This is a genomic window from Kitasatospora sp. NPDC059599 (genome assembly GCF_042735125.1).
GTDB lineage: Bacteria > Actinomycetota > Actinomycetes > Streptomycetales > Streptomycetaceae > Kitasatospora.
In genome coordinates this window covers 1-57,671 of sequence record NZ_JBHWCL010000026.1, presented here as the reverse complement: position 1 = coordinate 57,671, position 57,671 = coordinate 1, and the positions used below count along the sequence as shown (strand labels likewise).

At 68.7% G+C, this 57,671-nt stretch carries 45 protein-coding genes and 3 pseudogenes (1 of these 48 running past the window's edge); 26 read left to right on the top strand and 22 right to left on the bottom strand.

Features of this window, described 5'->3' with window-relative positions:
* Together ACFV04_RS12555 and ACFV04_RS12550 are read left to right on the top strand one after the other, a co-directional pair.
* A protein-coding gene (locus ACFV04_RS12555) for a DUF2252 domain-containing protein (protein WP_380528782.1) crosses the window boundary here: on the top strand, positions 1-632 show its 3' portion. The gene continues 781 nt to the left of window position 1, outside the view; the window shows 632 of its 1,413 coding nt (coding positions 782-1,413); its start codon lies beyond the left edge, outside the window; it ends in the stop codon at positions 630-632.
* Between the two features lie 257 nt (positions 633-889).
* Positions 890-1,060: a hypothetical protein gene (locus tag ACFV04_RS12550; RefSeq protein WP_380528780.1), complete on the top strand. Its 171-nt coding sequence runs from the start codon at positions 890-892 to the stop codon at positions 1,058-1,060.
* Positions 1,061-1,171: 111 nt separating this feature from the next.
* On the opposite strand, the gene ACFV04_RS12545 is transcribed toward ACFV04_RS12550, so the two are convergent.
* Both ACFV04_RS12545 and ACFV04_RS12540 read right to left on the bottom strand, forming a co-directional pair.
* Positions 1,172-2,788 (bottom strand): alpha/beta hydrolase, encoded by a 1,617-nt coding sequence (locus tag ACFV04_RS12545; protein WP_380528778.1) that lies wholly within the window; start codon positions 2,786-2,788, stop codon positions 1,172-1,174.
* A 311-nt stretch (positions 2,789-3,099) separates the two neighbouring features.
* Positions 3,100-3,519 (bottom strand): hypothetical protein, encoded by a 420-nt coding sequence (locus tag ACFV04_RS12540; RefSeq protein WP_380528776.1) that lies wholly within the window; start codon positions 3,517-3,519, stop codon positions 3,100-3,102.
* Positions 3,520-4,001: 482 nt separating this feature from the next.
* Here ACFV04_RS12540 and ACFV04_RS12535 point away from each other — a divergent pair, with 482 nt between their 5' ends.
* On the top strand, positions 4,002-5,252 hold the full coding sequence (locus tag ACFV04_RS12535) for a metalloprotease (RefSeq protein WP_380528774.1): 1,251 nt from the start codon (positions 4,002-4,004) through the stop codon (positions 5,250-5,252).
* 302 nt (positions 5,253-5,554) lie between these two features.
* Here the strand turns inward: ACFV04_RS12535 and ACFV04_RS12530 are convergent, their stop codons facing one another.
* The 4 genes from ACFV04_RS12530 to ACFV04_RS12515 form a co-directional block, all read right to left on the bottom strand.
* Positions 5,555-5,683, bottom strand: a complete 129-nt coding sequence (locus ACFV04_RS12530) for a hypothetical protein (RefSeq protein WP_380528772.1) — start codon at positions 5,681-5,683, stop codon at positions 5,555-5,557.
* A gap of 28 nt (positions 5,684-5,711) precedes the next feature.
* The gene (locus ACFV04_RS12525; protein ID WP_380528770.1) at positions 5,712-6,428 is read right to left on the bottom strand and encodes a hypothetical protein; all 717 of its coding nucleotides are present in this window, start codon (positions 6,426-6,428) and stop codon (positions 5,712-5,714) included.
* A gap of 289 nt (positions 6,429-6,717) precedes the next feature.
* Positions 6,718-7,749, bottom strand: a complete 1,032-nt coding sequence (locus tag ACFV04_RS12520) for a peptidase (protein ID WP_380528769.1) — start codon at positions 7,747-7,749, stop codon at positions 6,718-6,720.
* 4 nt (positions 7,750-7,753) lie between these two features.
* Entirely contained in the window at positions 7,754-8,269 is a 516-nt protein-coding gene (locus ACFV04_RS12515; RefSeq protein ID WP_380340370.1) for a hypothetical protein, read from the bottom strand.
* Between ACFV04_RS12515 and ACFV04_RS12510 the strand changes: the two are divergent.
* From ACFV04_RS12510 to ACFV04_RS12485, 6 genes and pseudogenes are all read left to right on the top strand, one after another.
* Positions 8,229-8,558 (top strand): annotated as a pseudogene (locus tag ACFV04_RS12510) (hypothetical protein); the annotation flags it as partial. The gene ACFV04_RS12515 and the pseudogene ACFV04_RS12510 sit on opposite strands and share 41 nt — an antisense overlap.
* Positions 8,559-9,115: 557 nt before the next feature.
* Positions 9,116-9,799: a hypothetical protein gene (locus ACFV04_RS12505; RefSeq protein WP_380528767.1), complete on the top strand. Its 684-nt coding sequence runs from the start codon at positions 9,116-9,118 to the stop codon at positions 9,797-9,799.
* A gap of 395 nt (positions 9,800-10,194) precedes the next feature.
* Positions 10,195-10,557, top strand: a complete 363-nt coding sequence (locus tag ACFV04_RS12500; protein ID WP_380528765.1) for a hypothetical protein — start codon at positions 10,195-10,197, stop codon at positions 10,555-10,557.
* Between the two features lie 288 nt (positions 10,558-10,845).
* Positions 10,846-11,448, top strand: a complete 603-nt coding sequence (locus ACFV04_RS12495) for a hypothetical protein (protein ID WP_380528763.1) — start codon at positions 10,846-10,848, stop codon at positions 11,446-11,448.
* Between the two features lie 483 nt (positions 11,449-11,931).
* Positions 11,932-12,141: pseudogene (locus tag ACFV04_RS12490) on the top strand (transposase); the annotation flags it as partial.
* Positions 12,142-12,510: 369 nt separating this feature from the next.
* The gene (locus ACFV04_RS12485; RefSeq protein WP_380340380.1) at positions 12,511-12,720 is read left to right on the top strand and encodes a DUF6243 family protein; all 210 of its coding nucleotides are present in this window, start codon (positions 12,511-12,513) and stop codon (positions 12,718-12,720) included.
* 760 nt (positions 12,721-13,480) lie between these two features.
* Here ACFV04_RS12485 and ACFV04_RS12480 read toward each other — a convergent pair.
* Positions 13,481-16,090 carry a tetratricopeptide repeat protein gene (locus ACFV04_RS12480; protein WP_380528761.1) on the bottom strand — a complete coding sequence of 870 codons (2,610 nt, stop codon included), beginning with the start codon at positions 16,088-16,090 and terminating at the stop codon, positions 13,481-13,483.
* Positions 16,087-16,509 carry a hypothetical protein gene (locus tag ACFV04_RS12475; RefSeq protein ID WP_380340386.1) on the bottom strand — a complete coding sequence of 141 codons (423 nt, stop codon included), beginning with the start codon at positions 16,507-16,509 and terminating at the stop codon, positions 16,087-16,089. Before ACFV04_RS12475 ends, ACFV04_RS12480 begins: the two co-directional genes overlap by 4 nt.
* A 361-nt stretch (positions 16,510-16,870) precedes the next feature.
* Here ACFV04_RS12475 and ACFV04_RS12470 point away from each other — a divergent pair, with 361 nt between their 5' ends.
* Together ACFV04_RS12470 and ACFV04_RS12465 are read left to right on the top strand one after the other, a co-directional pair.
* Entirely contained in the window at positions 16,871-17,494 is a 624-nt protein-coding gene (locus ACFV04_RS12470) for a hypothetical protein (protein ID WP_380528760.1), read from the top strand.
* Positions 17,495-17,538: 44 nt separating this feature from the next.
* The gene (locus ACFV04_RS12465; RefSeq protein ID WP_380340392.1) at positions 17,539-18,309 is read left to right on the top strand and encodes a transposase; all 771 of its coding nucleotides are present in this window, start codon (positions 17,539-17,541) and stop codon (positions 18,307-18,309) included.
* 128 nt (positions 18,310-18,437) lie between these two features.
* Here ACFV04_RS12465 and ACFV04_RS12460 read toward each other — a convergent pair whose 3' ends face one another.
* The 11 genes from ACFV04_RS12460 to ACFV04_RS12410 form a co-directional block, all read right to left on the bottom strand.
* A complete protein-coding gene (locus ACFV04_RS12460; RefSeq protein ID WP_380528758.1) occupies positions 18,438-19,979 on the bottom strand; it encodes a long-chain fatty acid--CoA ligase in 1,542 nt (513 codons plus the stop codon).
* A gap of 82 nt (positions 19,980-20,061) precedes the next feature.
* On the bottom strand, positions 20,062-21,276 hold the full coding sequence (gene hemA / locus ACFV04_RS12455) for a 5-aminolevulinate synthase (protein ID WP_380528756.1): 1,215 nt from the start codon (positions 21,274-21,276) through the stop codon (positions 20,062-20,064).
* A 336-nt stretch (positions 21,277-21,612) separates the two neighbouring features.
* Positions 21,613-23,214: a fatty acid--CoA ligase family protein gene (locus tag ACFV04_RS12450; protein WP_380528754.1), complete on the bottom strand. Its 1,602-nt coding sequence runs from the start codon at positions 23,212-23,214 to the stop codon at positions 21,613-21,615.
* A gap of 98 nt (positions 23,215-23,312) precedes the next feature.
* Positions 23,313-24,722: a class II 3-deoxy-7-phosphoheptulonate synthase gene (locus ACFV04_RS12445; protein WP_380528753.1), complete on the bottom strand. Its 1,410-nt coding sequence runs from the start codon at positions 24,720-24,722 to the stop codon at positions 23,313-23,315.
* A 40-nt stretch (positions 24,723-24,762) separates the two neighbouring features.
* Entirely contained in the window at positions 24,763-25,692 is a 930-nt protein-coding gene (locus tag ACFV04_RS12440; RefSeq protein ID WP_380528751.1) for a diiron oxygenase, read from the bottom strand.
* A 13-nt stretch (positions 25,693-25,705) separates the two neighbouring features.
* Positions 25,706-26,533, bottom strand: a complete 828-nt coding sequence (locus ACFV04_RS12435) for an aminotransferase class IV (RefSeq protein WP_380528749.1) — start codon at positions 26,531-26,533, stop codon at positions 25,706-25,708.
* The gene (pabB, locus tag ACFV04_RS12430; RefSeq protein WP_380528747.1) at positions 26,530-28,644 is read right to left on the bottom strand and encodes an aminodeoxychorismate synthase component I; all 2,115 of its coding nucleotides are present in this window, start codon (positions 28,642-28,644) and stop codon (positions 26,530-26,532) included. Before pabB ends, ACFV04_RS12435 begins: the two co-directional genes overlap by 4 nt.
* The gene (locus ACFV04_RS12425) at positions 28,644-29,474 is read right to left on the bottom strand and encodes an arylamine N-acetyltransferase (protein ID WP_380528745.1); all 831 of its coding nucleotides are present in this window, start codon (positions 29,472-29,474) and stop codon (positions 28,644-28,646) included. The genes pabB and ACFV04_RS12425 overlap by 1 nt, the downstream gene beginning before the upstream one ends.
* Before the next feature lie 14 nt (positions 29,475-29,488).
* Complete coding sequence (locus ACFV04_RS12420) at positions 29,489-30,289, bottom strand: UbiA family prenyltransferase (protein ID WP_380340418.1); 801 nt, start codon at positions 30,287-30,289, stop codon at positions 29,489-29,491.
* A gap of 106 nt (positions 30,290-30,395) precedes the next feature.
* On the bottom strand, positions 30,396-31,550 hold the full coding sequence (locus ACFV04_RS12415) for a cytochrome P450 (RefSeq protein WP_380528743.1): 1,155 nt from the start codon (positions 31,548-31,550) through the stop codon (positions 30,396-30,398).
* Between the two features lie 78 nt (positions 31,551-31,628).
* Entirely contained in the window at positions 31,629-32,612 is a 984-nt protein-coding gene (locus ACFV04_RS12410; RefSeq protein ID WP_380528741.1) for a polyprenyl synthetase family protein, read from the bottom strand.
* A gap of 726 nt (positions 32,613-33,338) precedes the next feature.
* Here ACFV04_RS12410 and ACFV04_RS12405 point away from each other — a divergent pair.
* A complete protein-coding gene (locus ACFV04_RS12405) occupies positions 33,339-34,580 on the top strand; it encodes a cytochrome P450 (RefSeq protein ID WP_380528739.1) in 1,242 nt (413 codons plus the stop codon).
* A 342-nt stretch (positions 34,581-34,922) separates the two neighbouring features.
* Here the strand turns inward: ACFV04_RS12405 and ACFV04_RS12400 are convergent, their stop codons facing one another.
* Both ACFV04_RS12400 and ACFV04_RS12395 read right to left on the bottom strand, forming a co-directional pair.
* Positions 34,923-35,753 carry a methyltransferase domain-containing protein gene (locus ACFV04_RS12400; protein WP_380340430.1) on the bottom strand — a complete coding sequence of 277 codons (831 nt, stop codon included), beginning with the start codon at positions 35,751-35,753 and terminating at the stop codon, positions 34,923-34,925.
* A 306-nt stretch (positions 35,754-36,059) separates the two neighbouring features.
* Positions 36,060-36,971 (bottom strand): SAM-dependent methyltransferase, encoded by a 912-nt coding sequence (locus tag ACFV04_RS12395; protein ID WP_380528737.1) that lies wholly within the window; start codon positions 36,969-36,971, stop codon positions 36,060-36,062.
* Positions 36,972-37,484: 513 nt separating this feature from the next.
* Here ACFV04_RS12395 and ispH point away from each other — a divergent pair.
* Together ispH and ACFV04_RS12385 are read left to right on the top strand one after the other, a co-directional pair.
* Positions 37,485-38,435 carry a 4-hydroxy-3-methylbut-2-enyl diphosphate reductase gene (ispH, locus tag ACFV04_RS12390; RefSeq protein WP_380528735.1) on the top strand — a complete coding sequence of 317 codons (951 nt, stop codon included), beginning with the start codon at positions 37,485-37,487 and terminating at the stop codon, positions 38,433-38,435.
* A 112-nt stretch (positions 38,436-38,547) separates the two neighbouring features.
* Positions 38,548-40,434 carry a 1-deoxy-D-xylulose-5-phosphate synthase gene (locus tag ACFV04_RS12385; RefSeq protein ID WP_380528733.1) on the top strand — a complete coding sequence of 629 codons (1,887 nt, stop codon included), beginning with the start codon at positions 38,548-38,550 and terminating at the stop codon, positions 40,432-40,434.
* Between the two features lie 342 nt (positions 40,435-40,776).
* On the opposite strand, the gene ACFV04_RS12380 is transcribed toward ACFV04_RS12385, so the two are convergent.
* Entirely contained in the window at positions 40,777-41,061 is a 285-nt protein-coding gene (locus ACFV04_RS12380; protein WP_380528731.1) for a LuxR C-terminal-related transcriptional regulator, read from the bottom strand.
* A gap of 1,240 nt (positions 41,062-42,301) precedes the next feature.
* Here ACFV04_RS12380 and ACFV04_RS12375 point away from each other — a divergent pair.
* The 12 genes and pseudogenes from ACFV04_RS12375 (at position 42,302) to cas3 (ending at position 57,117) form a co-directional block, all read left to right on the top strand.
* Positions 42,302-42,505, top strand: a complete 204-nt coding sequence (locus tag ACFV04_RS12375; protein ID WP_380528729.1) for a transposase family protein — start codon at positions 42,302-42,304, stop codon at positions 42,503-42,505.
* A gap of 48 nt (positions 42,506-42,553) precedes the next feature.
* Positions 42,554-43,003, top strand: a pseudogene (locus ACFV04_RS12370) (ISAs1 family transposase); the annotation flags it as partial.
* Between the two features lie 94 nt (positions 43,004-43,097).
* Positions 43,098-43,972 (top strand): IS5 family transposase gene (locus ACFV04_RS12365; RefSeq protein ID WP_380528727.1). Its coding sequence is split into 2 segments (ribosomal slippage): positions 43,098-43,487 and positions 43,490-43,972, totalling 873 coding nucleotides; the frame shifts between segments, so codons are not numbered across the junction.
* Between the two features lie 66 nt (positions 43,973-44,038).
* On the top strand, positions 44,039-44,362 hold the full coding sequence (locus ACFV04_RS12360; protein ID WP_380528725.1) for a DUF6191 domain-containing protein: 324 nt from the start codon (positions 44,039-44,041) through the stop codon (positions 44,360-44,362).
* Between the two features lie 398 nt (positions 44,363-44,760).
* Positions 44,761-45,390 (top strand): hypothetical protein, encoded by a 630-nt coding sequence (locus tag ACFV04_RS12355; RefSeq protein WP_380528723.1) that lies wholly within the window; start codon positions 44,761-44,763, stop codon positions 45,388-45,390.
* 10 nt (positions 45,391-45,400) lie between these two features.
* A complete protein-coding gene (locus ACFV04_RS12350; protein WP_380528722.1) occupies positions 45,401-45,988 on the top strand; it encodes a hypothetical protein in 588 nt (195 codons plus the stop codon).
* Between the two features lie 22 nt (positions 45,989-46,010).
* Positions 46,011-46,901 carry a DUF317 domain-containing protein gene (locus ACFV04_RS12345; RefSeq protein ID WP_380528720.1) on the top strand — a complete coding sequence of 297 codons (891 nt, stop codon included), beginning with the start codon at positions 46,011-46,013 and terminating at the stop codon, positions 46,899-46,901.
* 3,929 nt (positions 46,902-50,830) lie between these two features.
* Positions 50,831-51,559 (top strand): CRISPR-associated endoribonuclease Cas6, encoded by a 729-nt coding sequence (locus tag ACFV04_RS12340; RefSeq protein WP_380528718.1) that lies wholly within the window; start codon positions 50,831-50,833, stop codon positions 51,557-51,559.
* Positions 51,556-52,989: a hypothetical protein gene (locus ACFV04_RS12335; protein ID WP_380528717.1), complete on the top strand. Its 1,434-nt coding sequence runs from the start codon at positions 51,556-51,558 to the stop codon at positions 52,987-52,989. Before ACFV04_RS12340 ends, ACFV04_RS12335 begins: the two co-directional genes overlap by 4 nt.
* A complete protein-coding gene (gene cas7i / locus ACFV04_RS12330) occupies positions 52,986-54,011 on the top strand; it encodes a type I-B CRISPR-associated protein Cas7/Cst2/DevR (RefSeq protein ID WP_380528715.1) in 1,026 nt (341 codons plus the stop codon). Before ACFV04_RS12335 ends, cas7i begins: the two co-directional genes overlap by 4 nt.
* Positions 54,008-54,685 carry a CRISPR-associated protein Cas5 gene (cas5, locus tag ACFV04_RS12325; protein ID WP_380528713.1) on the top strand — a complete coding sequence of 226 codons (678 nt, stop codon included), beginning with the start codon at positions 54,008-54,010 and terminating at the stop codon, positions 54,683-54,685. Before cas7i ends, cas5 begins: the two co-directional genes overlap by 4 nt.
* A 20-nt stretch (positions 54,686-54,705) precedes the next feature.
* Entirely contained in the window at positions 54,706-57,117 is a 2,412-nt protein-coding gene (gene cas3 / locus ACFV04_RS12320; RefSeq protein WP_380528712.1) for a CRISPR-associated helicase Cas3', read from the top strand.
* Positions 57,118-57,671: the final 554 nt, after the last annotated feature.

The window sequence follows — 57,671 nt, the reverse complement described above, 5'->3', positions numbered from 1 at the left end:
GCGGGGAGCTGGAACGCCTGTTCCGTGACCTGGTCGAGCGCTACGCCCGCACCCTGTCCACCGACCGGCGCACCCTGCTGGAGGACTACCGGCTGGTGGACGTCGCCCGCAAGGTGGTCGGCGTGGGCAGCGTCGGCACCCGCTGCTGGATCTTCCTGCTGCTCGGGAAGGACGGCCGGGACCCGCTGTTCCTGCAGGCCAAGGAGGCGGACGAGTCCGTCCTGGCCGCCCACGTCGGAGCCGGCCGGTACTCGAACCAGGGTGAGCGGGTGGTCGCCGGCCAGCGGCTGATGCAGGCCGCGGGCGACATCTTCCTCGGCTGGGAGCGGGTGGAGGGCATCGACGGCCGGCGTCGGGACTTCTACATCCGCCAGCTGCGCGACTGGAAGGGCATCGCCGTGGCGGAGGAGATGGTGCCGCGCGGCATGCGGGCGTTCGGCGAGCTGTGCGGCGCCACCCTGGCCCGCGCGCACGCCAGATCCGGTGACCGGATCGCGATCGCCGCCTACCTCGGCCGCGGCACCTCCTTCGACCGCGCGCTGGCCGTGTTCGCCGAGTCGTACGCCGATCAGAACGAACGGGACCACCGGGCGCTCCTGCAGGCCGGCCGCCGCGGTCACCCTGAGGTGTGAACGCCCTCCCGGACAGCGTGCGCACCGCGCCCCAGACAGGACAGGACCGTCCGGGGCGAACCGACAGCGGACCGCTACTGCGCGCCACCACCGCCTCCCACAGGGGCAGTTGTCGTCGACGTCGGAATCGGTGGCAGGGACCCCGTCGAGCTGGCCCGGCCCGAGGACGTCGGCATCCCGTCGGTGCCGCCGGTGGCGCCGGTGGCGCCGGTGGCGCCGGTGGCGCCGGTGGGGGCGCGGACGGGCCGGGTGCCGGCGTGTCTCTGCGCGAACCTGATGTGGACGGCTGCACGCTCTTCCGCGACCACCACGTCGAGGACGACGACCTGCGCGCCACGATCACCGCGCAGCTCGACGACCTGGAGAAGGCGCCGGTCGACCGGCGGACGCGCAGCGCGCCGCCGGCCCGCCGCGCATCGCGCCGCTGACCGGTGTCTCCCCGGTCCGCCCGGTCAGGGCATGGTCGGACGGACCGGGGAGGGGGACGCCGGCCCGAGGCTGAGGAGGGGAGGCTCGCCTCGGGCCGGCGGGCTCGGGTGTCAGTTGGCGCAGCGGGTACCGGGGGCGGGCATCGTGCCGGCCACCAGATAGGCCTCGTACGCCGCGTCGATGCAGGTGTTGCCCCGGCCGAAGGCGCCGTGCCCCTCGCCCTCGCGGGTGAGCAGGGTGGCGTGGGCCAGGCCCTTGGACAGGTTCTCCGCGGCGGCGTACGGCGTGGCCGGGTCGCCCGTGCTGCCGACGACCAGGATCGGGGCGCTGCCCTCGGCCCGGACGACGTGCGGCTTCTCGGGGGTCTTGAACGGCCAGTTCTCGCACCTGCCGTGCTGGTAGTCCTCGACCGAGACGCCCTGCGTGACCAGCGGGGCCTCGGCCTTGAGCTTGGCCACGACATCCTGCGCGTGTTCCGGGGACGGCGTGGCGGCGGCTCCGTCGGCGCAGGAGATCGCAGTGTGCGAGTCGCTGAGGCTGGTGTAGTGGCCCTTCTCGTCACGGCCGTGGAAGCGGTCGGCGGACGCGAGGAGGAGGTCGCCGCGCTGCTGGACCATGGCCATGGTGAGGGCGGCGCGCAGGGCCGGCCAGGCGTCCGTCTCGTCGCCGTAGAGGAGGGCTTGGGTGCCGGCCCAGCCCAGGTCGCTGGTGAGCTTGCGCCCGTCGGCGGTGTCCAGCGGGTGGTCGTGCAGGCTCTCCAGGTAGTCCGCGGCCTTCTTCGCCGCGGTGTCCGGGTCGCTGCCGAGCGGGCACTCGGCGGCGTGGGCGCGGACGCAGTCGGCGGCGAAGTGCTGGAGCGAGGACTCGAACCCGATGATCTGGTCAGTGGACTCGTCCAGGGTGTCGGCGGCCGGGTCGACCGCGCCGTCCAGGATCAGACGACCGGTCCGGGCGGGGAACTCCTCGGCGTAGAGCGTGCCCAGGTAGGTGCCGTAGGAGATGCCCAGGTAGTTGAGCTTGGGATCGCCGAGCGCCTGGCGCAGGACGTCGAGGTCGCGGGCGGTGTTGCGGGTGCCGACGAAGGGGAGCAGCTTGCCCGACGTCGCCGCGCAGGCGGCGGCGAACTCCTTGTCCCGCTGTTCGAGCACCACACGACGTTTCGTCGGGTCGACGGGGATGTCCACCTGGTCGCGGTCGTCCCGCTGCCGGTCGGTCAGACAGGTCACCGGGGAGCTCGCCCCGGTGCCCCGCGGGTCGAACCCCACGACGTCGAAGCGGTTGTGCAGGGCGCCGTCGAAGAGCTTTCGCCCCATTTCGACCATCTCCACGCCGGACCCGCCGGGTCCGCCGGGGTTGATCACCAGGGAGCCGACCCGCTGGGCGGGATCGGCCGCGGGCAGCCGGACCAGCGCGATGCCGAGCGCCTCGGTGGCCGGGTCGGTGTAGTCCAGCGGAATGCGCAGTTCGCCGCACTGCAGCCCGGTCAGGTCGACCGGCCGGCTCTCGGAGCCCGGCCGGCAGGTGTGCCAGTCGATGTGCTGGCCGTAGAAGGCGCCGAGCCGGGGGTCGTCGGCTCCGGCAGGCTTGGCGGCGGCGCCGGCTGAGCTGACGGCGCCTGCGTCGGTCGATTGGTCGGGTGTCAGGTCGTTGCAGGCGGTGGTGAGCAGCAGGCTGCCGGTGGCGAGCGCCGCCAGCATGAGGCGGTGGCCGGTCCGGTGGGTGGTCATGGGGGTTCCTGTCGAGCGGGATCGGGTGTGACGGTGGTTCGGTGCGGACGGCCTCGGCCGTCGACGGTCGATGGGCCCGCGCGGTGGGGCGCTTCCTCCCGCGGGGTGGCGCGTTCCGTCCCGTCGTGCCCGGCGGAGGGGGCGGTGTCCGGCTGGACTCGCGCTTCCAGCGGATCAGGTCGAGTCGTGATCTGACGATGCGTCAGAATGCGTCAGAACTGTTCTCGGGGAATCTCTCGGTGCGATCCGCCCGGGCCGGGCTTCCCGGTACCCCTGGCCGGGCCGTCGCGCCGGGCGCCGGCCGCCAGGGGTCAGCGCCGTGCGGCGGCCCTGTCCAGGTCGGCGGTGAACCGTGCGAACTCCTTCCGCCAGCCGAGGCGGACGTTCATCCGGGTGGGCGTGTCGTTCCCGGGGAGGACGAACGGGAAGGAGCTCCAGAGCAGTTGGCGGCGGACCTCGCCCATCCGGCGCGCCGCGTCATCCCGGTCGAGGCTGTGGACGAGGCTGCCCGGCCGCTGTCCCAGCCCCCTGGTCCTGACCTGGTGGAAGTGGACGGACCGCGCGGTGGTGGTGACGAAGTAGGTGTCGGCATCGAGGCCGCCACCGAGGCAGGAGAGCCACGGGCTGTCATTGAGGAACACGCCGAAGACGGTGAGCGGAGGGTCGGTCACATCCATCTCCCGCACCGTCTGCTCGACTTGCTTGATCGTGGCGGCCTTGCGCACTGCCATCCGTCCGTCCTCCCGCCCCGGCCGGCCCGGCGTCGGGGGCCGGCCCTGTCCGTGACCGATCGGGCGTCGACTGTCGCCCGGGGGTGGCCGGGGCGCATCCCGTGCCCCGGCCGTGGCCCAACGTAGGGGCTGCGGGGGTCGGAGAGGATGACGGTCGGCACCGAAAGACTCAGGACGTTCGGGACCCTTCGGTCCGCAAGGATCGGGCCGGTGACCCGGCAGTGGAAGGCGCCGGGGAAAGTCTGCGGGCCGTCCGGTGCCGCTTCGGGCCCGTCGGCCCCGTCGGATCGTCTAGTCTCGTCGAATCCCGCGCTCTTCCGCCGGGATTCCCCGTGCCGCCGTCCGCAAACCGCGGAGCGTGGTCGTTCTCAGCCGTCGGCGTTTCACCGCCGGCTTCCGCCTGGCCGGACGGTGCCGTCGTCCGGATCGGCCTCGTCCGCGCGGCCGGGATCTTCCTCCAAAGTCCTGAAACACTCACGGAGTTGACGTTGTCCGACCGCTTCCGAGCCCTGCCCCCGTCGCCCACCGTCGCGGGCGCCGCCCGGCGGGCCGCCGCCCGGGGCCGGGCGCTGGCCGCCTCCGTCCTGCTGGCGACCGTGGCGTCCTGCGGCCCGTCGACGGCCGGCGGCTCGGCCGCATCGGCGCCGACGAACGCTCCCGCCACGGTCGTCGTCCCGGCCACCACCATTCCGGCGGCCGGCCGGACGTGCCTCACCGGAGCGCTGACCTACGACCACCACGACGCGGAGGCCGGCACGAAGGGGGTCGAGCGGCTCACCACCGCGGTGGCCCGCGGCGGCACCTGGGAACTGTGGGGCCGGCTCTCGACGGACGGCGCGGACCGGTTGCTCGCCTCGGGCGTCACCGACGAAAGGGGCGGGTTCCGGGCCTGCGCGGGCCGGGCCGGTGAGCTGACCGAGGCCCACGTGAGGTTCCGGTCCAGCGGCGGCGACCTGTGGCGGGTGATCAGCCCCACCGGCGGCACCGAGTACGCCTTCGACTCCGCGCGGCTGCGCGACGTCGCGGGCAACCGGGACCTCGGCACCCTCAAGGTGCCCGCCGACCGGCAGGGCGCCTGGAAGATCGTCGACACCGTGGGCGACCTCTACCGCAAGGTGACGGCCGCCGAGGGCCCGGGCTCGCGCTGCTGGACCCGTCACCGGACCACCGGAGGCTGCGACGAGCTGACCTTCACCTGGGCGCCGGACGCCACCGTCGGCGGTTTCTGGGAGCCCGACACCCGCAACGTCGTGCTCGCCGACGAGCACACTGCCTCCCGGCACACCATCCTCCACGAGGCGTCCCACTGGCTCCAGTTCGAGCTCTACGACCACTGGTTCCCGGACGCCCCGGGCTGCGAGAACCACACCTTCGACGTCGCCAGCACGCCCGGGTGCGCCTGGACCGAAGCCTTCGCGGACGCGGCGGCGGCCTACGCGCTGGGCGACTACCGCTACGTCTACCCTGACGGCCAGGACTTCGACCTGCACAACGACGGCGCCACCGCGTGGGACCGCGGCGACGCCGTCCAGGGCCGCGTCGGCGGCTCCCTGCTCGACCTCTGGGCCGCGGACGGTCCGGACGGCGGGACGTGGGACCGGACCGTCCGGCTGATGGGCGAGCAGCGCAGCGCCGACTTCCGCCAGTACTTCACCGAGGGCTGGCCCCGGGCGGGTCTCTCCACCACGGACGCGGCCGGCCGGATCATCGCCGACCACACCATCGCGTACTGACCGGAGGTCCCGGCGCAGGTGGGGGAGGCCCCTGGTTGCTGTCTGCTGACAAGCCCAGTGGCAGGCAACGGGGTTGCTCGTGCTCGTGCTCGTGCTCTGGCGCCGAAGCAGGCCGAGGCGCAGATGCCGACGGGCCGTGCCCAGTGCGACCGGGGTGGAGCCTCCGATGTCATCTGCCCGATCCGGCTGAGCTGCTGGAACACGCGCCGGCGTAGTGCCGGACCTCTCAGCGGCAGGGCGTGGCCACCTCCGGGATGCAGGGCGGCGACAATGGGGTCGCCGCCCTGGTCCACAACGCCGAGTCAGGCCTCCAGGTCGTAGGCCGCGGTCACCGGGGCGTGGTCGGACCAGCGCTCGGCGTGGGTCTCGGCGGACGCCGGCAGGGCGGGAGGTGGTGGAGGTCCGCTGCAGGGGCGGAGGACCTGCGCCACCTCCCGCTACGTCCAGACGGGCCGAGTGCTACCAGTGGTCGTGGCCGTCGCAGTGGTCGTGATGCCCGTCGTGGCCGCCGTGCCCGTCGTCGTCATGCCCGTGGCGCTCGATCGTGGTGGGGTCGGTGGCGGTGTGGGTGGTACTGTCACCGCCGCCGGTGACGGTAGCGGTGTTGGTGACCCGCTCACGGGCGTGGCAGGAGACATCGACCTTCAGGGTGATGGGTGGGTAGTTGTGCCCGGCAGACAGGATGTCGCTGCGCGTACAGGTGAGGGTGGCCGGAACGCAGCTCCACCCCGCGCCGGTGATCCTGTCGGCCCGAAGACCTTCGGGGAGGAGGTCGTGGACGGTGACCGTGGTGCCATTGGTGGGGCTGGCCGTCGCGAGGTTACCCACAGTGATGGTGTAGACGCCGTCCTCGCCGCTGACGAAAGGGTCCGTGTGACTCTTGGCGATGGTCAGGCTGACCGGGACGACCGTGAACGTGAGGCTGGTATTGCCGCTACTGCTGGTTCTGGCAGCGCGGTCGGTGCCGCCGGGGCCAGTGGTGCCACTGGGCTTGGTGAGGCCAATGGCGGTCAAGGGCTCGATCACCGGCGTCGTCGCGTAGCCGACCCGGGCGACGCGGGTGGGTTGAACCGTGGCTGTCCAGGTCGTGGCCAGGACGATCAGCAGGACGGCCAGCCCGGTCAGCGTGACCGCCCCCGCCCTCCGGGCCCGCACCCTCAGCCACGGTCGCCACATGCCGCCCGCACCTCCCGTGCCGCGGCTTGCTCCGGCCCGCCCTCTCCCGTGTCCGAACACCGACATCTCCGCTTCCAACCGTCGATACCAAGCCGTGGTTACTCATAGCGACACGAACATGACTTTCAGCATCCGTGCGGCAGGGGGCGGGCGAGAGGTGTGCCGACGTCGGCGCCCCGGCGAGGATGGCGCCGGCGCAGAAGGAGCGGTGACACGCTCGACGAGAACCGTCATACGTCGCTCACGGAGCAGATCAGCCGACGGCGAGGGCGGGTCGTGGTCGGAGTGGTCATCGACGGCGCCGGAGGAACCTGGAGAGCAGAAGGCAGAGAGCGGCGAGGGCGAGGGCTGAGAGCCAGGCCACCACCGAGGTGGGGAAGTCCCCTTGCAGGGCGGCCGACGCGGCGTCCGCTCCGACGCTGCCGGGGGTCGACGGGAAGGTGATGGTGGCCCGGGTGGTGTGCTCCACCAGGCCGCTTCTGAGCGCGAGCTCCCCGGTCCACGGGCCGTTCGGCAGCGTCGCGTCCAGCGGGACGACCACCTCCCCGCTGTCGCCGGGAGCCAGTGTGGCGCCCGTCCTGCCGGTCGAGAACGGTCCGGTGTGCTGTCCACCCGGCCCGTCGAGGAGGGACAGTGTCCCGCTGATGTCCAGGGCGCGACCCCCCGTGTTGTGGATCCGGGCGCGAACCTCTCCCCGCCCGTCGCGGGCTCGGGCCGGATAGAGCCGTTCGATCGTGAAGTCCGAGGCTGGCTCGTCACCGGGACCGACGTCGATGTACATGCGGACGCCCACCCGGCCCAGCACCGTCAGAGTGTGCGAACGATCCGTGGGGGCGGCCGTCTGCGCCCAGATGACGCCGTATCGTTCCCCGGCGGCGGCGTCCCCGGGCACCCGAACGGTGGTGCGCACCCGCGCCGTTTCGGAGGCCGCCAGCTCGAGGTCCGCCGCATCGAATGATGTCCAGCCGGTCAGCTCGTCGGGTGTGCGCTCCGGCGCGAAGGTGAACTCACCCTTCGCGATGGTGGCTGCCGCGGCGTAGACCTTGACGTGCATCGGTGTGGACGACCTGTTGGTGATCTCCACCCGCCGTTCGATGGTCGAGCCGGGTGCGAGGTGATCGATGATGTAGGCATGCGCTCGGGGATCGGCGCGGCGGTTCTCCGGAGCGTCGAGAAGCTTGATGGCGATGGTCCTGTCGGCAGCCGGGTCCTGGGGGGAAGACGCCGCGGGTGCCTCGTGACCTGCCGCCGGCATCACCCCGGCGGCCTGCACGAAGGCCAGCATCAGCAGGAGAACCCAGTACCGGCGCGCGCCTTTCATTCCGTCAGGCAACGGATTGGGTCAGCGTTCCGGTGTAGGTTCCGCCGACGGCGCCGGCGGGCACGCTCACGGCGACTGTCGGGTTCCAGCTCGCGGTGTTGTCTCCGACGCCGGCGCTCCCGGTGAGTACCGTCTGTGCGGAGTTGCTCAGCGTCACGTCCGTTGTGGTGACGGTGATGGTGCCGGTCGTCGTCACCGTCCCGACCGAGTAGGTGGCGTCGGTGGCGGGAATCGTCGACGGACCATTCGCGAAGTCCGTCTCCGCCGCGGTCACCGTCCAGGAGGCCGAGGCGAGGGCGCGGTTGTCGGTGACGGTACAGGGGCCGATCGCCCCGCTGATCGTGGTGCCGGGCGCTCCCGAGCCCAGGCTGACGCTGACCGGGACCGACATCGACAATGCGCCGGACGTGACGGTGAACGTGACCGTGGTGCTGGGGTCGCCGTCCGCGGCGGCGAGGCCTGGCTGGACCAGGGCGAGAATGGCGGCTGCGGCCGCGACGAACAGGCTTCGTGCACGCATGATGGCTCCCGGAACGGCCCGCCAGAGGACATTCTGGCCGACGGCGGACATGCTGGCTGACGCGCCCCAGACAATCCGGCGCAACCTGTTCACACAAGGCGACGCGCGCCGCGTTCCGCCATACGAATGGCCACCTCTCAACCGGAGCGAAGCCCGGCCCGCCCCACCGGCACCCTCGGACCGTCTGACGGCGCGTCCGCGGATCGCAGGCGCGGCACCGGACGTCGTCGACCTCGAACCGCTGCCCGTCGAGCACCCCCTGCGCGCGGCTCCCAACGCCCTCCGGACCCCGCACATCGGATACATGACCGACGACCCCTTCGAGGTCTTCTACCGTGACGCAGTCGAGGACATCGCCGCCTGGGTCGCCGGCACCGAGCTGTGCACCCTCACGTGAACGCGCGCCATGATCTCCCACTCCTTCGAGAGCGCGTGCCGGGCTGCCGACCGACTCCGCCTGAGCCAGGTGCGAGACCTTGCCTTCATCCCCGTGCGTGTCCGACACACGCGAACCCACCATCGCCCGGTCCGACGCCAACGCCGTCCTCATGCCGATGAACCTCCGCCTACCACCAGGCCGGCAGACACCCTCGAACAAGCCTTGTTCGAACGAGTGGACCTTTATCGAAAAGGCGTCCATCCGCTGACCGATCGGGCAGGTACTCCTGAAGGCCGCGGTGGAGGAACACGGCCGAGCAGCCGGGCGAGGCCGCGTTCTTTCGGCGCCTACACCTGGTCCTCATCGACCACCTGCCCGACGGCCTCCACCGCGCCGTCGCTACGGCTGAGCAGGACGACCCAGGCCGGGCACCGGTGGTGTGGCTGCCGCCGGCCGACGGGGCCCGGATGGCCAAGCCTCTGTTCGCGGAGGAGGAGTGGGCCGCGGTCCAGGCGGTGATGGACGAGCGCTCGGTGACGAAGGAGCGCTCGAACGGCGCCTCGCCCTGGCTCGGCGTTGCGCACTGCGACCGCTGGGGCGACCGGTTCTACCGGCAGGTGAACCTCGCCGAGAACGGCAAGACCTACGAGTACTACCGCAGCGCGAAGACGGCCGGCAAACCCGCCTGCAAGGGCCAGTCCGTCAAGGGCGAGCGCGTCACCGCCGCGATCACCGCCCTGGTCGAGCGCTTGGCCGGCCTGGCGATGACGGTGCGCAGATTCATCCCCGGCGAGGACCACACCGAACAGCTCAACCACGTCACCGCGGCCGTGCGCGACCTCCGCGAGGAACGCCGCAACTTGTTCGACTACCCCGGCGGCGACGACGAGTACGCCGAAGCCCTCGAAGTCCTCGTCGACGAACGCCGCCGCCTCGCCGCCCTCCCGCAACGCCCCTCCGCCTGGGTGGAAGTCGAGACCGGACAGACCTTTGCCGACGTCTGGACCCAGGCCGACCAGGAACGACGCCGCCGGCTCCTCCTCGGCCTCAAGGCCCGCCTCTACATGACCCCCACCATCGAAGGCTGGTACCTACCAGCCGAACTCGAAGCGCGAGTAGAGCAACGGCAACGCGCTGGAAGGTCGGCGTAGATCGCGAAGCGGACGAGCAACTGGCGGCCGTCATCGACAGATTCGACGGGCCGCTTCCGTGCGGGGGAGCGGCTACGGCGCTAGCCTCTACCGTCGGCTGCTGGTAGCACCGCCGTGGATGCCCTCGACCACGAGTGGGCCACCCTGACACTCCGGAGTGGCCACCCTCCGGGCCACCGGATTGGCTGTCTCCGATGCCGTCGACCACGTCCTCGGCCACAGCTCTCCCCAACAAGCCGAAGATAGGCAATAAGTTGGTCGAGCGTCGGGCACTGTAGTCATCGAGGAGTTGGCCACGATCAAGCCCGGATCTGCCGAATCATCCAACCGAGGAGTCCTGGGCTGGCAGGATGGCCGGACCGGTAGTTGACGCCGGTGCTGGACGAGGAGCATGTGTGGGACCGCATGTGATCAACGATCGTTTCCTGCTGGTGGGAGACAGCGCGCGCAGCGGCGGTCTGTCGAAGGTGCGCAAGGCCGTCGACACGGCAAACAGCGACAGTGACAGGCAGTTCGCGGCGATCAAGTTACTCAAGCGGCGCGACGACGAAATCATCAAGGTCTTCCTGGAACGGGAGACCGCCGCACTCAAAGCTGTCGAGCACCCTCATATCGTGCGGATGCTGGAGTCGGGCTGGGACCCGGTTCTGGAGCGGTACTACATCGCCCTGGAGTGGGCGGAGCGCAGCCTGAAGGACGATCTACAGGATCGTCGGCTGGGACGCCCACTTCGAGAAGATCGTGTCACCGCCTTGTAACAGTCAGCGATGATCAAGGAGCGGCACAGGATCGGGCCCACCGGCCGGGACCGCGCGGCGAAACCCCGGACGGGCATCGCTCCGGGTGAGAGGTTCGCCTGTTCGGCTCAGCGAGGATGACGGCCAGGAGACGGCGCCCGGAGACCTTCCTACCGTTGGACCCCGGGAGGCTGCATCCCCGCGGAGTCCGGCCGAGGACCTCTCGCCCGTCGGCCACCGCTCACGCCGAACCCGGCAGTCGACTTCCACCGTGACCACGCAGGGTCCGGGTCGAAGGAGATGAAGGACATGAACACCACGCGCACCGCCCGCACGCCCGCGACACCCGCACTGAACGGGTGCCGGACATCACGCCGCCGCCTTCGGGCACGGATCGGGCTCGCCGCGACCGCCACGGCCCTGTCGCTGGTGCCGATCGCCCCGTCCACCGCCAGCGCGGCACCCCACCTCCCGCTCACACAGATCGTGCGGGAGGCCAAGGTGAAGGCGCAGCAGGAGCACCCCGGCTCGCAGTTCTACGACGCGGACGCCGTCCTGCTGACACCCACGACCAACCCCAATGACGTCCAGGCCTGGTGGATCCGCTTCCGGGCCATGGGCTCGGAGCCGTCCTTCGAGTACAAGTACTCGACCACCGGTCAGTACCAGAGCACGCAGCCGTGGAGCGTCCCGATCGGGATCCAGGCCATCTCCCCGTTCACCATGACGGAGGTCCAGGCCCACGATCTGGCCGTCAAGGCCGGGCACACCGGCGCGTTCAAGCCCCTGTACCTCAATGAGCCCGTCGTGCAGAACCCGCATCCCACCTACTACTTCTGCATTCCCAGCGAGGGCAGGACGGTGGCGGTGGACACCGTGACGGGCCACGTCACCACGCCGTGGTCGTGCTAGTGACCACGGCGTGAGCCCTGTTCGGTGGCCGTCCCCCAGCGGGGGTGACGGCCATCGGCGGCTGGCGACCCTTGCCCTCCGCCCGCTCGGTGCCGCCGACCGGGCGGGCGACAAGGGTCGCTGGCCTGGAGCGCGAAGGGCCGGCTGTAGCCGGTCAGCCGGGCCCGGGTACGAGCGGGGGCCGTGCCGGTTCGGCCGGTCGCCGCGGATCCGCGCCGGCCGTTGCGGCCAGCATGCTCTGTGTCGCCGGCATCGCCCCGGTGGCGCTGTCCGGGACCGCCCACGCGCAGGGCACCTGCACGGTCTCGGGCCCCACCACCACCTGTACGTTCGCCTTCACGGGCGCCGAGCAGACGTTCACCGTCCCGAGCGGCGTCACCCAGGTCGACGTCACGGCGATCGGCGCGGCCGGCGGCCTGCAGGGTGTCAACAAGACGCCCGGCGGCCGCGGCGCGCAGGTCTCGGGCACGGTCACCGTACCTGCGCCGCCGACAGATCCCCGCCCGCATCGCCCGCCGCGGGATCGAGACCTCCAGCCGTCTCGGCCGGCACCGCTGGCTGGTCGAGCGCACCGTTGCGTGGCTCGGCGGCTTCCGCCGACTTCACCGTCGCTACGAGCGAAAGGCTGACCACTTCGCCGCCTTCGCCAGCATCGCAGCAGCCCTCATCTGCACCCGACGCCTCTCCAAATGAGATCTCCTCTCATGCCATCAGTGTGCTCGCGACCACTGGCAGCGCCCCCGCGGCCCGGCAACGCCCATCTGGACACGGCGGGCGGCGACGACCGGCGGGTGCTGGCGGGTGCCGGCGGTGCTGGGATTCCGAAGGAACCGGTCGGCCCCGGGCGCTCGCCGAAGGCCCGGCCGACGCGGGAGCGGCGAAAAGGTTGGTGTTCAGGGCCGACGGAACCAGGTAACGTCGTTGCCATGTTCTTCCAGACGCCGACTTACGAGTGAGCGCGTGATGGGCCCCTGCTGACGTCCTTCGACGTCGCCGCCCGTCCCCCACCGATGAATCCGTAGATCACTTCACTTCACTTCACCACCGGGAGAACCCACGACCGTGAGCAAGAACATCAACAACCCCGTGGGCATGGGCGGCGGCCAGCGCAAGAGGCAGTCCCGCGCCGAACGGCAGAACAACGGTCCGCACCGCAACCTCGACCGCCAGGGTGCAGCCGACCAGAAGGCGGAGCTGGTGCGCAAGATGCGCGAGAAGGCAGGAACGGCTGACGGCGCCGGGCAGGCGGGCGGCGACACCGTACAGGGCTGACGCACCGCCGCCGCAGCGCGGCACCGCACGGGGCAGGGCTCGGACCGCGACGCGCGGTCCTAGCCCTGCTGCCGTACCGGGCGCGGCCGGTCCCGCTCAGCTCTTGGCCGACCACCCGCGTCTCAGCTCAGCTGACCACCCGGGCAGCCGCAGAATCGGCAGCCCCGTCACTGCCACCACCCCGAGCTGCACCAGCAGCCCAGCACGTTCCCGTGCCCAGCCCGGGCAACACCGCAGCCGGCGGTGGCAGAGGATGTGGACAGGGCCGCAGGACAATACTGGTGGACACTTCGGAGGGACAACCGCGAAACCCGCTGGCCAGAACGACTCCGGCGGACAGGCCGATGCGGAACCCACAGGCGGGCTCTGCTGAAGGGTCGACAGATTGTCGTCACCCGCAGCGACCGGGGCCCTGGGGGACCATTTGGGGACCAGTTTGGGGCCACGACTGGTGAGCGCCCGTGGGCGGTAACAGACATCTATGTACGAACTTGAACCCGGTTGGGCATCGAGCGGGTTCGAGCTCTGTCGACCGTGGATCTTCAGATGAGTCTCAACTTCCCTTGTTTTCAGTGCAGTTGAGATGCAAGAAAGCCGAGGCCTTGAGGTCTCGGCTGCCGAGAATGGTTGAAACCCTTGACTGGGGGTCATGAGGTACCTACCCCTTCAGGGATCGGCCGATCACGGGCAGCGGACCTGATCAGGCGGTGGACGGCGGAGTGAACCGCCTTCCCTGCCACTCGCGAGGCCTAAATCGAATTCACGTAGGCGGGTTAGCGCGCTTGTCTCGCTGTCGGATTGATTCGGCGAGGGCTTTGCGGGTTTTGACTGTACTCGGATGAGAATCGCCAAGAAGTTTTTCACGATCCGCGAGGGTTGCCTCGAAGAGGGGAATGGCGTGTTCAAAATTGCCGATTTCATAATAGAAGTTGGCAAGGTTGATGCGGCTATTGATGGTGTCGGGGTGGCTTTCGCCGAGGGATCGTTCGCGGAGGTTTAGTGCCATCTCGCCTAGGGAGATAGCGCGCTCGAATTCGCCGACTGACTGGTAGGCGCAGGCCAGATTACTGAGGCTGGAGAGTGTGCTGAGGTGGGTTTCTCCGAGGACCTGCTGCGACTGGGCAAGGGCAGTTTCGAGAAGGGGTAAGGCGCGCGTGAGGTCGCCAGTCTCGTAAAGCGATCCAGCGAGGTTGTTACGGCTTGTGATGGTGTCGGGATGGGTGGTGCCGAGGATCCGCTCACGCATGGCGAGGGTGACCTCATGAAGCTGAATGGAACGTTCAGTCTGGCCAGCTGATTGATAGGCGCAGGCCAGATTGCTTCGGTTCAATAGGGTGTTGGGGTGAGTCTCGCCGAGAATCTGCTCTAATTGAGCGAGGGTGCTCTCATAAAGGGGGATGGCGCGCGCGAGATCATCGGCCAACCGGTAGGCATGGGCGAGGTTTGTGCGCGCGACAAGGGTGGTGGGGTGAGTTTCTCCAAGGACTCGCTCGAATTGATTTAGAGAGGTTTCATAGAGAGAGGTGGCGCGCGTGAAGTAACCGGCAGACTGGTATGCGCCAGCCAGATTGTTTCGGCTCATGACGGTGTCTGGATGGCTGTCGCCGAGGAAGCGTTCGCGGTGGGCGAGGGTGGCCTCGTGGAGTTGGATGGCGCGTGCGAGGTCGCCAGCGGACAAGTAGGTGGAGGCCAGGTTGGCGCGACTGGCGAGGGTACTGGGATGGGTGTTGCCGAGGAAGCGTTCGCGGTGGGCGAGGGTGGCCTCGTGGAGCTGGATGGCGCGTTTGAAGTCACCGACCGACCCGTAGGCGGCTGCGAGATTGTTACAGCAGACGAGAGTGTCCGGATGGGCGTTCCCTAGGACGCGTGTGTACTGGACGAGAGTGGTTTCGAAGAGAGGAATGGCGCGGGCGAGGTCACCAGCGGACTGGTAGGCGGCCGCGAGGTTGTTGCAACTGGTGATTGTGTCGGGGCTGGTGTCACCGAGAGCCCGCCTACGCTGAGCGACGATGGCCTCGTAGAAGGGGATCGCACGCGTGATGTGTCCCTGTTGGTGCAGGTACTCGGCTGCTGTGGTGTAGAGGTTCTCTGTGTGATTGTCTGTGGTTTCTTCCGGTCTGGTGATGGCCAGTGCGATGAGCTGTGGCATTAGGGCATCCCACTCTGCTGAGATGATTCCCTGGGGAGAGCCACACTGGTTCAGAACTTTGAGGAGCGCATTTTCCGCTGCGCGACGCCCAGCGGGTGATCCATCAGGCCCGTCTGGCGCAGTAGAGCGAAGTACTGTTTGAATAAGCCGATGGATGCTCACGGTTCGTTCTGTGATGTTTACCATGCTGTAGCAGTTCAGGAGACCAAGGGCCTCGTGGAACTCATGGTCGTCGGCGGCGGAGGTTTCGAGGAGGGAGATCGGGACTCCGTCGGGGGCGAGCCAGGCCAACGTGCGGAGAATGTTGACAGCCCGGGGGTTTCGGGCGGCAAGGTCGCGGACGGTTTGATTCCAGATTCGGGCTATGGTCCGTTCGGCGTCGATGCTATCGGCGGCCTTGTCGAGATTATTGAGTAGGCGCCGACGATAGGAATCGATGGTGATGGTGGGATTCTGCCGGAGGTAGGCGCCAGCCTGTTCGAGAGCAAGTGGCAGGTAGCCCAGCTCCACCGCGAGCTCGCGGGCTTCTTGTAGTTCCCGTGCGGTGGGCGTGCTGTCGGGAAAGGCGTACATGCAGATTAGTTGCGCGGCATCTTCGGAATGGAGCGTACCGAGAGCGATGGTGCGGATGGTGTGGGGCCAGCCGGTGGCGCGTCGGCTGCTAATCAGGTGGTGGCCTTTGTTAAGAGCGCCGAGGTAGTAATCCAGGTCGGCAGGCTTCTCGGCGTTGTCGAAGACGAGAAGCCAGCCTGAATGCCACTGGAGCCAGGCCATCGCCCATTCAGCTTGCTGGTCCTGGGATGTGGCTCCGGCCCAAGCGGGGAGGAGCCTTCGGGCGAGACCAGCGAGAGCCTGCTCGATGCGGGTGGGGGAGTCGGCGTTGACCCACCAGACGAGCGAGTAGTCCGAGCGGTGGCGGTGGGCGTAGGCGAGAGCGAGGGTGCTCTTACCGATGCCGCCGAGGCCGTGGACGGTTGACGCCTGCGTGATTGCGGTGCCGTTGGTTTCGGTAAGGGAGGCGCGGAGCTGGGTGAGGACGTCGTCGCGGCCGAGACAAAGGGGGTAGGGCGGCAGGTTGGTGAGGCCTGGTGGGGCTGGTACGTCGCGGGCCGCGGTGAGGACCTCGGCGGGCAGGCCAATGACGTCGCCAGTGATCGCAGTTCCGATGGTTCCGCCGGCGACTGACCGATAACCGTACGATTCGAAGCTGTGGCTGCTCACGTGTTGGCGCGGCGGCCATCGCCAGTGATGGCGGTGGTGATGGTGTGGGCGGCGATGGATCGTTCGCCGGACGCGGTGATGGTGACAGGGCCGACAATGGGTGCAGGCAGGAGCATGGCAAGTTCGTTCCGGAGATCGGGGTTCTCGCGCAGGGCTCGCTTGATCTGCTGGCGCAGCGAGGCGGCCGCGTCCGCGTCCTGTGGGGCTTCGGCGGCGTCATGCACTGCGGATTCCAGGGTGGCCTGCTCGCTCTCGCTCACGCGCCGGAACACGATGGAAAGGATGCGGCGGCCGAGGTTCGCGGTCGCTTCCACGGCGGCGTCCTCGCCTCGGGCCAGGACCGCGCCGCCAAAGGCGCTTATAGCCGACGTCAGGTATGGACTGGCTTGCTCCACCAGCTGAGCGATCTCCGCACTCATTCCCGTCTCCCATCGAGTCGAGCTCGGCAGCGTCACTGTCTTAACACGGAGCGTAGAGCCGCTGGTGCTGTCTCGGTGGATGTTTGAAAAGTTGGGAGGTCGTGCGGGGGAGTCAGTTCCCAGTCTGGCGCTGCGTCGTTCGACATAGCTGGACGGCGTGAGCGGGGTGCTCTGTCACAGCGGTCCCATCGTCCCAGCAGGGCCCCTGACCTGCTGTTCTTGGGTGAGACAGGCCTGGGGCGGACGAGGGGTGCCCGTGGAGCGCTCAGTTGCTTCGGCTAAGCGTTGTCCCGTAACTGGACGGCGCCCCCTTGTCGATCCCGGATCGGACCGTGTCGGTGGCTGGTGACAGGATCCACGGGTGCTGATCAAGGGATACGACGTCGGCCCGTTGGCGCCGGGCGAGTCACTGCTGGTCCACCCGGGCTTCTGGTCGAACTACCTCTTGGTGATGTGCAGCGACGGGGGGTGTGCCGAGCGCCCGGTTCCGGAGTGGTTCGGTGAGGACGGCGCTGATGCCGATGCCCTGTCCGAGGTCCTCTTCGATCCTGAGCACTGGCCAGTGTTCAGGATGCCGGCAGAAGATGGCCCCGGAGCCGTGGTGATCTACCGCAACCTGGATGGCGATTACGGCACCGACTACCTCCTCACCCACCCAGGCAGAGGCTACGTCGAGCAGATCGCCAGCTGGGACGGAGATTTCTCGGGCACTGGGCTGACATGGCACGAACTGATCCGGATCGCTGACAGCCCGTCCCTTGCGGACGAAGGCGTCCAGGACACAGCCACCCGCTTCCTGCTGCTGCTTCCCCTCCTCACCGACCTGGACGTGCCGGAAACAGCATCGGCAAGGCTCATCGCCGTCCTGACTGCAATCGGCGCGCCGCAAGACACTTCCTCCCTCGCGGCGGAGCATCTGCCGGCCCACCTTACGAGGAGATCCCGACACGACCCCGCGTGGACGTCTCCGCTGAGCGGCAGCTGAGAGGTGGGCCAAACCACTGATCACACCCATGGAAGATTCTTGGCATGGCTGGTGTGATCACGGCGTCGGTGTCTTCCTGGATAGCCCCGTTCTCCGGGCTGAGTCCTCGCACCTTCGGGAAGCTGGTGACGGTTCTGCGGCGCCAGGGTGCGGACGCGGTCCGCAAGGGCCGTCCTTGGAGCCTTCCTTTGGAGGACCGGGTCCTACTGGTCGCGGCCTACTGGCGAACGAACCTCACAATGCGGCAACTCGCTCCGTTGTTCGGGGTGTCGAAGTCGGCGGCGGACCGGATCATCGACCATCTCGGGCCGATGCTCGCTCTCCAGCCCCGCAAGCGGTTCGCCAAGGACACCGTGCTCATCGTGGACGGCACCCTGGTCCCCACCCGCGACCACACCATCGCAGAGCGGTCGAAGAACTACCGGTACTCCACCAACCACCAGGTCGTCATCGACGCCGATACCCGCCTGGTCGTCGTGGTTGGCCAGCCGCTCGCCGGCAACCGCAACGACTGCAAGGCATGGGAGGAATCCGGCGCCAAGGCCGCCGTCGGCAAGACCCTCACGATCGCCGACGGCGGCTACCCGGGCACCGGACTCGTCATCCCGCACCGCCGACATCGCGGCCAGGCCGAACTCCCGGACTGGAAAAAGGACCACAACAAGTCCCACAAGCAGGTCCGAGCCCGCATCGAGCATGCCTTCGCCCGCATGAAGACCTGGAAGATCCTCCGCGACTGCCGCCTCAAAGGCGACGGAGTCCACCACGCCATGCTCGGCATCGCCCGCATGCACAACCTCACCCTCGCCGGATAGACCAGCGGGCCACACCGCAGCCAACCATGCCTGAGACGACTCGGAGATCATTTACGGGACAGCCCTTAGGCGCAACATCACCTGCCTTGATCGCCTTGACAGGTTCCGCGGGCTGCTGGCGGTCTGATTCAGCGCTCGGCGCCGAACCGCCGCGCCAACTCCCGCTTGAGCACCTTGCCGCTGGGGCCGAGCGGGAACGCGTCGACGAACTCCACCAGGCGCGGGTACTTGTACGCGGCCATCCGCTCCCGGCTCCAGGCGACGATCTCCGCGCCGAGCGCCTCGTCCGGCGTCCGGTCCGCGCGCGGGATCACCACCGCGCACACCTCCTCGCCGTGCCGCTCGTGCGGGACGCCGATGACCGCGACCTGCGCGATCGCCGGGTGGTGCACCAGCATCTCCTCGAGCTCGCGCGGGTACACGTTGTACCCGCCGCGAAGCACCAGGTCCTTCTTGCGGTCGATGATCGACAGATAGCCGTCCGCGTCCTTCACCCCGAGGTCGCCCGAGCGGAACCAGCCGTCCACCAGCACCTCGGAGGTCGCCTCGGGCCGGCCCAGGTAGCCAGCCATCACATTGTGGCCCCGGATGACGATCTCGCCGACCTCGCCCGTCCGCAGCAGCTCGATCCGGCCCTCCAGGTCGGCCCTGGCGATCTCCACCTCGACGCCCCAGATCGGGCGGCCCACGGTGCCCGGCTTGCACGGCCAGGCCCGCTGGTTGTACGCGACCACCGGTGAGGTCTCGGTCAGCCCGTACCCCTCGTAGATCGTGCAGCCGAAGGTGGCCTGGAACTCCTCCAGCACCTTGACCGGCAGCGCCGAGCCGCCGGAGAACGCGCGGTCCAGGGGCGGGCGGAGCGGGGTGGCGGCGGCCGCGTCGAGCAGCGCCAGGTACATCGTCGGGACGCCCATGAACACCGTGCACCTGTGCGCGACCATGAGGTCGAGCGCGCCCGCGGCGTCGAAGCGGTCCGTCAGCACCATGCTGGCGCCCGCCCGGAAGCAGGTCAGCATGCCGCAGATCTGCCCGAAGGTGTGGAACAGCGGCAGGCAACCGAACAGCACGTCCTCGGCCCGGAAGTCGAACGGGGAGAGCATCCCGACGGTGACGTTCATGGTGATGCTCAGCTGGGTCAGCATCGCGCCCTTGGGCCGACCCGTGGTGCCGGAGGTGTAGAGGATCACCGCGAGGTCGTCGGGCGCGCACGGCCGGTAGGCGGCGATCGGTTCGGCGTGCTCGGCGAGCACGTCCAGCCGCGGCGCTTCGCACTCCGCGTCGGCCCGCACCGCGAGCAGCGGCACCTCGGCGATCTCCGCGCCCTCGCGCCCCTTGGCGAGCAACGACCCGGCGCAGATCAGCACGTGGGCCCCGCTGTCGCGCAGCACGTACTCGATCTCGGTCGCCTTGAGCAGCGCGTGCATCGGCACCACGACCGCGCCGAGCGCCAGCACGGCGAAGTAGGCCGCCGGGAACTCCAGGCCGTTCGGCAGCAGCAGCGCCACCCGGTCACCGGGGCGAGTACCCCGTTCGTCCAACACCGTGGCGTACTGCCGGGCACGGAACCATAGTTCACGGTACGTCAGGCGAGCTCCGGCGAACTCGATCGCCGGGTGGTCCGGACGTCGTACCGCCGACTCGGCGAGAACGGCTGCTACCGAGAGAGTCACCAAACCTCCGCTGATCGATTGCGGTCGAAATCAGCGACGACGGCGGCCGGGCGCGCCAGGGCCCCCGACCGCGGTCCCCGCCTCACGCCTGTGTGCGCGGGATGTCGAGATCCTGCCAGACGGCGTCCAGCGCCTCCGCGAACTCCTCGACATCGGCCGTGGTGTGCGTCGCGGACGGCGCGACGCGCAGAATCTCCTCGCCCTCCAGCACGCTGGGGGCGTTGATGGATTGCACATAGATGCCGTACCGGTCCAGCAGCAGCGCCGACGCCTGACGGCAGGTGGCGTCCTCGCCGACGAACGCCGAGACGATGTGCGACATCGGCGAGACGAACGGGATGCGCTGCTCGTCGAGCAGCCGGTGCAGCAGCTGCGCGTTGTTCCGCAGCCGCTCGCGCTCCTCGTCGGAGGCGACGAGGTGGCGGACCGCCGCGAGCGCGCCGGCGGCGATGGCCGGCGGCAGCGAGGTGGTGAAGATGAAGCCGCGGGCGAAGCTGCGCACCGCGTCCACCATCGCGGCGGGCCCGGCGATGTAGCCGCCGGCGGTGCCGAAGCCCTTCGCCAGGGTGCCCATCACGACGGTGAATTCGTCGGCGATGCCGTCCCGGGCGGCGATCCCGGCACCGCGCGGGCCGTACATGCCGACCGCGTGCACCTCGTCGATGTACGTGGTGGCGCCGTAATTCTCGGCGACGGCGGCTATCTCGGCGAGGGGCGCGATGTCACCGGACATCGAGTACACCGACTCCAGGACGATCAGCTTCGGGCGGTCGCCGTCGGCGCGGATCAGCTCCTCGAGGTGCGCGACATCGTTGTGCCGGAAGATCCGCTTCTCGCAACCGCTGTGCCGCAGCCCGTCGATGATCGATGCGTGGTTCAGCTGGTCTGAGTAGACCACGGTGCCGGGCATCCGGCCCGCCAGCACTGACAGCGCGGCGTCGTTGGCGGTGTAGCCCGAACTGAACAGCAGCGCCGCCTCCTTGCCGTGCAGCGCGGCGAGCTCCTGCTCCAGCAGGACGTGGTAGTAGTTGGTGCCACCGATGTTGCGGGAGCCGCCGGAGCCGGCGCCGAACGCGTCGACGGCCTCCTTCATGGCGGTCAGCACGGCCGGGTTCTGCCCCATGCCGAGGTAGTCGTTGCTGCACCAGACGCTGATCTCCAGCTCGGCGCCTGCCTGCCCCTCCCGGGCAGTGGCACTCGGGAACCGTCCGGCACGCCGACCGACCTCCAGGAACTGACGGCTGTGGTCGGCGAATTCCTTCATCTCATGAGTGAAGAAATCCAGGTGTGCGGTCATTATGCCACTCGCTCTCTGAAGAAGCCGCTGTCATATCGATCATGAGGCTGTCGATCGAACGGAATTTGGGAAGGTGGATCCGGCCTGGGACTCGATCCCCAGTAGCACCGGTGCGTTTGGGGCTGGTTGGCCGCCAACAGAGCGCCTGTAACGAGAGTCAGCCAGTCATCGGTCTCAGGCCGGTCAGGCCAGGATTTTCGACAGCATCCCCGCCAGGAGGACTGCCGAGATTGACAGAAACGTGGCCCCCGGTCCAAGTGGGAACCTGTCCCGCCGGATGGACCAACCCTGTCGCGCGGTCGCCGAGCCTAAGCCTGACCTGCGGAAACCTACCGATCACATCCGATAAGACAACGGCTTGTCAGCGAGAGCGCTAGCCAGTGCGACCAGCGTCTGCTTGTCCGGCTTGCCGGCACCGGTGAGGGGCAGTGCGTCGTAGAACGTCATCACGGCCGGTACGTGATTCGGGGACAGCTCGGCAGCGACGTGACCGATCAGCGTCCCGGAGTCGGCGGTGCTGCCCGGCCGCACCACGATGGCGGCGTGGATGTGCTCCACGCGGTCGTCGTCGACCACGCAGTACACCGCGGCCTGGGCGACCTCCTGATGGGTTAGCAGCGCGTTCTCCACATCTGTGGGACGGACCTTGATGCCGTTGGTCTTCATCACCTCGCCCATCCGGCCGTGCAGGCGCAGAAAGCCGTTCTCGTCGAGGGAACCGAGGTCGCCGGTGTGCACCCAGCCGTCGCGGATGGTCACGGCGGTCAGCTCCGGTTCGCCCCAGTAGCCGAGCATGGTGGACGGGCTCCGCACGCACACCTCGCCGATCTCGCCGGGTGGGACGTCACGGTCGTCGTCCAGGCCGCGGATGCGTACCTCCGCGGTCGGACGCCCGACGGTCCGGCAGAGTGCCGGGTCGGAGTGGTCCGGCGGGGTCAGGATGCTGATGGGGCTGGTCTCCGTGGTCCCGTAGATCTGGGTCAGCACCGGGCCGAACACCTCGACCGCCTCGGCCAGGCGGGCGGGAGCTGCGGGGGAGCCGACGTAGGTGATGTTCCTGATGCTCGACCGGTCGGTGGTGGCGATGTCGGGGTGGTCGACCAGCATGTACAGCTGCGGCGGGGTGATCGCCAGCGTGGAGATGCGGTGCTGTTCCACGGCCCGCAGCACTTCGCCCGCCTCAAACCCGTCGTGCAGGACGACCGTTCCGCCGGAGGCGAGCGCGAGGTCGACGACGGTACCGCTGGAGTTGCTCACCGGAAGGGTCGACAGGTACACGATGGGTTCCGGGGACTGGAAGCCCACCCGGGGGCCCACCTGCAGGTAGAGGCTGCGGACGCGGTACGGCATCGTGACAGCCTTGGGGCTGCCGCTGGTACCGCTGGTGCAGATCACCACGGCCGGTTGTTCGGGGTCGACCTCGACGGCGTCGAGGTCGAAGGCGTACGAGTCGCCCGACGAGAGGTCCAGGACATCGGGACCGAGGGGGCCGAGAGCGGCGAGACGCGGTGGCTCAGGCAGCCGGTCGCACAGCTCGCGGGCCGCGTCGACGTTCTCCTTGTCGATGGCGAGGAAGGTCGCCCCGGTCCTGCTGAGCATCTCCTGCCGGGCGGCGGCGGCCAGCTGATCGGTGGGATCCACCGCGTTCGTGGAGTGCAGGTGGACCAGGGTGGCCCCGGCGAGGTTGGCCGCGTAGCGGAAGATGATGGTCGCCGGGGTGTTGGTGACGGTTAGCACCGCCACAACCGGATCCTTGCCTTCCGCAATCGGGGCTCGGAGTTCTGTGAAGTGCCGACGCAAGATTTCCGCCGCGGTGAGAACGGCCTTGGAGAACTGGCCTGCGGTGAACTCTTCGCCTTCCCGCCACAGGGCAATCCGGTCAGGATCGGACGCCAGCGCCTCAAGCACCCGGCGGGCGTAATTCTCCTTCGAAGGCATCGGAACTCCATTCCGCCGACCCGTTTATTGATCGGTGTAGGATTACATGATCGCGAGAGCGTGGGCACTCGAAAATGTTGCTGGTTTCACGCGGCGAACTAGGCGGGAGAGTTGCTGTGACTTGCGCCCTGGGCCGCGGTGTTCACCGCTGCCTCCGGTGCCACGACGCCGGTTGCTCCCGGGTTGAACATCTCGGCTACCAGGAAGGCCAGGTCAAGCGCCTGGCCTCCGTTGAGGCGCGGGTCGCACGCCGACTCGTACCTGCGGTGCAGGTCATCGAAACCCAGATCGGCGCCGCCGCCGACGCACTCGGTCACGTCCTCGCCGGTCAGCTCGACGTGCAGTCCGCCGGCGTGGGTGCCGAGCGCCTGGTGCACCTCGAAGAAGCCGGCGACCTCGGCGAGGATGTCGTCGAACCGCCTGGTCTTGTGCCCGCTGGGCGCCTCGAAGGTGTTGCCGTGCATCGGATCGCACACCCACACCACCGGCGCGCCGGAAGCCGTGACCTTCTCCACGAGTTCCGGCAGCAGGTGCCGCACGCGGTGTGCGCCCATGCGCACGATGAACGTCAGCCGGCCCGGCCGCCGGTCGGGGTCGAGGCGGTCGATCAGGGCCAGCGCCTGCTCGGGCGTGGTGGCAGGGCCCAGCTTCACCGCGATCGGGTTGTCGATGGTCGCGAAGTAGGCGACGTGGGCGCCGTCGAGCTGTCTGGTGCGGTCGCCGATCCACAGCATGTGGCCGCTGCCCGCGTACCTTCGGCCGGAACGCGGCTCGTAACGGGTCAGCGCGGCCTCGTAGTCGAGCAGCAGTCCCTCGTGGCTGGCGAACAACTCCGTGGTGCGCGACGGATCGCCGCCGCGCGCGTCCTTGGAGGACAGTGCCCGGCCGATTCGACCGGCGAGTTCGCCGTAGCGTTCACCGGCAGCCGAGCGTGAGACGAAGTCTTGGTTCTCCTCGTGCAGTTGGCGTAGATCGGTGCCGACACGGGCGAATGCGCGCATGGCGTCCAGGGTGTAGCGCGAAGCGTCGTACATCCGAAGCAGCCGGGACGGGTCCGGCCGTCGTTCGGCCTGGCTGAAGCCGACGCCGTTCACCGCGTCGCCCCGGTAGACCGGCAGCGTGCGCCCGTCGACGGTCTCGGTCGGCCGGGATCGGGGCTTCGCGTACTGCCCGGCCATCCGGCCCACCGTGACCACCGGCACCGCCGACGCGTACGCCAGGATCACGGCCATCTGCTGCAGGAGGCGTAGTTTGCTGTGAATCGCCTGCGTCGAGAGGCGGCCGAAGCGTTCGGCGCAGTCGCCACCCTGCAGCAGGAACGCTTTGCCCTCTGCCGCCTGGGCGAGTCGTGCGGTGAACGTGTCGCACTCCTGCGGCGTGACCAACGGGAGCACGGCTGCCAGCTGATCCATCACGTCGCCGAGCTCAGCCAGGCTAGGCCACTCCGGCCGCTGATGGGCGACAAGTGTGCGCCAGTGCGCGGCGGCTTCGCCGGTGGGGGTCAACATGATCTCCGTCCGCTTCTCACGGCTCAACGGTGCGGGGCGGTCATGGGTGGACCATCTCGACGAGATCGTGGCTGATGCCCAGGTCGTCGAGCAGCAGCTGCAACGGTCCGGTGTCCCGCGCGGGCACGGGACGGGAGGCGGCCCACTCGCTCAGCTGATCGGTGTCGATCTCGAAGCCGCCCTGGGCCGCCACGGTCACCCAGGGGTCCAGGTCCGCGGAGCGGAACGCGGTCAGCCCGGCGACGAGCGCTTCGCGGAACGTCCGCTGCAGTGCGCTGTCCAGGTTCCGGTAGAGCGAGCCGCACAACTCACGGAACACCACCGCGTGTCCGCTCTCGTCCCGCCGGTGCAGATCGGTGGTGATCCGGTTCATCGGCTGGATCTCCTGGGCGGTGGCGAGTGTGGAGAGGAACCCGTTGATCGTCGTCTCGGCGGCCAGGGAGAACGCGATGTCGACGATGTCGCGGTCGAACCCGGACAGCCCGGCGCGGGTGGCTTCCAGCTCCCGGACGACCGACCAGACGCCCGGCGCGAACCGCAGGTCCGTCAGGTCGCGCCGCCTGCGGGTCACGCCGACGGCGTTGTGGCACATCAGGATGTGGTAGTGCTCATCGATGATCGTCTGGTGCAGCGCGTCGACGGCGACGTCGTCGTGGCGGACGGGGATCCGTTCCTGGAGCATCAACCGGCAGGCCGGCAAGATGATCTCGTCCTCGATGGCCGCGGTCTTGGCGTTGTAGGAGATCCACGCCGCGGACAGGATGCGCTCGCGAGCGTCCTGGTCGAGCCGGTCGGCACCCGGCAGTCCCAGCACCGGGACGAGGCGTTCGGGGAAGTCCGGCATCGCCGTGTCGAAGTGACCGTCGAGGTCGAGCTCGTCCTTCTTGACGGCCACTCGCTTCCCCCAGCGGCGCGTCAGCTGCACCAGCAAGTCGCGTTCGTACGTGGGCTCTTCACGTGCCGAGGTCATCGGGAAACCTCCTTCATGGGTTCACCACAGGAATCAGCGAGGCGTCGGCCGCAACGGCGAGCGCGGCCAGGCGCGACTGCCAGCGCTCGGCCGCTGCGGCGTCCGTGTCCTGGAACCGGCCCAGCCCCTCGGTGACCGGCCGGATGCCGTGCAGGGCGTTCAGCGTCCAGACGGGGACGCCGGCGAGATCCGACGCGGTGGCCTGCTCGGTGACGACCTGGTGCCCTGCCGTGGCGGCGAGCTCGCCGAGCAGGGCGCGGGTGATCCCGGGGAGCAGGCCGGGGCCGGGTGGTGGCCCGCACAGCGTGTCGCCCCGCCACCAGACGATGCTCGTGGACGCCCCTTCGACCACATGCCCTTCCGTCGAGACCAGCACCGGCTCGTCAGCTCCCGCCGCAGCCGCGGCAGCGCGTAGGGAGGCCAGGTGATCCAGGTCGGCGCCCTTGACGGCCGGCAGTCGACGGCGGTCGGGTCCCGCCGCGGTCCACAACCGAACGGTCGCGGTGCGCGGTGGCGCGGGGCGCAGCCACATCCACAGCCGCGTTCCCGACCCGGTCTCCACGAGTTCGACGCGAGGAAACCATCGGCCTTGCGCGGGCAGCGACTCGGCGACCGCCCGCAGGAACCGGTTCGTCCGTTCGGCTCCCGGTCCGCCGAACCGGTCGCAGGCCGAACCGAAGCGTTCGGCGTGCCGGTCGAGTCCCCGCACCCGCCCCTCGTCCACGAGCCAGGAGTCGATGACCAGCACCGTCCCGGCGGCGTCGGCCGTCGACCATCCGCCATCGGGGTCCCAGCACCGGCGGAGGCCCTGGTCGGTGGCCGTGCTCTTTGCCGTGTTCATCGTCGGGAGCCGCCCACGTCCGACACCGCCGGCGCACGCCAGGCGCGGAGCGACGCCGCCGCCTTGAGCAGCATCTCCTCGTACTCCTCGTGCGGGTGGGAGTCGAGCACTATCGCCCCGCCGGCTCCGATGGTCAACCGGTCACCGACACGGACCGCGGTGCGGATCACGATGTTCAGTTCCGTGCCGCCGGAGAGGCCGAAGTAGCCGAGGGCGCCGGAGTAGACACCCCGGGCCTCCGTCTCCAAGCGGTCGATGATCTCCATGGTGCGCAGCTTCGGCGCTCCGGTCATCGACCCGCCCGGGAAGCACTGCCGGGCGCAGTCCATCGCGCTGACCCCGTCACTGAGCCGTCCGCGAACGGTGGAGACCAGTTGGTGCACGGTCTCGTAGCTCTCGACGGCCAGGTACGGGTCGACCTCGATGCTGCCCACCTCGCACACCCGGCCCAGGTCGTTGCGCAACAGGTCGACGATCATCAGATTCTCGGCCTGAGTCTTGGCGCTGGAGGCGAGGACGGCGGCCAGTTCGGCGTCGCGCACCGGGTCGGCGTCGCGCGGTGCCGTGCCCTTGATCGGCTTGCTGGTGACCGTGCGGTCCCTCTCGATGCGCAGGAACCGCTCCGGCGAGGAGCTGAAGACCGTGACGTCGCCCAGGCGTAGGAGCGCGGCGTACGGTGCCGGGTTCGCCCGGCGCAGCCGCAGGTAGAAGGACGTGTCGTCGTCATGGAACGGCAGGTGCAACTTGTTGGTCAGGCAGATCTCGTAGCTCTCGCCCCGGTTCAGCTGCCGCTGGCACTCCGTGATGTCCGCCAGGTACTGGCTCCGGCCGCGGCCAAGGTACTCCTCGGCATTCGGGGGCGGGCCGGCGGCGGGTTCGCGCGGCGGCTCGACATCGGCCGGGTTCAGGCCCGTCAGGAGCGCGGACGTCCGTTCCACCCACTCCTGCGCGTCACGCCGGGTCTTCTCGTCGTGGACGGCCACCAGGTAGGTCAGTCCCTCCTGGTGGTCGACCGCGATGACGCGATCGGCGAACATCCAGATGGCGTCCGGCGTTTCGGCGGTGTGGCTGGCCGTGGCCCCGCATTCGGCCTTGAGTTCGTAGCCGAAGTAGCCGACGTAGCCGCCGGTCAGGTCGAACGGCAGGTCCGAGTCGGGGATGCGCCGGTCGCGCAGCCGCTGTTCGAGGACGTCGAACACGCTGCCGGTGACGATGCCGACGCCGTTCGCGTCGCGCACTTCCACTGTCCCGCTGCCGGTGCGGTAGGTCAGGACCTCGCTGAGCGGACCTGACGTGTCGCCGAGGAACGAGAACCGGGACAGGCCCTCCTCCACCCGGCTGCTGTCCAGCCAGAAGCAGTGCGGGGTGTTGTCGAAGAGCTTCAGAAAGATGGCCTCGGAATCGGCAGCGGTCGGCACGGCCGTGCTGATGATTCCCAGTTCCTCGACCGCGCCGGGCGTCTCGCCGGCCAGTGCGGTGCCGGTGTCGGTGTCCGTGTCCGTTCCGGTGTCGGAGGGCCGTTGTTTGTGCTGCGTCCGGCGGGTCAGATCGGCGAAGTTCCGCAGGATCTCACGCCCGTGCTGGGAAGCTATCGACTCGGGGTGGAACTGCACGCCCCACTGCGGCAGATCGCGGTGACGCAGCGCCATGAGTACACCGTCGTCTGCCCACGCGGTGGCGATGAGCTCCTCGGGCAGGGGCTCCTGCACGCACAGCGAGTGGTAGCGAACCGCGACGAATTCCCGCGGAATGCCGGCGAACAGCGGATCTCCCTCGTGGGAGACCTTGGCGAGGTGCCCGTGTCTCGGTTCGGGCGCGGCGACCACCGACGCTCCGGCCAGGTGCGCGATCATCTGATGGCCGAGGCAGACGCCCAGCACGGGCAGCGTGGTGCGACGCAGCAGGTCGCCGAGGAGGCCGACGTCGCGCGGGTTCTGCGGCCGTCCAGGGCCGGGCGAGACGACGATGTTGTCGAAGTCCTCCAGCCGCAGGCTGGACAACATCGGATCGTCGTTGACCATGACGACGGGCTCCTGGCCGTTGATCTCGGCGATCAACTGGTACAGGTTGAAGGTGTACGAGTCGTAGTTGTCCAGCAGCAAGGTACGCATCACGGGCCGTCCAAGATCTTCCGGAGCGTTCGGACGTCGCCCGGTTCCAAGGTGATCCCGAAGATCTCCTCGGGAGCGGAAAGCGTCTCGTCCTTGTCGAGTTCCCGGAAGGTCGCCGGCTCTGCGGGACGTATCTCCGTGAGAGTGCTGCCGACGAGGAGGTGCCTCACGTCGGGCTGAGTGCGCTGGAGGACCATCCGGTGGTTGAACGGCGAGCGCGGGTGAGTCAGGCAGAAATGGTTGAGGAGCTCGAAGTCCGACGGATAGCGCGCGTCGGTGGTGAAACCGTAGAGCTCTGCGGGACCCTCAGGTCGAAGGAACCGCAGCACGTGTTCACCACTCGGTTCCCGCACCACGTCGAAGGGCCAATCGCCGTCAAGCCGCGAGTTCTCGGCGAGGCGGATGGGGACGTGCGGCCCGTATGCACCGAAACCCACGTCGAAGATCCAGCGTTCGTCGTCGAGCTGCACGCACAGGGCTACGTGGAGTGCCGGACCGAACTTGTTCCCGGTGCGGATCCGTGTCCTGCCCGCGAACGCCGAGAACGTGAAGCCGATCCGGTCCAGCACTGCCGCCATCAGGACGACCTGTTCCAGGCACCAGCCGCCGCGGCCCTGTCGCACGATCTTCTCCTGGACGCTGTCCAGGTCCAACGGCACCGTCGGCCGCCCGAGCACCGCGTCGAGGTTGTCGAAGGCGATCGCGTCGACGTGGGCGGCGTGCAGACCCCGCAGCGTGGAGAGGTCCGCAGCCACGTCGCCCTGGTAGCCCACGCGGGTCAGGTAGGCGTCCAGGTCGACGCCACTGCCCTGCCACATCGAATCCGTCATACGTAGCTCATCCTTCATGTGAACTGCCCGGCGACCGCGGCCGCGAGAACGATCCAGCCGAAGTACGTGTTGGCGACGAAGGTGTCCCAGCACGATTGCGGATCATCCAGGTCCACACGTACGACCAGATAGGACAAGAAGATTCCCGCGAGCACGACGATCAGATAGAACGCCCACCCCATCGACGTCTGGGAACCGGCCCACAGCACGCCGCCGACGCTGAGCACGACGAAAATCGCCAGCCACGCCTTGGTGGCCTTGCCGAACAGCAGGGCGGAAGACCTGACACCGATGTTCCGGTCGTACTCCTTGTCCTGATGGGAGTAGATCGTGTCGTGAATCAGGGTCCAGAAGGCCCCGCCGGCGTACAGGCCGTACACCGCGAGCGGGTAGTCGGCGCTCCCGGTCACCGCCGTCCAGCCGATCAGCACGTAGACGCTCATCACCAGCGCCAGGAACGCCGAGGGCCAGAAGAAGATGCGCTTCATGAAGGGGTACGCGACGATCAACGGGTACGAGGCCCCGACGACCAGGGCTGTCCCCACGTTCGCCACCGCCAGGACCAGCAGTGCGACCACGGCCTGTGCGGCGGCGAACAGGAGTGCGTTCCCGACGCTGATCGTCCCCGACGCGACAGGACGCGACACGGTGCGGGCGACCCGGGCGTCGACGTCCCTGTCGACCACGTCGTTGACCGCGCAGGCCGCGCCGCGCACCAGCACCGCCGCGACAGCGACGACCACCACCGCCAGCAGGTCCGGTCGTCGCCCGGAGGCGAGGACGACGGCCCACAGCCCTGGAAGCAGGTACAGCACGTACCCCGTAGGCCGGTCCAGTCGCATCAACAGGAGATATGCGCGGACTGAATCCGGGCTCTTCGTGACTACGCCGGTAGATATCTTGTGCAGCATCAGGATCCAATCACCAGGTCACCGGAAGCTGGACCAACCCGCCGATCAGCGTGTTGTGGCGCAGCCCCAGCTCCTCCACACCGACAGCCAGACGCATGGTGGGGAATCGCGCGACGAGCTGGGTGAGCAACACCTGCAGCTGCATCCGGGCCAGCATCGCGCCGACGCAGGAGTAGGCGCCGCGCCCGAACACGAGGCTGTCCGCGGTGTTGCGAGCGACATCGATCCGGCCGGGGTCGGCGAAGGCCGTCTCGTCGTGGTTGGCCGCGATGATGTTCAGCAGTACGAAGTCGCCGGCCCGGATGGTGACTCCGTCGATCTCGAAGTCCGTCAGCGCATAACGGGGCATGCCGCCGTTGTGCGGGTTCGGCATCGACATCCGCAGGGTTTCCTCGACCGCGCCGGGGACGAGGCCCGGGTCGTCCAGCAACGCCTGCCACTGCTCGGGGTTGGCCAGCAGCAGCGACACGCAGGTGCCGATCCGGGCCACCGTGGTCTCATAGCCACCGAACAGCAACAACGCCGTCAGCCCGAGGATCTCGTTGTCGCTGATCCCCTCGGTCGCGCAGATCCGGGAGATCACGTCATCGCCGGGATTCTGCCGTTTGTCCGCGACGAGTTGCCTGCAGTAGCCGAACAACTCGCCCAGTCCCTGCTTGGACCTGACCGGGTCCCCGACGTTGGCGGCGTCCTGGATCCAGCTGCCGAACCGGTCCTTGTCCTCCCGGGGTACGCCCAACCACTGGCACATCACCTGAAGCGGCAGCGGCAGCGCCAACATCTGGCGCAGGTCCACCGGTGACTTCTGCCCGGCCAGTTCGTCCAGGAGCCGCCCGGTCAGTTCTTCGACGTGGGGCCGCAGCGCCAGCATCCGCTCGGGTGAGAAGTGCGGCTCCAGTAGCGCACGCAACCGAGCGTGGTCGGTGGCGAAGTCGCCCAGCAGGCCGGCGAGGAACGCCGACCCGCTGTCCTTCGCCGCGGCCTCCGGATCGGGATTGGAGCGGCTGAGCCGGCCATCGTCGAGCAGCTGCGCCACCTGGGCATGACCGGTGACCAGCCACGCCTCGACGCCCTCGGCAGTACGAACCCGATGGACCGCGCCCTGGGATTGGAGCCTGCGCAGCCCTGGCGCGAGTTGCAGCACATTCGTCTGCTCGAAAGGCAATTGAGCTGGGGTACTCACTGACGGCCTCCGCCGGAATCGAGGTTCAGACCACCTTGTCGAGGATGATCACGATGTACGTCATGGCGTGCGATTGACGATGCGGTCGAACAAGGCGGTCAGTTCGGCGGACGCGGTCGGGGACAGCTCGGCTCGTCCGAGGTGCTCCAGAGCCGAGTCCAGATGGCTGCGGGACAGCTGCTCGGCCGTGTGCCGGCTGCCGGACTCCTCGACGAGGTCGGCCATCTCCTGGAGGTCCGCTGCCGTGCTGCCGTCGGCGTGCCACAGCTGGCGCAGTCGTTCGCCGGCCGGGCTGTCGGTGGACAAGGCCGCCAGCACCGGAAAAGAAGGGTTGCGCCGCAGGATGTCGCTCCGGACGGGCTTGCCGGTCACTGCGGGGTCGCCCCAGATGTCCTCGACGTCGTTGAAGATCTGAAAAGCCAGGCCCAGATGCCGGCCTGCGCTGCGCAGGGCAGTCAGGACGTGCTCCGGTCTGCCCGCCCGCAACGCGGGCGTCACCAGCGCGCACTCCAGCAGCGCGGACGTCTTCTCCTCCACGATCCGGTCGTACTCCGCGATGCCTGTGCCCGGACCCAGCCGGACGGTGAGCTCGCGAGCCTGGCCCGCGAGAACCAGACCGAGGGCTTCGGCGAACAGGCTGGAGATTTCCGCACGGCCGGGGCCGGGGTCGGCGACGACCATCTGCAGCCCAAGAGCCTGCAACGCGTCCCCGGCCAGGATGGCCAGACTGGTGCCGAACACCTTCCACGCGGCCGGGCGGCCGCGACGCAGCTCGTCCGCGTCGATGATGTCGTCGTGGATCAGGGTCGAGTTGTGCAGCAACTCCAGTGCTGCCGCCTGGCACCGCACGTCCTCCGGCCGTAGGCCGACGCCATCAGCCGCCGCCATCATGAGGGCGGCGCGGGTCAGCTTGCCGCCCTCCGCACCGCTGGGGTCACCGTGTTCGTCGATGAAGCCGAGGTGGTAGGAGCAGATCCGGGCCAGGATCGGCTGCAGTGCGGAAGTCTGCTGCCGCATAACGGGCAGTACCGTGGATTGCACCATCTTCGGCGACAGGAAGGCTTGGAGCCCGGTCGACGAGGTGTCGAGTGCGCTGATCGGGATTCTCCTTCGGTCGCGCGCCTTCCCAATTCGTGGTCAGAGCCTACGCGCATGGCGTTCGCGAATTGCACCACTGGAAATCACTGCGCTGGATGGACGAATGATTGCGCAAAGCTCATGATCACCCGATCTCACTACAGGTCAATGCGTAGGCAGCTCCCGCAGCTACGCGCAATCCGGACCCGGAGTGATGCACCGGAATTTGCGTGATCGTTCCGCCTGTCATCCTGAACGACCTCTTCCGTCGTGTCAACGACGCGGCGTGGGCAGCTTCGACTTTAGGAAAAACCCCAAACGGAGACGGTGTGGGGACTGGATTGGAGTACTGTGCAGATTGGTAGCTGCTGGGCGGCACCCGAGGCCGTACTTCGAGTCCGGCTATTAAGCCGGCACCAAACGGCAGACAAGACTTCCTGAGAAGGGCTCGGTTTCTGTGCCGGTGTACGCCTGGCGATAGCCGTCATCGACCTCGCGCTGGAACAGCACGGCGCGCGCCGGACGTGCTCGACCTGCCCCCTGGTGGCCGAGGTGCACCAGGAGGCCCGCCGGTTCGCCCGCGACGGGCGGACGTTGCGACCCTGGGTCGCCCCGGCGGGCCGAGCAGTATCACACGACGTCACTGATCATTGCCGGGAATGGTTCACTGAAAGCTTGAGAGGCTGAATGGCTATGCCAGTTGATTCTGAGCAATTGCATGAAGTCAGGTCGTTCGACCCGTACGGCGCACATCGCGACGACCCGTATTCATTTCTGGCCGACATCGGAGAGACGGAACCGGTGTTCTACGCCCCTTTGCTCGGCGCGTGGTGCGTCACCCGGCGCGAGGACATGGTTGCCGTGCTGCGGGACGACCAAAGCTTCTCGGCGCGTGACCACAACCCTCGTCCCGCGGCCGCACTGCCCGAGGACGTGAGTCGGATGTTCCGCACCTGGCGCGGCGCTGATGCGGTGGCCGTCGGCTCACTCGACCCGCCCGAGCACGCCAGGGTCAGGGAAGTGCTCAACGCCGGGTTCACGCCGGCCAGGGTCAGAGCGTTCGAACCCACGATCCGTGCGATCGCCACCGACCTCGTCGAGCGTGCCGCGGTCTTGACGGAGTTCGACTTCATCTCGGCGTTCGCCGTTCCGTACGCCCTCGAGGTGATCTGCCGGCGCCTCGGGGTCCCGGAGGATTACTACGACCGCTGCCGCACGTGGTCCGAGCAGCGCATCGAGCTCATGATGTCGCAGAGCAACGCCGATCCTGAGCGGCTGCGTGAATTCGCCCGCGGGCTGATGGACTTCGGAGCGTTCGCCCGTTCACTCGTGCAGGAGCGGCTGGCCGCACCGCAGGACGACCTGATCAGTGAGCTGCTCCACGACGGCAAGGCGGGCCGCACGCTCACCGCTGACGAGGTTTCCGTCCAGGTCCCCACCCTGATCTTCGCGGGACACATGACCTGTGCCGAGGCGCTCGGCACGATCCTCTACCAGCAGCTTCAGTCACCCGGCGGCTGGGCCGAGGTCGTCGACCGGACGATCGCCGTACGGGACCTCGTCGAGGAGGGGCTGCGGTTCGACAGCCCGCTGGCGGGCATGTACCGGACCGCGGTCCGGGACGTAGTGGTCGGTGGCGTCCACCTGGCCGCGGGGAGTCGGCTGCTTCTGCTGTACGGAGCGGCCGGCCGGGACAGCCGCTCTCGCGCATGTCCGGCCGCGTTCAGTCCGGACAGCCGGTCTGCCACGCATCTCGCGTTCGGGCACGGCATCCACTTCTGCCTCGGAGCCGGATTCGCCCGCGCGGAACTGGAGATCGCGGTAGAGGCCATCGCCACCAGGATGCCGGGTCTGACCCTGGCGCCAGGGCAGCCGCCACATCACCGGCCAGTGTTTCCGCTTCGGGCGTTGACCGAGTTGCGGGTACGGCAGTGAGGACGGGCATCCGGGCGGTCGTCGGGGATCTGGACGACACGCTGACCCCTGCGGTGAGGACCCTGGGTTCCACAGATCCGGATGCCGGCTAGCCCCAGCACGGTGTGACGGCCCGTCAGTTGAACTGGCGGGCCGTTTCGGCTTGTCGGACTGCTGATGGGCCGTGCGGCAGGTCCGGTGATGCAGGATGGACAAACAACGAGGCCCTCCGGAAATCGAGTTGAGACGTCAGACATCTCGCTCAACCGCCGGAGGGCCCTGTTCAGGAAGCGTCAGGAAGTACCTCGACCCCAGCCTTGCGCCATGAGACGCCGAGCTGAGAACCGGGGACGGCGCCCGCGGTCAGGCGCGGACCGCGGTCAGGAAGAGGTAGCCGCTCTCCGGGATGGCCCCGAACCTGCGCACGTTGTGGATGAGCGACTCGGCGTGCTCCTCGCCGACCAGGTCGGCCAGCTTGTCGCGGACAGTATCAAAGGCGTCGGCCATGAGCCCGAGGGTACGGATGACGTTGTCGGTGATGTCACGGATCTCCACGTCGACGAAACCGTTGGCGGCCAACGCCACCCGGTATTCGTCCACAGTGCCCAGGGAGCGCACCGCGTAGTTCTCGGAGATGTGGTCCAGGACCACGCGTCCCTCAGGGCTGATCGGGTCGCGCTGGATGACGTCGGCGATGGCGAGGCGGCCGCCGGGGCGCAGCACGCGGGCGGCCTCGGAGAGCACCTGGGCCCGGTCGGGCATGTGCCACATCGACTCGAACGCCCAGGCCGCGTCGAACGAGCCGTCGGGGAAGGGCATGTCCATCGCGTCCGCGAACTGGAACGTGGCCCGGTCGGCGAGCCCGGCCTCGGCGGCGAGTTCCGTGGCCTCCTCCACCTGGATGTGGCTGACGGTGATGCCCACCACGTTCACGTCACAAGTGCGGACGAGCCGCTGCGCGGGGTAGCCGATGCCGCAGCCGATGTCCAGGACCCGCTGGCCGGCCTGTGCGGCGAGACCAGAGATCATCAGGTCGGTCAGGCGGTCCGTGGCCACCTCGACGGAGCTGTCGTCGGCCTCGTTCTCCCAGTAGCCGTAGTGGATATTGGGGCCCCAGACGGAACCGTAGATCCGACCGAACCCGTCGTACACGTTGCGGACGTCGCTGTGAGCGGGAGACTGTCCGAGCGTCATGAGGAACTCCGTATCGTCGTGAAGGTGGCGGGAAGTCGGCGGCGGTTCAGCCGTACCGGCGGTGAGCCCGCGAATGATCGTGTTGGTACGCCACCGCAGATCCTGCGGGTCGACCGCGAGCCACAAGCCGGGGAACGCGTCGAGGAGATGGTTGGCGACACCTAGGCGGCAGTCACATCGAAAGGCGGGCGGAAACCCGCTGCGCTGGGCTGGGCAACCCCAGCCCAGCGCCTGCGTGATCTACTGACAACCACTGGTAACCAGTGCTGCCAGGTCAACAAACTGGCTGTCTGCTACTCTTCGCGCTCACTTACGCTCGAAGCGCAAGAAGCCCAGCTGCATGCCTCCTGCTTGCCATTCAGCGCAGAGCGCCTGGTTCGCCAGCAGAGATATCCTCAGGTTCCTGCGGTCAACTGCAGAGAGGCTGCTGTCGGTGTCCAGTACCGCCTTCGTCCAGGCGACACTCTCCTCCCAGAACGGCAGGGTCTCTGACGTGGCGTCGACCTCATCGACCAGTTCGAAGCCCGCAGCCTGCGCGGCTTCTGCGTAGTCGAGCACCGTGGCCGGCTTCGTGTAGAAGTATTCGGCCCACACATCGGCCCCGTGAGGGCGTGTGATGAACACTTCCTCGATGCACACACTCGCGCCCGGACGAAGCACCTGCGCCAGACGCTCGAACCACTGCGGACGGTTGAAGTACCCGCTGCTCTCGATCGCTACTGCTGCGTCATAGGGGCCGTCCAGGGGGAGATGCATCGCATCACAGACCAGGGTTCGGACCCGCTCGTCCACGCCGCATTCCCGCGCGAACTTGTTGACGATCGGCGTGTGTTCCGGCGCATTGGTGACCGCCGTGACGTCGGCGCCGTACTCCTGCGCCCAGAAGAGCGAGCCCCCGCCGAGACCGCAGCCGACGTCCAGGATTCGCCCCGACAGCCGGTTTTCAGCGCCCCAGATCTTGGCCGCGTACCGCAGCAGACCCTCTTGGTGGTCCCGGATGCTGCGGCGAATGGCATCCGGCGTCACATCGTCGGGATGCAGCGGCGTTTCAGCCGAAGGGTAGTGACCCACGTGGTAGTGAATCCTGGGGCCGGGCCCGTATTTGCGGACAAGCCTGGCTGTTTTGTCGTCGTAGTACTGGCCAACGATTCTTACCTCGTCCTGAGGCTCCAGCGCTGCCTGAGGCGAACTCGAAAGTTCATCCAGCAGATTTGACACGGTCACTCCTCCAGAGCTCTGATGCCGACGACATTGGCGAATGGCCTGCTTCGGTCGTTGCGCTGCGCTCGTCATGAATTTTGGCGAGGATACGTGGTTTAACGAGGATCGCCGGACCGGATTCCGTGGCTTGCGGCACGAGCAGCGCCTCGTTCGAAATGCAGGGCCGCTCTCACGATCCGGAATCCTGAGTCGCCCAAAATTGAGCGGCGGCAATTGGATGCCATCCTGGAGGACAGTCCTGGTCGTGTCAACGACGCGGCGTGAGCAGCTTCGACTTTAGGAAAAACCCCAAACGGAGACGGTGTGAGGACTGGATTGGAGTACTGTGCAGATGGGTAGCTGCTGGGCGGCACCCAAGGCCGTACTTCGAGTCCGGCTATTAAGCCGGCACCAAACGGCAGACAAGACTTCCCCAGAAGGGCCCGGTTTCTACCGACCGGCGTGGATGCCCTGTTCGGCAACGCAGGCCAGGCGTTTCAACGCAAACGTCATGGCACGGAACGGAGTGGGATGAGTGACGGTAAGCGGGTCCTGCTGGCCGAGCCACGGAGTTTGTGTGCCGGTGTACGCCGGGCGATAGCCATCATCGACCTCGCGCTGGAACAGCACGGCGCGCCGATCTACGTCCGCAAGGAGATCGTGCATAACCACTACGTGGTGCGCGAGTTCCAGCGCCGGGGAGTCCGGTTCGTCGATTCCGAGCAGGAGGTACCGGAGGGCGCGGTGTGTGTCTTCTCAGCGCACGGCGTCTCCCCGCAGGTGCGGCAGAACGCGGAGGCACGCGGGCTGGACGTGCTCGACGCGACCTGCCCCCTGGTGGCCAAGGTGCACCAGGAGGCCCGCCGGTTCGCCCGCGACGGGCGGACGTTGCTGCTGGTCGGGCATGCGGACCACGAGGAGGTCGAGGGCACTTACGGGCACGCTCCCGACCAGACGATCATCGTCGAGACGGTTGCCGACGCGGAGGCACTGGACCTTCCCCCCGACGCAGCAGTCGCCTACCTCACCCAGACCACGCTCTCGGTGGACGAGACCAGGGACATCATCGCCGTGCTCCAGGGCAGGTTCATCGACCTGCGCGGGCCCGCCACCGACGACATCTGTTACGCCAGCCAGAACCGCCAGGACGGCATCCGGGCCATCGTGGACCGCTGCGACCTGGTGCTGGTGGTCGGTTCGACCAACTCCAGCAACTCGATCCGGATGGTCGAGGTGGCGCGCAGGCTCGGCGGCAGGGCTGAACTGGTGCCGGACGTGACGCACTTCGACCCCACGTGGCTGGCCGGCGTGAGCACGGTCGGCGTGAGCGCCGGGGCGAGCGCGCCGGAGATCCTCGTCGACCAGCTGCTCGACCGGCTCGCCGAACTGGGTTACGCGGACACGTCCGTGGAACGGGTGGCGACCGAGGACATCGTGTTCTTCCCGCCCACGCGGCTGACCGGAGTGGCGGACGCGCCGTGACCGGTCGGGACCGATCGTCGGCCGAACCGGCATCGCGCCGGGCAGTCGGCCCGAACTGACCGAGTGGGCGGCCGCGGCCGCCCACCACGCCCGGTGAGGAGCACTGTTCGACATGGCGCTGCTGGAAACCGTGCGCGACCCGGCGCGGCTGCGTGAGTTGACCGCCGGGGAGCTGCGCGACCTCGCCGGGGAGATCCGCGCGTTCCTGATCGAGCGGGTCTCCGCGACCGGGGGACACCTCGGGCCCAACCTGGGTGTGGTCGAGCTGACCATCGCGTTGCACACGGTGTTCGAGTCCCCGCGGGACCGGTTGCTGTGGGACACCGGGCACCAGTCCTACGTGCACAAGATCCTCACGGGCCGCCAGGCCGGGTTCGACCGGCTGCGTAAGTCGGGCGGGCTCTCCGGCTACCCGAGCCGGGAGGAGTCCGAGCACGACCTGGTGGAGAACTCGCACGCGTCCACCGCGCTGTCCTACGCGGACGGGCTGGCCAGGGCGGACGCCCACCTCGGCCGACGCGACCGGGCGACCGTCGCGATCATCGGCGACGGCGCGATGACCGGCGGCATGGCCTGGGAGGCGCTCAACAACATCGCGGGCGGGCCGGAGCGGCCGCTCGTCATCGTGCTCAACGACAACCAACGCTCCTACGCGCCGACCGTCGGCGGGCTGGCCGAGCACCTGGCCGACCTGCGCGCCGGGCGCGGGCCGGGCGTGTTCGAACAACTCGGGCTCGGTTACCTCGGCCCCGTCGACGGTCACGACCTCCCCGCCGTCCAGGACTCCCTGCGCCGCGCGGTCGCACTGGGCCGGCCGGTGGTGGTGCACGTGATCACCGCCAAGGGCAAGGGATCCCGGCACACCGAGACCAATGACCTCGATCTCGGTCACGCCGTCAAACCGATGGACCCGTACACCGGGCAGGCACTGAAGGTATCGCCCCCGTCGTTCACGTCGGTGTTCGGCGAGAAGCTGGTCGAACTGGCCGAGCAGCGCAACGACCTCGTGGCGATCACGGCCGCGATGACCGAGCCGACCGGGCTCCTGCCGCTGCAGCGCAGGTTCCCGCACCGGGTGATCGACGTCGGCATCGCCGAGCAGCACGCGGTCACGATGGCCGCCGGGTTGTCCATGGGCGGTGTGCACCCGGTGGTGGCCATCTACTCCACGTTCGTCAACCGCGCGCTCGACCAACTGCTCATGGACGTCGCGCTGCACCGCCGCCCGGTGACGTTCGTCCTCGACCGGTCCGGGGTGACCGGCGACGACGGGCCGAGCCACAACGGCATGTGGGACCTGTCGGTGCTGCAGGTGGTGCCGGGGCTGCGGATCGCGGCGCCGCGGGACGGCACCAGGCTGGCCGAACTGCTGGCTGAGGCGGTGGCGTGGCACGAAGGTCCGACACTGCTGCGGTTTCCCAAAGGCCCCGCCGGTGAGGACCTGCCCGCCACCGCCACGTTCAACGGGATTGACGTGCTGCGCCGTTCCGGCCGGCTAGACGTGCTGATCATCGCGGTAGGTGCGCTGGCCGGCCTCGCGCTCACCGTCGCCGACGGTGGGCGGGCACAGGGCATCGGGGTGACGGTGGTGGACCCGAGATGGGTCACCCCGGTCAACCCCGCGCTGGCCGACCTGGCCCGCCGCCACCGGCTCGCGATCACGGTCGAGGACAACAGCCGCGCGGGTGGTGTCGGTTCCGCGATCGCGCAGGCGCTGCGGGACGCCGACGTGCACACCCCGCTGCGCGAGTTCGGCATCCCGAGGCGGTTCCTCAGCCATGGCACCAGGGCCGAGGTGCTCGCCGCCTGCGGGCTGACCGCGCAGAACATCACCAGGGTCGTGGTGGGGCTGCTGACCGGCCTCGACGCCGCACCGGCGTCAGCAGACATCGACGACAGGGTCGTGGTGGGGCTGCTGACCGGCCTCGACGCCGCACCCGCGTCAGCAGACATCGACGACCCCGGCACCTGGCCGGTTCATTCAGGGGAGGAACATTGACGACCATCGATTTGGGAATGCCCTTGCCACGCAAGGACGAGGTCTCCCTCTCGATGGCCACGCGGCGGACCTCCCGCCAGATCATGGCGGGCACGAGGTGCCGGTTGGCGGCGTCGCGCCGGTGCCGGTGCAGTCGTGACCACCACGTCCACGGCCGACATCGACGCCCGTTGCAGCAGATCGCCGAGCCAGGTCACGGCTTGGCCCGCGCACTCGTGGCCGGTCAGCGTCTGACCTCCGACCTGACCAGAAGGAGCGAGATAAAGTAAACGTCCGGGAAACATGACACAAAATGCAGTTCGTGCAGAACGTGCGGATTACGATCTCGCGAACCGCCGGGCATTAATCCACAGCTTCATGCGCAATGCGCGGGGGCCATGAATCTGTTCGCAGAATCTGGAGGACGAACGCCCTCGAAACCAACGCGACACGATTCGGCGCCTGCAGCTTGTCGGACATGACGCGGACGTGATAGTCGATGGTCTTCGAACTGAGGTATAACTCTCTCGAAAGTCGCCCGCTGGAGAAGCCGGCCGCAATGCCCTCCAGGATCCTGACCTGGACCGAGCTGAGAACGCAGTCGCCGACCGGCTGGGACACTTCACAGCCGTTCTGGTCATTACCCATGGCACTCGTCCGTTCCGTACGGCCCGGCTGGGACGAGATCGTAAGCGGAGCCCACAGTCGTGACAGGCGGCAGCTCGACGTCCGACTCGATCGAGAACCGCCTCACTTCCTGGGTCATGCCGGGTCCGTAAAACAAAAGGACGTCATCGCTCGAACGGACCTCGTGGGGTTCGCGTATCAGCTGGGCTTCCGGCCAGGAAGGGCAAATCGATCCGACGCCGTGAGGACCGGTCAAAGCTATTGATAATAACGTCGGCGAAAATTCTCCCGCCGGAGTAGTGTGGGTTTTCGGCACGACACTCTCCGTTCATGTCTAACGAGGGTGCATCGGAGCCTGTGGCGAGTTACTCCGACCTGAAATTCCTAACACTGCAAGATCATCCAGGCCGAGTGGCCCTTAGTGCTTCAAAATGGCTTCACCGGCTGTGAGCCGGGGGTTTGTCGGATGGTCAGCTTGCTCGGTGGTACTCGTTGATGAGGCCGGTGACGGCTTGTCGGCGTTCGATGCGGGCCGTCGGGATGGGGATGACGTTCGAGTCGTCGAACGGTGCGAGCTGGTTCCGGCCCTGGTGCGGAGACCTGGCCCGGGCGTCGTCGCCGTGGTCCAGCAGGTGTTCCAGCAGCTGTCCGACCGCCGGCCGCCGCGGGTCCCAGGCGTGCAGGCCGCGGGTCCCAGGCGTGCAGGCCGCGGGCCGCGGCGAGCACGGCGGCGGTGTCCGTGACCGGCCCCCCGAGCAGCAGCAGGGCCGCTGGGCAGTTCCGCTCCAGCTGGGTCATGCGCACCACTTTCCGTACGTCTCATCTCTGTTGACCACTACCGGAAAGAACGTAGAGCCAGGGTCTGGCGGTTCATCCTGGCGGGCAGCCGGCGCCCCGGGTGATCGCCGGAACACCGGCCTGGCACCGCAGGGCGAGCCGGGGTAGCGGTGGGTAGCGGTCCAGCACGCCGTGCACCACATCCACCTCGCAGCCGTCACGGTACTGCCGGACGGCCGCCGGCCGCGGATGCGCCATGACGCCGTGCGCGCCCAGGTCCGTAGCCAGTTCTAGACCCCCTTCCAGGATCCGAACCGTCCTGGCAGGTCGGTCCACGCAGCAGGGGCGTTTCAAAGTCCCGGTGATCATGTGAGTCCGCTGGTCGTGGCGGTGCGAGGCGTGCGGGCCTGGCCGTCACGAATGCAACGAAGCTCCGGTTGAACGGGGTGACCTTGCCAAGTCGCCCTGAACCACCGGAGCTTCGATGTGTCGCCAGTCTGCCACCGTCTGCCGGACCAAGTCGCCCGCGGTGGACGGCGTGGCGGGATTGCCGCTCGTGGAGCGGTTGCGGGTGCTGCCCGATCCGCGACGGCGGCGCGAGGTGCGTCACCCGTTCGTGGCGGTACTGCTGGTTGCCGCCTCGGCGGTGGTCGCCGGCGCGCGCTCGTACGCGGCCATCGGCCAGTAGTCCGCAAACGCTCCGCAGCACGCCCTGGCCCGGCTTGGTGCCCGGGTCGTGGGGGCGTTGGGCGTGCGAGTCGCACCGAGTGCCGCCACGATCCGGCGCGTTGTCGGTCTGGTCTGCCCCGGCGGCCTGGCAGACCTGACCGGCGCTGATCCTGCCGGCTCGGACTCGGTGGCCGTCGACGGCAAGGCCGCCCGAGGCTCCCGGCACGGTGAGTTGCCTGCCGCCCACCTGCTGGCCGCGATGACCGGCGACGGCCGCACCGTCACCCAGCTGCGGGTTGCCGACAAGACCAATGAGATCACCTGCTTCGCCGCGCTGCTGGCGCCCTACGACCTGACCGGGGTCACTGTCACGGCCGACGCCCTGCACACCCAGCGCGCGCACGTGCGTTTCCTGGTGGAGGAGAAGAAGGCGCACTACCTGCTGGTGGTCAAGGCCAACCAACCCGGGCTGCACCACCGACTGCGGTCACTTCCGTGGAAGGACGTCACCGCGCGCCGCTACGACCGCGAGATCGGCCACGGCCGCAGGGAGACCCGAGCGACTAGGGTCTGTTTCAGAAGTGGATCAAGGTCTGCGATGATCACGCTTCGTGGCTCGGGGAGATCTGACAGACGCACAGTGGGCGGCTTTGGAACCGTTGCTGCCGGTGGGCTTCAAGCCTGGTCGGCCGCCGGTACACGCCAAGCGCCAACTGATCGACGGCATACGGTTCCGCACACGGACGGGCATACCGTGGCGGGACCTGCCCGCGCGATATGGGCCGTGGAGGACGGTGTACGGGCTCTTCCGACGCTGGCAGCGTGACGGCACGTGGCATCGGATCTTTGAGCAGCTCCAGGCTCTCGCGGACGCGAAGGGGCTGATCACCTGGGACGTTTCGGTGGACTCGACGGTCGCCCGTGCCCACCAGCACGCGGCCGGCGCCCGCAAAAAGGGGATCTGCAGGTCGAACCGCCCGGCGGCGTCTTCGCCGAGCCCGACGACCACGGGCTCGGACGCTCACGCGGCGGACTGACCACCAAGATCCACCTCGCGGTCGAGCAGGCACAGAAGCCGATGTCGCTCGTGATCACGGCCGGGCAGCGCGGGGACTCCCCGCAGTTCCAGGTCGTCCTGGGCCGCATCCGGGTACCCCGGCTCGGCCCGGGGCGGCCGCGTACCCGGCCCGACAAGGTCCGCGCCGACAAGGCGTACGGCTCCCGAGCAAACCGCGGCTACCTGCGCGGCCGCCGCATCGCCTGCACGATCCCGGAGAAGCGCGACCAGATCGCCAACCGCAAGAAGCGGGGTTCCCACGGTGGCCGGCCGCCGAAGTTCGACAAGGACGACTACAAGCAGCGCCACGCGGTGGAGTGCGGGATCAACCGGCTGAAGCGAAACCGCGCGGTGGCCACGCGGTATGACAAGCTCGCTGTTCGCAACGAAGCGACGGTGCTGGTGGCCGCAATCGGGGAATGGCTCTGACTGGCGCCGCCGTACACGGCAGCAACGGCCAGGAACGGATGCGTCACCTTCGCGCGTTGGGCCGGCATGGTGATGATGGCGGGTCTGCTCTTCATGGCAGTGCTGGTGATCGTGCCCTTCACACTAACCTCAATCCGGCATCTCGTGGTGCGATCCGGCCGTCCGGGATGGTTATGCCGCCGCCTGACCACTCGAACGCCGAGCAGCGGGCACGGCCTTGGCGCCACCGCGACCGAGGAGTTGCACGCCTTCTTCAATGCCAACAAGCGCGTGCAAATCGAGCAGCGGCGGACTCAACTGGTCATGCGGGACGACGACTACGCCGGCGCCCCGCCTCACATGGGTATCGACTTGGACGGCGGCACCGCGGTCGTTCAACAGCAGAGGTAGCCGCGCCGCAACATGCGCGATCCCCTCACTGCAAGATTCACTTCTGAAACAGACCCTCGCCGACGACACCGAGGCTCTCGACCCGAAGACGCCCGTGGCCGTGTTCGTCTGGCGGCGTGAGAGCGACGACGACACCACCTACACCGTGCGGGGCGGGCACTTCGCCACGGTGGAGGCCGCTCACGAGTGGACCCGGGACACCTCCGCACCACTACCCGAGCCCAGCCGACCGGTTACCTCCCGCGCCGAGGCCGCGCGCTCTGGCGGCCAGGAGCCGATCCGCCCGGCCTCCAACACCCCGGTGGACGACGGAGCAGACCGCGGTCGGATACCGCCACCCGACGACACCCGGCCACGAGGCCGCTGATCCGAATCGGAGACCACGGTCCCCGCTCCAAGTGATCGCCGCGGTCGCCCGGTTCGTGATCACGCCGGACCCGAGACCCCACCAACACCGAGGAAACGACATCGTCGACCACGCTGACATCCTGACGGCCCTGGCGCCGCTGCCAGACGGCATCACCACCGGTCGGCAGCAGCTAGCGCGCCGCGCGGACGTTCTCATCACCGCCGCGCTGGAATCGGGCGGGATCCGCAGCGACACCTACCGCGGCGTCCGCGTTCAGGTGGTGCTGCGCGCCAGCGGGGCGCAACTGGGCGCCAACCTCTTCGACTTCGACGAACACGCGACGGTGCCCCGGCCGGGATTCGTGCACACCCTGCGCGATCTCGCCCGGATCGACGGCGACGGCGAGTTGAACCCCGGACCGCTCAGGGAAGCTGTCGCCCGCTACACCGCACTGCTCACCGACACCTCCCCGGAGCCTGCTCCCGCAGCGGGCCGGACTGAGTCGCGCGTACGCGGCGTTCAGCGCGGCACCCACACCGGCAGCGCTCAGCCCTCGAGGGTACCTACTGCCTCGACGGCAACCCCGACCCAGCGGGCAACCGCAGCGTGCGGGACGGTAGCCGGCACCGACGCGCAAGGACCGCTCCACGGACAACCCGCTGATCTTCACACCCGATGAACTCGCAGAGATGCGGGCCGCGTTCGGCCCCCTCATCCCCACCGACCCGCCAGCCATCGCCCTGTGGCTCACAAAGTCCGCGATCGACACACGCCACGACGACCTCGTCACCGACCTGCAGGAGTGGCTCGACCCGACCGACCTGTCGATCCCCGCGCACCACGTCGCCGAACTCGGTCTGCTCGCCAACGACCTCCACGGCTGGCACCGCGACCTGGTCGCAGACGGCCACCCGCAGCACGCCACCGCGATGGCGGACGCCCGGACCGCCGTGATCACCGCACTCGGGGACATGGCCCGCAGCCACGAACTGCTGGCCAACCAGACGCCCGCCGCCACAGGCCAGGACCTGCTGCTCCACCTCGAAGACGCCAACCTCCGCGCCCGCAACATCCTCCGCGAGGCCGGCAACCGGCTCGACCACGCGCTCCTGAGGCACGACGAACCCACCCGTCGACGAGCGGAAGCCGCTCACCGCGGCGCCGGCGTCGGCCGCACCAGCGCCGCGACCACCCGCACCACAACACCCACGACCCGCCGCGCCGACCCGCTGGCCACCACCACGGCGCCGGGAGCACGCCGATCACGCACCACCTGAGCCAGAGAACCCGGAGCCGCCGTTGACCACGACCAACCCCTACTGGGCCACGAAGGCGCGCGACCAGCCGTGGCTGCAACTGAGCATCACCCCCGCCATGTACGCCGGGCCCGGACCGGACACCGAACGGGCGATCCGCCCGCTCATCGAGGCCGGAGCCGTTCGAGCCGGCGACGGCCGGGGCAACCAGTTCGTCATCTCTGCGGACGGCAGGGTCCGCCTCGGCTTCGAGCCGGAGGGCGGGAGCGACGTGATGTGGAAGATCGCCGTCCATGACGCCCCCTTCGAGCCGCCGCAGTGGACTGTGTGCCTCACCGAGCAGACACCCGTCGAGATCGTCGAAGCCATCACCACCGACCTCGCCTCCAGGCTTCGCTCGGGCCGCCAGCTGCATGGCGCCGCCTCCGACCGAGAGTGGCGTGAGCTGGTCCAGACACCGGAGTGGACCACCACCTGGGACGCCCGAAGGGGCACCGAGACGGTTGCCTCTGTGCACGATGCGCAGGACCGCATCCTCCTTACGGCAGGGAGCAGTGCGGACGACTGGGCGGAGGCCGGCCAGGACGGATTTTGGACCGTCACCATCGGCGACGAGTACGACGGCTGGTGCGCAGCGGCCAGCACTTCCACCCCGGACCGGATCCTTCACACCGTTACCAGCGCGATGCTCGCCCCAGCCACCCGGAACGTGACAGAACTCGACGACCTCACGGTCGGCGACCTGGTGATCGGCGCCGCTGAGGTGACCGAACTCTCCTCCCCGCCGACCCCGCTGGACGTGCGCCGTGCCACCGCCGCCCGGACACGAAGCCGCCCGAGCCCGGCGCCGGGCGATCGCGCCGAAACACCGGCACCCCTGACGTCGAGGGCAGTAGCATCCGACACCGCCACCCGAACCGGCGCCCGCCGCTGAGAGCCACCGAAGAAACGCCACCGACCACGACACGACGATCGACGTCACCCCCGCCTACCTGGCCGGCCGCGAGTTCAGCAACGCGCCTTTCGAGCGGCTCGTCGAGCAGTGGGGCTGGGGCCACGGCAACGCGCAGGAGCTGAGCCGGTCGTTCGCCTGGAGCCCGGACCACCGCTTCCGGCTCGCCGACGGGCAGCTAGACCCAGGAGCCTGGTGGCACATCGCCGTCTCTCGGGATCCGCTCGCTCCGCCCCAGTGGCAGCTCGCCCTCTCCAAGCAGACCCGCCCGAGTTCGTCACAGCCGTGACCGAGCCGCTCGCCCGCACCGGATCACGCATCAACTGGACCGGTGAGGACCACCCCGCCCTCAAGCCCCCCCACCGACCGGCGCGCCCTGATCCGAACGCTGCAGGACGCCGGCTGGCACAGCACCGTTGCTGCCTCTCTAAAAGGGTGATGACGCTGCGGCGCCTTCGCGCCGATCCTCGGCTTTAAGGGATTGCTACCCCTCCGAGGGGTGATGAGATCGGTACGTCGCGCTCGCTGACGGCCTGATCGTCACGTTGCTGCCCCTGCCCAGGGCAATGAGCCTGGCCGTAGCGAAACGTGAGATGTACACCGACGAGTTGCTACCCCTCCAACGGGCAATGAGACAGCGTGCTCCTACCTCCTGCAGCGGTGTGCGCAGATGTTGTTACCCCTCCGAGGGGCGATGAGCCTCGATTTCCGCGGCACCTTCGACATCCTGGAGTACTCGTTGCTACCCCTCCGAGGGTGTGATGAGATGGGCGGGCCAGCTCCACAAGGCCCGCATGCTGCAATGATTGTCACCCCTCCAAGAGGCGATGAGATTGCCACATGGTCGTGGTCCCCGGAGACGTCAAGGGGTTGTTACCCCCCTCCGAGGGGCGATGAGTCGGCGCCGATCCACGCCACCCACATCCACGGCATCACGTTGCTGCCCCTGCGGGGCGATGAGGACCGGCGCGCTGGACATGCGTCGGGTGCCCGCCACCACATTGCAGCCCCTCCAATGGGCTATGAGACTTGCTGCAAGGTCAATGCCTGGCTGATCGTTAACCTGCTCAACGGCGCGGGTACGCGGAACACAATATTGGTACCCCCGAGAGGGGCGATCAGCCGACCGCGGCCAGCGGACGGCATTCTCCTTGATCACGTTGTTGCCCCTCCGAAGGGCGATGAGACGCCTACGTCATCACCCCGGTCTACATTGCCAGCCCGTTGCGACCCCTCCGAGGGGCGATGAGCAGCTGGTGTTCGTGCGTCTGGTGGTCACTTGGATCACGTTTCTACTCCTCCGAGGTGCGATGAACCTACGCCGGATACTCCCGTGCGGTACGACGTATGGGAGTTGCTACCCCTCCCAGGGGCGATAAGGACCGCAAGTCCACCGTAAGGGGGCGCAGCGCGCGGCGGAGCACAATCAACGCGCAGTACACGTTGCTGCTTCGAGGGGCGATAAATCGCGTGCCAGCTGGCCCCTAATCAGGGACTCCTGCCGTTGCTGCCCCCGGAAGGGCGGTGCATCCAGGCGGAGCAATTCTTCGATGGCGGCACAGACTAGTTGCTACCCCTTCGAGGAGCGATGAGCCGATCCTGTGGAGCGCACTGCATGCCGAGGACTACCGGTTGCTAGCCCTTGTCGCCCCTCCGAGAGGCGATGAGTCCGCGAAGCATTCCGAACTGCTGTCCGTCACCCTCGAATTGTTCTCCCTCCCAGGGGCAATGAGACCAGGGATGCCTATTTCATCCGATAGACCGTCAGTGCATTGTTACCCATCCGGGGGCGATGAGACTACGTGGACCCAGAGACGGACGACACGCCGTGGTAGTTGCTACCCCGCCGAGGGTCAGTGAGCCTTCGCCGGCGCTGGAACGCTGACCGTGATCACCAAGTTTCCACCCCTTCGAGGGCGATGAGACGACATGGCGCGAGCGCGCCCACGGCGAGCTCACGGAGTTACTACCCCTCCCAGGGGTTATGAGGCGCGCGTGGGCGTCTGCCGCCAGATGGTCTCCCGGGTGTTGCTACCCCTCCAGGGGACGATGAGGCGAAGGCCCGCACCTCATCACCTGCCCGACCTGCGGGTTGTTACCCCTCCCAGGGCCGATGAGGCGCAGTGTGCACCCGCGTTTCTGAGACTCGGCAGCAAGTTGTTACCCCTCCCAGGGACGATGAGACCAGAGGACAGGGCCCGCTTGCGCATGTCCATCAAGGAGTTGCTACCCCTCCCAGGGGCGATGAGGCGCTGGTCCTACGCCGCCCTACACGCGGACGGCTCCAAGTTGCTACCCCTCGCAGGGGCGATGAGGTCGGCCACACCCTCGCTGCGCACACCCAGGTCATCCTGTTGCTACCCCTCGCAGGGGTGATAAGACCGGGCTGATCGGCCACTACATCGGCGGAGACGGGATCGAGTTGCTACCCCTCCCAGGGGTGATGAGACACCGCAAGCCGCCCAACGGGGAAGACCAGCGAGCCCGTTGCTACCCCTCGCAGGGGCGATGAGGCGCGCGGCTGGCTGGCCCGAACCCTGCCGGTCAGCGTATTGCCACCCCCCGCAGGGGCTATGAGGCGGGCGGCTCGCTCCGGGCCAGCACCGGGCCCGGCCTGTTGCTACCCCTCGCAGGGAAGATAGGGATCGCCTGGTCGCCGGCGCCAAGTGCGGCCCGGCGTTGCTGCTACCCCTCCCAGGGGCGATAAGACCGCGGACCTCCCGCTCCACGCACCGCTGATCCACGGGTTGCTACCCCTCCCAGGGGCGATAGGGCGGAGTGGACGGCGTACGGGATGGCTGGCCATCACGGGTTGCCACCCCTCCCAGGGGCGATAAGGCCGGAACCCGTACCTGTCTGATCACCTGTTCCACCCCGTTGCTACGCCTCGCAGGGGCGATGAGACGCGCTACAGCTACGGCGGCACGCAGGACCACCTGATATTGCTACCCCTCCCAGGGGCGATGAGGCCCGGGCCCAGGGCACCGAGGCGGACCGCATCCTGTCGTTGCCACCCTTCCCAGGGGCGATGAGGCCGTCGCTCACCTGCTCGCCGACTACCCCTTCCAGACGTTGCTGCCCCTCCCAGGGGCGATGAGGCTCACCGCCGCCGGGCGGCCCCCGCCGTCGTCTACCCGTTGCTACCCCTCCCAGGAGCATGAGGCCCCCGCGTACATTCTGATCCACCCTGACGGCCGCGCGTTGCTACCCCTCCCAGGGGCGATGAGGCGGTCGACCTGACGTCCCGCAGCACCCGCCAGCTCGTGTTGCTACCCCTCCCAAGGGCGATGAGGCCGGGGGTTCCCTCGCGAGCGAGCTGCTGGTCACCCGGTTGCTACCCCTCCCAGGGGCGATGAGGCCCGCCAGGTGCTGGACGACCTCGTCTCCGTCTACGTGTTGCTACCCCTCCCTGGGGCGATGAGGCTGCGTCCCTTACGCCGCTAGGAGGTTCATATGCCTGGGTTACTACCCCTCCCAGGGGCGATGAGGCGCCCGGTCGTCCTGCACGCCGCTCGCGCTCTGGCCCGGTTGCTACCCCTCCCAGGGGCGATGAGGCCCTCTACTCCTGTCCCACCTGCCCGCCGCTGCTCATGTTGCTACCCCTCCCAGGGGCGATGAGGCCCGATGGTAAAGCTGCAGGTCAGAGGCCGGATGTGACTGGTCAGTGAGCCAGGTTCTGCAGTGGGAACCCGGTGATGCTGTTGGCCACGTCGTGGCGCTGCGGTGCACAGCTTGGCGTTGGTCTGGGTGGCCTTGTTCAACGGTACGGCATCGCGTGCTGCCCGGGGTCGTGAGTGACTGTGCGCAATCTTGTGACGGCTGTCAGTGGTGCAGTTTAGGGTCCTGGACTGTGCGGCTGGTGGTTCGTCAGCTTGCTGGTTTGTCATGCCGTTTGAGCGTTGGAGTGCGGGATGAGGGTGCGGCTGGCCGTGGTGACGGCGGCGGAGGAGGTGCCGTGGGGCAGCGTGCTGGCCCCTGGTCGGGGGGTGGTCTACGACGTGCTGGGGCGGGTGGCTCCGGAGCTTGGGCGCCGGTTGCACGAGCACGGTGAGGGGCCCCACGGGATGGCACCGTTCGGGCATGGTGCGCCTGTGTTCTCGTCTGCACGTCGGCGGCCGGGGCGGTATGCGGCTGGCGGGCGGGGGGTGGTCGAGTTCGGCAGCCCGGTGCCGGCCATCGTGGAGGCGCTGGCGGCCGGGTTCGCGGAGCGTGAATTGTTGGACTGGGGCGGGGTCGCCCTGCGCCTGACGGGCCTCGGCCTGGTGGAGCCGCCGGAGTTCGCGGATGGCCGGGCCGTGTTGCGGACGGCCACTCCGGTGGTGATGAAGGGCTCCGGCTACAGTCCGGATGGGGTGCGCGGGCCGCGTCAGGCGTGGGTGCTGCCGACTGAGTTGGAGTGGGCGGGCTACTTCCAGGGGAACCTGCGGCGCAAGGCCGAGACCTTGGGCCTGGATGCCGGGGTCAGCTTGGAGTCGGTGTCCTGGGTGGGGCCGAAGAGGTCGTTCGCGGTGGGGCAGGGTGCCAAGCCTGGGGCCGCCGTCGAGGTGGAGCTGTCGGGAGCGCCGGAGACGCTGCGGGCTTTGTGGAGCTGGGGCCTGGGCCAGGCGAACTCGGCCGGGTTCGGCTGGGTGGCGGCATGAGCGCGCCGGTTCGCGGTGACCTCGGCCAGGGCCGACTGGTGCTGACCGCGCACCCCTTGCAGCGGGTGGGGGCGTTCGCGCTCGCGGCCCTGGCCGGCGATGGCTCTCCGGAGGAGACCAGCGAGGCCGATTTCGAGGCGGCGCTGTCGCAGATGGCCCGGGACGTGCTGCGTGCAGCGCTCGGACGCGACAGCAAGGCACCGGACGGTTTCTGGCTGAAGGTCAGCTATTCCTTCTTCCCCAACACCGCGATGAACCACCCCAGCAACGGCAAGCGCACCGACGTCGAGATCACGGAGCGGGTGGAGCAGTGGCGGACTCTGCCCCCTCCGTCCGGCTGGCCGCCCACGGTGTGTTCGCTGTGCTCACGGCAGGCTGTCGGGTACTACGGGAAGAGTGACGTGCCGCTCGCCGAGAGCCAGTCGTACCGAAACACCACCCCGCGAGGCCACGACGGGATGGCCCTGTGCTGGCCGTGTCTGTGCAGCTTCTACGCGCTGCCCTACGGGGTGCGCCTGACCGGCGGCCCGTCCATTGCCCTGCACAGCTGGGACGACGACTTCCTCCAGCACGCCGTGGCCGAACAGGTCGACCACAACCGGATGCTCGCCGCCACCGGCGACGGCAGCAAACGGCAGACCGGCGCGCAGGAAGTCGTCGCACTTGTCGCGCTGCGCACCCACCGCCGCCCCATGGGCGCTGCCGTCGACCTCGTGGTGTTCAACAACAACAACCGCGGCCAGGAGCTGGAGACCCACGCGCTGGAGCAGCCGCTGGCCGAGTGGCTGCGCCGCACCCAGCGGCTGGGTGATCGGCGTGCCGGTTTCGCGGAGCTGGTTCGCGCCCACGCCAGTGCGTCGACGCCTGGGCTCGTGGCCTTGGCCCGCAACGTCTTCCGCTCGCCCGACCGAATCGTGGCCGTCGGCCACGGCCGGCTGCTCGGCTGCCTGACCCGCACCGGGCGTGACCGGTCCCGGGCCGAGGCCCTGGCCGTGCTGCTCAACTCCTTCGCGACCGAGGTAATGCTGATGACCGAGAAAGACCTGGCCGAGATCGCCAGGACCGCCCGCAACGTGGCCGCGCTGCTGAACACCGCCACCACCGGCGGCCAGTTGCGGAGCTTCCGCACGCTGCTTCGCGACCCGTCGAAGCTGCGCGGGTGGCTCACATCCCAGGGCGTGCAGTGGACCGTCAAGCCGCCCGCCGGAGCAGCGGGGCCGCTGGTGACCGAGCGGGGCTTCGAGCTGCTGTTCAGCCCGGTCTCGCAGAACCCGGCCTGGTTCCACCGGGACATGCTCCTGGTCGGTGTGCTGCAGGAGCTGAACTCGCTCGGCTGGAAGCCCGAGCAACCGGAAGAGGAGATCGAGGAGGATCTCGATCCCCGCGACCTCGAAGCCCTGACGTTCGACACGGAGGATGAGCAGCAGTGACGTACTTGGTTGGCAAGATCGTTCTGGATGTTGTGGCGGGAGCCCCGAACAACGGCTTGGCGGAAGACAACAACGGCAAGGTCAAGCAGTTGCGGGTCGGGCGGGACGTCCACCCGTACGTGTCCGCGCAGGCGTTCCGCCGCTGGCTGCGCGACAGCCTGCCCGTGCAGGAGTCGCGATCGCCGGTAATCCGCAGCGGCGCCGGCGCCAAGCAGCAGGCTTACACCGCGGGCCGCCCCGATCTGCACCTGGACGACGACCTGTTCGGCTACATGGTCGCGGTGAAGAAGGAGAGCTACGGCCGGGAGACGGTGCTGGCGACCGGCACGTTCGTCTCCGTCGTCCCGCAGCGGCCCACCAGCGACTTCGGCACCATGAGCCGGGACTTCCCCGCTGGCGAGCACCCGGTGATCCACTCCCACGAGCTCTACAGCGCCGTCCTGGCCGGGGACGTGCTCCTGGACCTTCCCCGTGTCGGCGTCTTCGAGACGGACGGCACTGGGCTGCGTACCGCGCTGAGCCCGGCCGCCGCGGAGGAGGCCGTCAAGGCGGGTGCCGAGAAGACGGTCCTGCGCAGCGTCGGCGCGGTGCGGCTGCCCCTGGCAGAGCGCCGGCGGCGGGTGGACACCGTGCTGCGCGCGCTCGCCTCGGTGCGCGGCGGTGCGAAGCAGGCCCTCCACTACGGTGACCGCGCTCCGGCGCTGGTGCTGCTCGCTCCGGTCAAGGGCGGGGTGAACCCGTTCACCCGGATCGTCGGCGCCGACGACGGCCGGCCTGTCTTCCAGGCCGATGTGCTGCGCGAGGAGATCGAGGCGTGGCGCGACGAGCTGGACGGTCCGGTGCTGGTCGGCTGGGCGCCCGGGTTCCTCGGCGACCAGCGTGAGAGGGCGGTCAAGGACCTCGCCGACCTCGTCGACAGCGGCGCCGTGGTCTTCGGGCACCCCCGGGTGATCCTCAACGGCCTGGCCGACCGGATGGGTGCGGGCGAGCACGACGCCTGGTTCGAGGACCCCGCGGCATGACGGCCGCCTCGGTCACGGCGCTGCGGGTGACTCTGACCGCGCCGGTGGTCTCCTTCCGCAACCACCTGTATGCCGGTGTGCAGGTCACTCATCCCTGTCCGCCGCCGTCCACCGTCGCCGGGATGCTCGCGGCGGCGGCTGGCGGCTGGGACGCGGTCGATGTCGGCCTGCGGTTCGCCATGGCCTTCCACGCCGCCGGGGCCGGGGTCGACTTGGAGACCTACCACCCGCTGGATGCCACTGGGAAGGCCACCACCCCGGTCCCGCGTACCCGGGAGTTCCTCGCCGACGCCACCGTGCGCATCTGGCTGCTGGACGATACCGAGTTATGGCGCGGCCGGTTGCGGAGGCCGGTGTGGCCGCTGCGGCTGGGCCGAAGCCAGGACCTCGTCGGAATCCGCCTCGACCACACCGTCCTCACCCCGGCCGAGGGGGAGCAGCGCAGCGCCGTCGTCCCCGCCTTCCCCAAGGCCCAGGGCACGCTGCTGCGACTGCCGACCGCAGTGGCCCCGGGGCGGGAGTGGACCGTCTGGGGCGACTACCGGCACGACGCCACCAGCCGCAGCCGCACCATCGTGCCCGGCAGCTGGTCGGATGCCGACGGCCAGGCCGTTCTGCTGCTGCCGCCCGTCCACCCCGGCGCCCACTTCACCACCACCGTCAGCCCGGCCTGACCCAGAAGAAGGAGACGACCTTGGGCACGAGCGCCGATCCCCTACGGACGCTGCTGGCCAAAAGCGCCCGCGGCGCCGTGCCGCCCGAAGAGCTGACGGTGCATCTGGAGACCACATTGTCGGCGGGGGTCGAGCTCGCCCGGCGGGTCGGCCGGATCGAGGCCGCAGAGCATGTGCTGGACGGCCGGTTCTGGCCGGCCGCCCAGCTGAGCGGGCTGTACCACGACGGCGGCAAGCTCCCCGATGGCTGCCAGCAGATGCTCCTCGGCAGGGTCCGATCCTGGGGCGAGAGGCACGAGGTCGTCTCCCTCGGGTTCCTCCCCGCCCTCGTACCGGACGAGCAACTGTGCGGCTGGGTGGCCGCCGGTGTCGCCACCCACCACCGCGCACTGACCGGAAGCAACGGCCGCGATCTGCGCTTCCTCTACGACGGCCTGACACCGGAGGACCTCGCGAAGCGGATCGGCCCGATCGGCGAGAACGCGGTGACGGCGCTGCTCGGCTGGCTGCACACCACCGCGACCGCGGCCATGCTCCCCACCACCCCGAAGACCAGCTCGCTGAGCAGTACCGACCTCATCGACGCGGCACACCGCACCCTCACCGAGCTGCTCCACCGCTGGGACCGGCGGGTGACTCCCGACGTCGGCCTGGCCGCCGTCCTGCTCCAAGGGGCAGTAACGGTCGCCGACCACCTCTCCTCCGCCCACGGCTCCCTCCACACCACCCAGCCCTTCGACCACCGCTTCCGGCCCGCCCTTGAAGAGCAGATGGCCGCCAAAGGCCGGGCGCTGCGCGAACACCAGATCCGCGCGGCCGAGACCACCGGCCACCTGCTCCTGCGGGCGCCCACCGGCAGCGGAAAGACCGAGGCCGTGCTGCTGTGGGCGGCCCGCCAGGTCACGGAGCTCACCCAGCACTCGGGCGGCGTGCCCAGAGTCTTCTTCACCCTGCCCTACCTCGCCTCCATCAACGCGATGGCCGACCGCTTCGCCGACCTCCTCGGCAACCCGGACCTGGTCGGCGTCGCCCACTCCCGCGCCGCCTCCTACCACCTGGCCGCCGCCATCCACTCCACCGACAGCCAGGAGCAGGAGGAGACCGGGCCCTGTCAACAGAGCGAAGCCACCAAGGCCCTCGCCAGGGCGGCGGCCACCCGGCTGCTCCGCGAGAGCGTGCGGGTGGGCACGCCCTACCAGCTACTCCGCGCCGCCCTCGCGGGCCCGGCCCATGCCGGCCTGCTCGTGGACGCAGCGAACTCGGTATTCATCCTCGACGAGCTGCACGCCTACGACTCCCGCCGCCTCGGCTACGTCCTCGCCACGGCCCGGCTGTGGGAACGCCTGGGCGGGCGGATCGCCGTCGTCTCCGCCACCCTGCCCGACGTCCTCGCCGACCTCTTCAAGGACACGCTCGCCCAGGCACCCGCTCTGGTGGACACCCCCGATCTCGGCCTGCCGCCCCGCCACCGCCTTCAGGTCCGCCACCACCACCTCACCGACCCAGCTACCACCCACGAGATTCGCGCTCGGCTCGACCTCGGTCAGAGCGTCCTGGTCGTCGCCAACAACGTCGCGCACGCCCTGGCCCTGTTCAGCGAACTCGCCCCGCACTGCCGGGCCATCCACGGCGACGACAGCGCCTTCCTCCTGCACTCCCGCTTCACCCGCCAAGACCGCAACCGTATCGAGCAGAACATCCGACACCGATTCGCCAGCGCAGCAGCCCACCGCCGCCCCGGGCTGCTGGTCGCCACCCAGGTCGTCGAGGTCAGCCTCGACCTCGACCTCGACGTGCTGTTCACCGCAGCCGCTCCGCTGGAAGCCCTACTCCAGCGATTCGGCCGCATCAACCGCCTCGGCGCCTACGACCCGGCCGACGTCATCGTCCACACACCGGCCTGGACGCGCCGACGCAACCAGCCCGGCGAGTACGCCGACGGCATCTACCCCCGCGAACCGGTCGACGCCGGCTGGCACCGCCTTCTCGAACACCAGCACCGCATCGTCAGCGAAGCCGACGCAACCGGCTGGCTCAACACCATCTACACCACCGACTGGGGCCGGCGCTGGCACGACGAAGTCACCAACCACCGCGACGCCTTCGACAACGCCTTCCTCACCTTCCGCCGGCCCTTCGCAGACCGCACCGACCTCGCCCAGACCTTCGACGAACTCTTCGACGGCACCGAAGCCATCCTCGAACGACACCGCGACGCCTACACCGACGCACTCACCCAGGGCACCACCGCGGAGGGACAACTCGCCGCTGACCAGTACCTCATCCCCATGCCCGCCTGGGCCGCCCCACTCACCCGCTACGAGAAGACCCTCAACGTCCGCATCCTCGACGCCGACTACGACCCCGACCTTGGCCTCCTGGCCATCCGAGGCCCCAACCAGCACGCCTACCAAACCGGCCAGGTCGTGTGACGACCGCCAGTAGCATCAGGGCTGCACTGCAGCGCACTCAACATCCCGCAGCAGGGGCAACAACACCATTCGCCTAGCGGTCTTGAAAAGCAGTGCCGCTTCCTCATCGCCCCTCGGAAGGGGTATCAACATCTGGGCGTAATCGGCAACCAGAAGGCTGTATCCCGGGTACTCATCGCCCCTGAAGGGGTACCAACTACCAATCCCACGGGTCGAATTAGAAGGTCCCCCCAGGGGACCGTCCTGGCACTGCTACGCCGACTTCGTGCGCGAGCGCTCGCTCATCACCGCGCTGCCGGCGACCGCGCCTGAGAGCCTTCCCCCTCGTTGACCGCGACGAGCGCCCCCACCCGGGTGCGATGCGGAACTGCCGCCCTCCGATCCGTCCCCCACGGATCCAGGTCGGCGAGCTCAACTAGCCGGGGCGGCCCACCGAGCACCTGGGGCCCCCCCGCGCGAGGACGTAGCCCCCCCTGGCAGCGGCGCCCCAGACCGCACATGGCCGGGAACCCCAGCCAGGTGGGGCGCCCAAAGACCGGTGCCATACGGCCCCC

What these genes read in the sequence shown, in the direction of transcription:
- ACFV04_RS12545 (WP_380528778.1), bottom strand. Translation starts at nt 2,788, where the DNA reads ATGACCACCCACCGGACCGGCCACCGCCTCATGCTGGCGGCGCTCGCC.
- ACFV04_RS12515 (WP_380340370.1), bottom strand. Translation starts at nt 8,269, where the DNA reads ATGCGTGCACGAAGCCTGTTCGTCGCGGCCGCAGCCGCCATTCTCGCC.
- cas5 (WP_380528713.1), top strand. Translation starts at nt 54,008, where the DNA reads ATGACGGCCGCCTCGGTCACGGCGCTGCGGGTGACTCTGACCGCGCCG.
- ACFV04_RS12495 (WP_380528763.1), top strand. Translation starts at nt 10,846, where the DNA reads ATGAACACCACGCGCACCGCCCGCACGCCCGCGACACCCGCACTGAAC.
- ACFV04_RS12340 (WP_380528718.1), top strand. Translation starts at nt 50,831, where the DNA reads ATGAGGGTGCGGCTGGCCGTGGTGACGGCGGCGGAGGAGGTGCCGTGG.
- ACFV04_RS12505 (WP_380528767.1), top strand. Translation starts at nt 9,116, where the DNA reads ATGGCCAAGCCTCTGTTCGCGGAGGAGGAGTGGGCCGCGGTCCAGGCG.
- ACFV04_RS12525 (WP_380528770.1), bottom strand. Translation starts at nt 6,428, where the DNA reads ATGTGGCGACCGTGGCTGAGGGTGCGGGCCCGGAGGGCGGGGGCGGTC.
- ACFV04_RS12450 (WP_380528754.1), bottom strand. Translation starts at nt 23,214, where the DNA reads ATGCCTTCGAAGGAGAATTACGCCCGCCGGGTGCTTGAGGCGCTGGCG.
- ACFV04_RS12440 (WP_380528751.1), bottom strand. Translation starts at nt 25,692, where the DNA reads ATGACCTCGGCACGTGAAGAGCCCACGTACGAACGCGACTTGCTGGTG.
- ACFV04_RS12445 (WP_380528753.1), bottom strand. Translation starts at nt 24,722, where the DNA reads ATGTTGACCCCCACCGGCGAAGCCGCCGCGCACTGGCGCACACTTGTC.
- ACFV04_RS12465 (WP_380340392.1), top strand. Translation starts at nt 17,539, where the DNA reads ATGGCTGGTGTGATCACGGCGTCGGTGTCTTCCTGGATAGCCCCGTTC.
- pabB (WP_380528747.1), bottom strand. Translation starts at nt 28,644, where the DNA reads ATGCGTACCTTGCTGCTGGACAACTACGACTCGTACACCTTCAACCTG.
- ACFV04_RS12540 (WP_380528776.1), bottom strand. Translation starts at nt 3,519, where the DNA reads ATGGCAGTGCGCAAGGCCGCCACGATCAAGCAAGTCGAGCAGACGGTG.
- ACFV04_RS12520 (WP_380528769.1), bottom strand. Translation starts at nt 7,749, where the DNA reads ATGAAAGGCGCGCGCCGGTACTGGGTTCTCCTGCTGATGCTGGCCTTC.
- ACFV04_RS12405 (WP_380528739.1), top strand. Translation starts at nt 33,339, where the DNA reads ATGCCAGTTGATTCTGAGCAATTGCATGAAGTCAGGTCGTTCGACCCG.
- ACFV04_RS12410 (WP_380528741.1), bottom strand. Translation starts at nt 32,612, where the DNA reads ATGGTGCAATCCACGGTACTGCCCGTTATGCGGCAGCAGACTTCCGCA.
- ACFV04_RS12400 (WP_380340430.1), bottom strand. Translation starts at nt 35,753, where the DNA reads ATGACGCTCGGACAGTCTCCCGCTCACAGCGACGTCCGCAACGTGTAC.
- ACFV04_RS12335 (WP_380528717.1), top strand. Translation starts at nt 51,556, where the DNA reads ATGAGCGCGCCGGTTCGCGGTGACCTCGGCCAGGGCCGACTGGTGCTG.
- ACFV04_RS12380 (WP_380528731.1), bottom strand. Translation starts at nt 41,061, where the DNA reads ATGGGTAATGACCAGAACGGCTGTGAAGTGTCCCAGCCGGTCGGCGAC.
- ACFV04_RS12435 (WP_380528749.1), bottom strand. Translation starts at nt 26,533, where the DNA reads ATGAACACGGCAAAGAGCACGGCCACCGACCAGGGCCTCCGCCGGTGC.
- ACFV04_RS12350 (WP_380528722.1), top strand. Translation starts at nt 45,401, where the DNA reads ATGCGGGCCGCGTTCGGCCCCCTCATCCCCACCGACCCGCCAGCCATC.
- hemA (WP_380528756.1), bottom strand. Translation starts at nt 21,276, where the DNA reads ATGACCGCACACCTGGATTTCTTCACTCATGAGATGAAGGAATTCGCC.
- ACFV04_RS12475 (WP_380340386.1), bottom strand. Translation starts at nt 16,509, where the DNA reads ATGAGTGCGGAGATCGCTCAGCTGGTGGAGCAAGCCAGTCCATACCTG.
- ACFV04_RS12375 (WP_380528729.1), top strand. Translation starts at nt 42,302, where the DNA reads ATGTGTCGCCAGTCTGCCACCGTCTGCCGGACCAAGTCGCCCGCGGTG.
- ACFV04_RS12425 (WP_380528745.1), bottom strand. Translation starts at nt 29,474, where the DNA reads ATGACGGATTCGATGTGGCAGGGCAGTGGCGTCGACCTGGACGCCTAC.
- ACFV04_RS12360 (WP_380528725.1), top strand. Translation starts at nt 44,039, where the DNA reads ATGGTGATGATGGCGGGTCTGCTCTTCATGGCAGTGCTGGTGATCGTG.
- ACFV04_RS12385 (WP_380528733.1), top strand. Translation starts at nt 38,548, where the DNA reads ATGGCGCTGCTGGAAACCGTGCGCGACCCGGCGCGGCTGCGTGAGTTG.
- ispH (WP_380528735.1), top strand. Translation starts at nt 37,485, where the DNA reads ATGAGTGACGGTAAGCGGGTCCTGCTGGCCGAGCCACGGAGTTTGTGT.